The sequence below is a fragment of the Actinomadura nitritigenes genome (assembly GCF_017573545.1).
GTDB classification, from domain to species: Bacteria; Actinomycetota; Actinomycetes; order Streptosporangiales; family Streptosporangiaceae; genus Spirillospora; species Spirillospora nitritigenes.
The window spans coordinates 1-57,671 of record NZ_JAGEOK010000039.1 but is presented as its reverse complement, the minus strand read 5'-3'; the positions used below and the strand labels follow the sequence as shown (position 1 = coordinate 57,671).

Sequence of the window (57,671 nt, the reverse complement as noted above, 5' to 3'; positions counted from 1 at the left end):
CCGACCGCCTCGCCCATCGGCTGCGCGGGCTGGGCGTCGGCCCCGAGACGGTCGTTGGACTGCATCTGGATCGCGGCACGCAGATGGTCACCGCCATGCTCGCCGTGCTGAAGGCGGGCGGGGCCTACCTCCCGCTCGATCCGGACTACCCGGCCGACCGCCTCGCGTTCATGCTCGCCGACAGTGGCGCGGCCGTCCTGGTCGGCACGCCCATAGCGGCCGACCTCGCGCTCGATCTCGTGGATCCCGATGACCAGGACGACGGAGGCCCGGCCCGTCCGGTCACCGGGGCGGTCCGGCACGGCGACCAGCCCGCCTACGTGATCTACACCTCCGGGTCGACCGGGCGGCCCAAGGGCGTCATGGTCGGCCACCGCGCCCTGGCCAACCTGGTGGAGGCCCAGCGCCGGGATCTCGGCGTCACCGAGGACGACGTGGTGCTGCAGATGGCCTCGTTCAGCTTCGACGTCGCCGGCTGCGAGATCTTCGTCGGGCTGGCGGCCGGGGCGCACCTGGTCGTCGCGGACGGTGCCACCCGCCGGTCCGCGCCGCAGCTCCAGCGGCTGCTCCAGGACCACGCCGTGACCGTCGTGCAGATGCTCCCGACCGCGCTGCGCGAGCTGGACCCGGCCGCCCTGCCCGCGCTGCGCGTCCTGCTCCTCGGCGGTGAACCGTGCCCGCCCGGCCTCGCCCGCGCCTGGGCACCGGGGCGGCGCTTCATCATCGGGTACGGGCCGACCGAGACGACCGTCTGCGCGACCGTCGCCATCGATCCCGGCATCGGCGCCGGCCCGCCGCCGATCGGCGGTCCCATCGCGAACGTCCGCGTGTACGTGCTCGACCGCGCGCTGAACATCGCGCCCATCGGCGTCCCCGGCGAGCTCTATGTCGGTGGCGCCGGGGTCGCCCGCGGCTACCACGGCCGTCCCGCCCTCACCGCCGAACGGTTCGTCCCCGACCCGTTCGCCGCGGACGGCGGCCGGCTCTACCGGACCGGGGACCGGGCCAGATGGCGCGCGGACGGGCGGCTGGAGTTCCTCGGCCGCCTCGACGAGCAGGTCAAGGTCCGCGGCCACCGTGTCGAGCCGGGCGAGGTCGAGGCCGCGCTGACCGCGCACCCGGGGGTGGCGGCGGCCGTCGCGGTCGTGCGGGACGACGACGGCCGGCGGCGCCTGGTCGCCTACCTCGTCCCGAGCGAGGACGCGGGGGACGGGCGTCTGCCCGGCACGACCGAGCTGCGCGCCTTCCTGGCGGCCACCCTGCCGGACCACATGATCCCCGCGGTGTTCACGCCGATCGCGGCGATCCCGCTCGGCCCCAACGGCAAGACCGACGCCGCCGCGCTGCCGGCGCCCGGCGGAGCCCGCCCCGATCTCGCCGAACGGTTCGTCGCCCCGCGCGGCGACGTGGAGCAGGTCCTCGCCGAGTCCTGGGCCGAGGTGCTCGGCCTCGACCGGGTCGGGGTCGAGGACAACTTCTTCGAGCTGGGGGGCGACTCGATCGTCAGCATCCAGACGGTCGCGCGCGCCCGCGCCCGGGGCGTGCACGTCACGCCCGCCCAGCTGTTCGAGCACCAGACCGTCGCCGAACTCGCCGCGGTCGCGGCCCGCCGGCCGGCGGCACAGGCCGAGCAGGGGCCGGTGGTCGGCGAGTTCCCGCTCACGCCGATCCAGCGCTGGTTCTTCCGGCGCGAGTTGCCGGACCCGGCCCACTTCAACCAGTCCATGGTGCTGGAGGCGACCGCGCCGATCGAACCGGCCGCGCTGCGGCGGGCCCTCGACGCACTGGTCGAGCACCACGACGCGCTACGCGCCCGCTACGTCCGCTACGGCGACGCGTGGGTCGGACGGAACGTGCCGCCACGAGCCGGAGCGGACCTGCTCCGGGTCGTCCGCGTCCGGGCGGAGGACGACGGCGCGCTGCACGCGCATGCCGACGCGGCGCAGACGAGCCTCGACCTGGAGCACGGGCCGCTGCTGCGCTGCGTGCTGTTCGAGCGCCCCGGCGCGCGCCCGCTGCTGCTGATCGTCGTTCATCACCTCGCCGTCGACGCCGTGTCGTGGGGCATCCTGCTCGAAGACCTGGCCCTCGCCTTCGACCAGGCCGAACGCGGCGGCACGATTCGCCTCGCGCCGAAGACCACGTCGTTCAAGCACTGGTCGGAACGGCTCGCCGAGGTGGCCGCCGGCCCGGCCGAGGAGATTGAGCACTGGCGCGCGGTGGAGGCCGCCATGCGGCCTGTACCGCGCGACCACGGCGGCTCCAACACCGTCGCGTCCGCGCGCGACGTCCGGGTCACGCTCGGCCGCGACGAGACCACCCGGCTCGTCCAGGAGGTGCCGGCCGCGTACCGCACGCAGATCAACGACGTGCTGCTGACAGCCCTCGGCACGGTCCTCACCGAATGGACGGGCGCCGACCGGGCGGTGGTCGACCTGGAGGCGCACGGTCGCGAGGACCTCGGGCCCGGCATCGACGTCTCCAGGACCGTCGGCTGGTTCACCTCCTTCGCTCCGGTGGCGCTCGCCGCGCCCGGCTCGGACCCCGGCGCGGCACTGCGCCGGACCAAGGAGGAACTGCGCGCGGTCCCGCGGCGGGGCCTCGGCTACGGCCTGCTGCGCTACCTGCACGGCGATGCGCGCCCGGCGGACGGTGCCGAGGTGAGCTTCAACTACATGGGGCGTTTCGGGGGGCAGGCGGCCAGGCCCGCGTCCCCCTCGGACGAGCGCTTCCGGCCGGTCGACGGCGCCGGCCTCGGCCGGGAGCGGGCCGAGACAGGCGACCGCACGCACCTCATCGAGGTCAACGGCGAGATCGACGACGGGCGGCTGCGGCTGGTCTGGACGTACTCGCGCGAGGTGCACGACGAGGCGACGGTGACCCGGCTGGCCCGGCGCTACCTCGAAGCCCTCACCGAGCTGATCGACCACTGCTGCGCTCCGGGCACCGGCGGCCTCACCCCGTCCGACTTCCCACTCGCCGGGCTCGACCAGGACGCCCTTGACGCCATTCACGCGCGCGCCACGACCGAGATCGAGGACATCTACCCGCTGACGGCGCTGCAGCACGGCATGGTGGTGCACTCCGCACGCGCCCCGGAGTCGGGCGTCTACTGGGTCCAGAACGGGCTCCTCCTGGAGGGCGACCTCGATCTCGCCGCGCTGCGCCGCGCGTGGGAGCTGGTCTTCGCCCGGCACGCGGTACTGCGCAGCACGGTCGTCTGGCAGGGCGTGCCCGTGCCGCTGGCCGTGGTCTCCCGCGGCGTCGACCTGCCCTGGGAAGTGCTGGACTGGTCGGACCTGGACGAGCCGGGCGTGGACGATGCCCTCGCGGCGTTCATGGCCGCCGACCGTGCCCGCGGCGCCGACTTCGACCGGCCGACGCTCGTGCGGATCGCGGTCATCCGGCTGGCGGGGGACCGTCACCAGGTGCTGTGGAGCTACCATCATCTGCTGCTGGACGGCTGGAGTGTCCCGATCGTCCTCGGCGAGTTGATCGACGCCTACCACGCCTACCGCACGGGCGAACGGCCTCCGCACGCGACCCACCGGCCGTTCCGCGACCACGTCGCCTGGGCTGCCGGGCAGGACCTCGCGGCGGCCGAGACGTACTGGCGGGACCGCCTGCGCGGCATCGGCGCGGCCACCGTGCTCGGCGTCGAGCGCGACACCGGCGAGACCGGCTACGACACCTACCGGACGCATCTCGGCGAACGGGTGACCGCCGACCTCGCCGAGCTGGCGAGGCGGCACCGGCTCACGCTGAACACCGTGGTGCAGGGCGCCTGGGCGGCGCTGCTGGCGGCCTACGCGGGCAGCGACGACGTGCTGTTCGGCGTCACCACCTCCGGGCGGGGGGACCAGCTCGACGGCATCGAGACCATGGTCGGCCTGCTCATCAACACCACCCCGGCCCGGGTCAGGGTGGACGGGGAGAAGACGATCGCGTCCTGGCTGCGGCGGTTACAGCGCGAGCAGGCGGAGGCGCGGCGGTTCGAGCACACGCCGCTGGTCCAGGCGCAGGCGTGGAGCGATGTGCCCGCGGGTCGGCCGCTCTTCGATTACCTGCTGCTCTTCGAGAACTTTCCCGCCGAACGGCTGGAGAACGGCAAGGCCGAGTCGGCGCGCAGCGGCCTGCTGATGGAGGAGAACGTCTCCCGCGAGCAGCCCAACTATCCGCTCACCGTGGTCGCCGGGCCCGGCCCCGAGCTCGCGCTCGGCCTGGCCTACGACCGGGCGCGCTTCGACGACGGCACGATCAGGCGGATGGCGGGCCACCTGGTCGCCGTCCTGGAGGCCATCGCCGACGACCCGGGCCGCCGGGTCGCCGACCTTCCGTTCGGCACGCCCGCCGAGCACCGCGAGATCCTGGTCGGCTGGAACGACACCGCCATGCCGGTCCCGGAGGCGGCCGGCGTCCACGAGCTCGTCGCCGCGCAGGCGGCCGCCAGGCCGGAGGCGACGGCGGTCGTGTACGGCGGCGAGTCCCTCACGTACGCCGAACTCGACGCGCGGGCCAATCGCCTCGCCCACTACCTCATCGGCAGGGGCGTCGGGCCGGAGACCGTCGTCGGGATCCGCCTGGAACACGGCCCGGCGATGGTCGTCGCACTGCTGGCGGTGCTGAAGGCGGGGGGCGCGTACCTGCCCCTCGACCTCGACTACCCGGACGACCGTCTCGCCCTCATGCGCGCCGACAGCGGCGCCGCCGTCCTCGTCGGCCGTCGCGCCCGGCCCGGCGACGGCGGGGAGGCCGACGCGGTGTGGCTGGACGACGAGGAGACCGCGGCGGCCATCGCGGCCTGCCCGGCCACCGATCCCGCGGTCCCGGCGCACCCCGACGGGCTCGCGTACGTCATCTACACCTCGGGCTCGACCGGGCGGCCGAAGGGCATCGGCGTCCGCAACCGCGACATCGTCGGCCTCGTCACGCCCGGCGACTACATCACCATCGTGCCCGGCGACGTGGTGGCGCAGGCCGCCACCACCACGTTCGACGCGGCCACCTTCGAGATCTGGGGCGCGCTCGCCAACGGCGCGACGCTGGCCGGAGTGGAACGCGAGGTGCTGCTGTCGCCGCGGCGGCTCGGCGCGGAGATCGAACGGCGCGGGATCACCGTGCTGTTCCTGACCACGGCGTTGTTCAACAGGCTCGCGGCCGAGGCGCCGTACGGCGTGCGGCGGGTGCGGTCGCTGCTGTTCGGCGGCGAGGCCGCCGACCCGCTGAGCGTGCGGCGCATGCTGGCGCTCGGGCGGCCGGAGCGGCTGCTGCACGTGTACGGGCCGACCGAGACGACCACGTTCGCCACCTGGCGGGCGGTGCGCCGGGTCGGGTCCGGGGACCCGGTCCCGATCGGCCGCCCCCTGGCCAACGGCCGCGCCTACGTGCTGGACCGGCGCATGCGTCCGGTGCCCGCCGGTGTGGCGGGGGAGCTCTACCTGGGCGGAGCCGGGGTGGCCCGCGGCTACGTCGGCCGTCCCGAGCTGACCGCGGAACGGTTCGTCGCCGATCCCTTCGCCGCCGACGGCTCCCGCCTCTACCGCACCGGCGACCGGGTGCGGTGGACGCCGGACGGGGAGATCGAGTTCCTCGGCCGGGTCGACGACCAGGTCAAGATGCGCGGCTTCCGGATCGAGCCCGGCGAGATCGAGGCCGCGCTGACCGGTCACCCCGCGGTGGCGGCCGCGGTGGTCGTGGCGCGCGACGACGGCGAGGACGGCGACGCGAGGCTGGTCGGCTACCTGGTTCCGGCCGACATCGCGGCGGGCGTGCCGGCGGCGGGCGACCTGCGGGCGTTCCTGCGCGAGAGCCTGCCCGATTACATGGTCCCCGCGGCGTTCGTGGAGCTGGCGTCGCTGCCGCTCAACCCCAACGGCAAGGTCGACCGTGCCGCGCTGCCCGCGCCCGACCCCGCCCGGCCCGAGGCGGCGGAGTTCGCCGCGCCGCGGACCGACACCGAACGAGTCCTGGCGGAGATCTGGGCGGCGGTCCTCGGCCTGGGACGGGTCGGCGTCGGCGACGACTTCTTCGAGCTCGGCGGACACTCGCTCCTGGTCAACCGGGTCATCTCCCGGGTCCGGGCCGAGCTCGGCGCCGAGTTGGCGCTGGTGGACGTCTTCGACCATCCGACCGTCGCCGGGCTGGCCCGCATCGTCGAGGCGGCCCGTTCCGCCGGCGGCGGCGGTGCGCCGCCGCCGATCGTCCCGGTCGGCCGGGAACGGCCGCTGCCGCTGTCGTTCGCGCAGCAGCGGCTGTGGTTCCTGGACCAGATCGAACCCGGATCGGCCGAGTACAACGTCCCGATGGCGCTGCGCTTCACCGGGCCGCTCGACGTCGCCGCGCTGGAGGCGGCGCTGACGGAGATCACGGCCCGCCACGAGGTGCTGCGCACCCGGCTGGTGGCGGGCGCCGACGGCGTCGCGCACCAGGTCGTCGACCCGCCGGGCCCGGTGCCGCTGCCGGTGCACGACCTCACCGGTCACGCCGACCCGCTCGCCGAGGCCGTCCGCCGCGTCGAGGCCGACTTCGCCCTCGCGTTCGACCTGGCGGCGAGCCCGCCGCTGCGCGTCTCGCTGCTGCGCCTGGGCGCCGACCACCACGTCCTCGACCTCTGCGCGCATCACGTGGTGGCGGACGAGTGGTCGACCGGCGTGCTGCGGCACGAGCTGGAGACCCTCTACGAGGCGTTCCGCAGCGGCGAGCCGTCCCCGCTGCCGCCGCTGCCCGTGCAGTACGCGGACTTCGCCGCCTGGCAGCGCGGCTGGCTGACCGGCGACGTGCTGGAGGACCAGCTCGCGTACTGGCGGGAACGGCTCGCCGGCGCGCCCGTCCTCGACCTGCCGACCGACCGGCCGCGCCCGCCGGTCCGGTCCGCCGCGGGAGGGATCGTCGAGTTCGAGCTGCCGGAGGATGTCGTCGCCCGGCTGCGCGCGTTCGGCACCGACACCGGCGTGACGATGTTCATGACCCTGCTGTCGGCCTTCGCGATCGTGCTCGGACGGTACGCGGGCGGCGACGACATCGTGCTCGGCACCCCGGTCGCCAACCGGAGCCGGGCGGAGATCGAGCAGCTGATCGGCTTCTTCGTCAACACCCTGGTGCTGCGCGTCGACCTCGCGGGCGACCCCACGTTCGGCGAGCTTGTCGGGCGGGTGCGCAGAGACGCGCTGGACGCCTACGCCCACCAGGACGTGCCGTTCGAGCGGCTGGTGGACGAGTTGCAGCCCGTGCGGGACCGGTCGCGGCACCCGCTCTTCCAGGTGATGTTCAGCGTGGACCGGGTCGGCGACACCCCGGCGACGCTGGAGGGCCTGCGCACCGAGCCCATGCCCTTCGGCGCGGCCGTCGCCCGGTTCGACCTGACCCTGCTGCTCAGCGACGCCACGCGAGAGATCGGCGGGCATCTCGAATACAGCACCGAGCTGTTCGACCATGCCACCGCCGAACGCCTGGTGGGCCACCTGGGGGCCGTGCTGGCCGCCGTGTCGGCCGATCCGCACCGGCACCTGTCGGAGATCTCCGTCCTGCCCGAGCCCGAACGCGCCGAGCTGGTCCGCTGGAGCGGCGCTGCGGCCCCGGCTCCGGCTCCGGCCCCCGAACCCGGCGGCGTGCACGAAATGGTCCGGGAGCACGCCCGGCTGCGCCCGGACGACGTCGCGGTGGTCTGCGGTGACGCGTCGTTGACCTACCGCGAGCTCGACGAACGGTCCGACCTGCTGGCACGCCGCCTGCGTGCGCTGGGGGTGGGCCCGGAGACCGTGGTGGGTCTGTGCCTGCCGCGCGGGCTGGACCTGGCCGTCGCCCCGCTGGCGGTGTGGAAGGCGGGCGGCGCGTACCTGCCGCTCGATCCGGAGTACCCGGCCGAACGGCTGGTGTTCATGCTGGCCGACAGCGGCGCCGCCGTGCTGGTCGCCCATCGGGCCGTGACCACGCTCGACGCCGGAATCGCCACGGTCTGGCTGGACGAGCCAGGGCCCGAGGAGGCGTTGGAGCCCCTGCCCGTGCCGGAGATCCGCCCCGGCCAGGCCGCCTACGTGATCTACACCTCCGGCTCCACCGGGCGGCCCAAGGGCGTCGTCGTCCCCCACGCCAACCTGCTGCGCCTGCTGCGGTCGACCGAGCCGTGGTTCGGGTTCGGCCCCTCGGACGTGTGGACGCTGTTCCACTCGTTCGCCTTCGACTTCTCGGTGTGGGAGATGTGGGGCGCGCTGGCGTACGGCGGCCGGCTGGTCGTGGTGCCGTTCGAGGTGTCCAGGTCGCCCGCCGACTTCCTGCGGCTGCTGGCCGCCGAGCGGGTCACGGTGCTCAACCAGACGCCCACGGCCTTCGCCGCGCTGACGGCGGCGGACGGCGAGGACGCCGGCGACGCGGACGGGGACGGCGGCCGCGACCTGGCCCTGCGGTATGTCATCTTCGGTGGCGAGGCGCTCGACCCGGCCCGGCTGGCGCCCTGGTACGCGCGACATCCGGACGGGGCCCCGGTCCTGGTCAACATGTACGGGATCACCGAGACGACCGTGCACGTCACCTACGCGCCGCTCGACGCGGCCACCGCCGCCGCGGGCGGGCCCGGCGTCATCGGCGTCGGCATCCCGGACCTGCGGGTGTACGTCCTGGACGCGGTCATGGACCTGAGCCCGGCCGGGGTGCCCGGCGAGCTGTACATCGGGGGCGCCGGGGTGGCCCGGGGCTATGCGGGGCGTCCGGACCTGACGGCGGAGCGGTTCGTGCCCGATCCGTTCACGGGCGACGGCTCGCGGCTCTACCGGACCGGAGACCGGGCCCGCCGGCGCGCGGACGGGACCCTGGAGTTCCTGGGCCGCGCCGACTCCCAGGTCAAGATCCGCGGCTTCCGCATCGAACCCGGCGAGGTCGAGGCGGCGCTGGCCGCGCGCCCGGATGTCAGGGCCGCCGTGGTCGTCGCGGCCGACGACGCGGGCACCGGAGCCCGCCTGGTCGCCTACCTGGTCCCCGCCGACCCCGCCGCCGGGATCCCCGGCACGGCGGAGTTGCGCGAGCGGCTCCGCGCGACACTGCCCGACCACATGATCCCGGCGGTGTTCGTCGAGCTGTCGGAGCTGCCGCTGACCGCGAGCGGCAAGCTCGACCGGGCGGCGCTGCCCGACCCCGGCTCCCTCACCAGGTCCGCCGCGGCCGCGTTCACCGCGCCGCGCACCCGGGCGGAGCACATCCTCGCCGAGGTGTGGGCGGAGGTGCTGCGCCGCGACCGGGTCGGCACGGCCGACAACTTCTTCGAGGCCGGCGGCGACTCGATCCTGGTCATCCAGATGGTCGCGCGGGCCCGGGCGCGCGGCCTGCACGTCACGCCCGCCGAGGCGTTCGAACGGCAGACCGTCGAGGGGCTGGCCGCCGTGGCCAGGTTCGAGGCGACGGCCGAGGCCGAGCAGGGGCCGGTGACCGGCCCGGTGCCGCTCACCCCGATCCTGCACTGGTTCCTGGAGAACCGGCGCGTCGAACGCGACCACTACAACCAGTCCGTCGTCCTCCAGGCGGCCGGGCCGCTCGACGCCGGGCCGCTGCGCCGCGCGCTCACCGCGCTGATCGGGCACCACGACGCGTTGCGGCTCCGGCTCACCCCCGACGCGACCGCCGTGATCGGGTCGCCGGACGACGAGGACGTGCTGGAGATCGTCGACCTCGGCGGGCTGGACGCCGAGGCGGCCGAGGCCCGGATGCGGGAGCGCGGCGCGCGCGTCCAGCGGAGCCTGAGTCTCACCGAGGGGCCGCTGCTGCGGTGCGTGCTGTTCGAGGCCGCACCGCTGGAGGACGGCGGACGCGGCACGCTCCTGCTGGTGGTCGTGCACCACGTGTCCTTCGACGGCGTCTCCTGGCGCATCCTCCTGGACGACCTCCGCATCGCCTGCGCTCAGGCCGCCCGCGGTGAACGCATCGAGCTGCCCGCGAAGACCACGTCCTACTCGCGCTGGGCGCGGGCCCTGCACGACCTCGCCGCCGACGAGGGCCTCGCGGCCGAGGCCGCCTACTGGCGGGCGGTGACCGAGAACGCGCGCGAGGTGCCCCGCGATCACCCGGACGGCGAGAACGACCTGGCCTCGGCCGAGACCCTCGACACCAGGCTGGACGCCGACCTGACGACGCGGCTGCTCGAACGCGTGCCCGCCGCCTACCGCACCCGGATCAACGACGTGCTGCTGGCGGCGCTCGGCGCGGTGCTCGGCGAGTGGGCCGGTGGCCCGCTGCTGGTCGACCTGGAGTCGCACGGGCGGGAGGACCTCGGCCCGGCGATCGACGTGTCCCGCACGATCGGCTGGTTCACCTCCATCCACCCGGTCGCCCCGCACGGCTCGGCCGCCGACCCCGCCGCGCTGATCAAGGGCGTGAAGGAACAGCTGCGCGGGGCCCCGCGCGGCGGCATCGGCTACGGCGTGCTCCGCCATCTGGCCCGCGCGCTGCCCGACCATCCACCGGCCGGCGTGAGCTTCAACTACCTCGGCCGCGTGGACGCGGGGGCGCCCGACGACGGCGGATTCCGGCTGCTGCCCTGGACGCTGGGCCCCGAGCGGTCGGAGGCGGGCGAGCGGACCCACCTCATCGAGGTCAACTGCCTGGTCATCGACGGCCGCCTGGAGCTGTCGTGGACGTTCTCCCCGAACGTCCACGACCGGGCCACCGTCGACCGGCTCGCCGGCCGCTACTCGGAGGTGCTGACCCGGTTGATCGAGCACTGCTCCCTGCCCGGGGTGCGCGGCGCCACGCCGTCGGACTTCCCGCTCGCCGGGCTCGGGCAGCGCTCCCTCGACCGACTGCTCGACCGGATCGGGTCGCCCGTCGGCGACCTCTACCCGCTCACGGCCATGCAGCAGGGCATGCTGTTCCACACGCTGCTCGCCCCCGGCTCGGGGGTCTACCTGGTCCAGCGCGGGCTGGTGTTCGGCGATGAACCGGACGAGACCGCGCTGGCCCGGGCCTGGCGGTATGTGATGTCCCGCCACGCCGTGCTGCGGGGCCGCGTCGTCCACGAGGGCGTTCCCGAGCCCCTCTTCGTGGTCCCGGACGAGGCGGACCTGGTGCTGGAGGTCCACGACCTGCGCGGGGCCGGCGACCGAGCCGCGGCGGTGGAGGCCTGGGCCGCCTCCGACCGCACCCGCGGCGTCGACCTCGCGGGCCCGTCGCTGATGCGGGTATCGGTGCTGCGCCTCGGACCGCACGAGAGCCAGGTCGTGTGGACCTACCACCACCTGCTGCTCGACGGCTGGAGCGCGCCGATCGTTCATGACGAGCTGCTCGACGCCTACCGGGCGTACGCGACGGGCGGCGAGCCCGCGCACGCGCCGGTCCGCCCGTTCCGCGACTTCGTCGCCTGGCTCGGCGGGCAGGACCCGGTCGAGGCCGAGCGGTACTGGCGCGACCGGCTCGCCGGGCTGGCGGGCGCGACGCCGCCCGCCGTCGACCGGGCCACCGGCGACCGCGGCCGCGCGGTCCACCGCACGCGGCTGCCCGCCGAGACCGCCGCCGCCCTCGCGGCCCTGGCGCGCGAGCGCCGGCTGACGCTCAACACCCTCGTGCAGGGGGCATGGGCGCTGTTGCTGTCGCGCTACAGCGGCGAGAACGACGTGGTCTTCGGCGTCACGACCTCGGGCAGGCCCGAGGACCTCACGGGCGTGGAGTCGATGGTCGGCACGTTCATCAACACCACGCCGCTGCGCACCCGGATCGATCGGAACCGGCCGATGCTGGAATGGCTCGCCGAACTCCAGGCCGAGCAGATCCGGGCGCGCAGGCACGAGCACGCCCCGCTCGTGCGCGTCCAGGGCTGGTCCGGTGTCGCTCCGCTGTTCCACAGCCTCCTGCTGTTCGAGAACTATCCCTCGGCCGGTCCGCCGACCGAGGAGGGAGGGCCCGGGAGCGCGGCGGGCGACGATCTCCGCGTCTCCACCGGCCTCGAACGGGAGCAGGACAACTATCCGCTCACCATCATCGCGGCCCCCGACGGCGACGAGCTGATCGTCGGCGCCTCGTACGACCGGTCCCGCTTCGACCGGGCCGCGATCGAGCGGCTCGTCGGGCACCTCACGGGGATCCTCGGCCGCGTCGCCGCAGACCCGGCCATCGCGGTCGCGGACGCCGGGGCGCCGTCCGACGACGAGCTGCGCCAGGTCGTCGAGGACTGGAACGCCACCGGCAGGGACCTGCCCGCGGCGGGCGGCGTCGACGAGCTGATCGCCGCACGCGCGGCCGCCGCCCCCGACGCGATCGCCGTGGAGTGCGGCGACGACCGCCTCACCTACCGCGAACTGGACGAACGGTCGAACCGGCTCGCCCATCACCTGCGGGCGAGCGGGGTCGGACCCGAATCGGTCGTCGGCATCCGGCTGGAACGCGGTACCGGCCTGGTCGTGGCCGCGCTCGGCATCTGGAAGGCCGGGGCCGCCTACCTGCCGCTCGACCCCGGCTTCCCCGCCGAACGGCTCGCCTACATGACCGCGGACGCGGACGTCTCCGTGGTCGTCGGGGAGACGCTGGACCTGGACGACCCGGCCCTCGCGGCGCGGCCCGCGACGCGGCCGGCCGCCCCGGGGCCGTCCGGCCGCCTGGCGTACGTGATCTACACGTCGGGGTCGACCGGACGTCCCAAGGGCGTCGCCGTCGCCCACGACCAGATGGTCAACTTCCTGCTGTCGATGCAGGAGGAGCCCGGCTTGGCCCCGGACGACGTGCTGCTGGCGGTGACCACGTTCGGGTTCGACATCGCCGGTCTGGAGCTGTTCCTGCCGCTGGTCGCGGGCGCCCGGCTGGTGATCGCCGACCGGGACACGGTCCGGTCCCCGGCACTGCTGGCCGCCGCGATCCGGCGGTGCGGCGCCACGGTCATGCAGGCGACCCCCGCCACCTGGCGGATGCTGGTCGACGAGGGCTGGCAGGGCGCGCCCGGACTGCGGGCCCTGTGCGGCGGCGAGGCCCTTCCCGTCCCGCTGGCCGAGGCGTTGATCGAACGCACCGGGGGACTGTGGAACCTCTACGGCCCGACCGAGACCACGATCTGGTCGACGGGGCGCCCGATCGCGGCGGGCGGCGGCGTCGATCTGGGCGGGCCGATCGGCAACACCCGAGTGTACGTACTGGACGCGGAGCTGCGGCCGCTGCCGGTGGGCGTGCCGGGCGAGCTGTTCATCGGCGGCGCGGGAGTCACCCGCGGGTACGCGGGACGGCCCGACCTGACCGCCGAACGGTTCGTGCCCGACCCGTTCGGCGGCGACGGCGTCCGCCTCTACCGGACCGGCGACCGGGCGCGGTGGGCGGCCGGCGGCACCCTGGAGTTCCTCGGCCGGGCCGACGATCAGGTGAAGGTGCGCGGGGTCCGGATCGAGCCGGGCGAGATCGAGGCCGCGCTTCGGACGCATCCCGCGGTGGCCGCGGCGGTGGTGGCCGCGCACGGCGCGGAGGCCGACCGGCGGCTCGTGGCCTATCTGGTGCCCGCCGCCCCGGGGCAGGGCGTGCCCACCGCGGGCGAGCTCCGCGACCATGTGGCGGCGAGCCTCCCCGGCCACATGGTCCCGGCCCTCTTCCTGACGATCGACGCCGTTCCGCTGACCCCGAACGGCAAGACCGACCGGGCCGCGCTGCCCGATCCGGACTCGGCCGCGCGCGTCGCGTCGTCCGGGACGCACGTCGCGCCGCGCACTCCGGTCGAGGAACTCCTGGCCGGGATCTGGGCCGAGGTGCTGGGCGTCGACAGGGTCGGCGTCACCGACGGCTTCTTCGAGCTCGGCGGGCATTCGCTGCTGGCCACCCGGGTCGTCTCCCGGGTGCGTTCGGTCCTCGGCGTCGAGGTGCCGCCGGCCGACCTCTTCGACCGGCCGACGGTCGCGGGGCTGGCCGAGGCGGTCGCCGCTGTCGGTGGACGCCCGTCCACCCCGCCCGTCACGGCGGCGGCGCGGCCGGCACGGCCGCCGCTGTCGTTCGCCCAGCAGCGGCTGTGGTTCCTGACCCAGCTGGAGCCGGAGTCGGCCGAGTACAACCTTCCCCTCGCGCTCCGCCTGACCGGAGACCTCGACGCCGCCGCCCTCCGCGGTGCGCTGGAGGCGGTCGCGGCGCGCCACGAAGTGCTGCGGACCCGGCTGGTCGCGGACGCCGAGGGCGTCGCCCACCAGGTGATCGACCCGCGACCGGCGGTGGATCTGCCGGTCACCGACCTGACCGGCGAGCCCGATCCCGCGGCCGCGGCGCGTGCCCTGGCGGCCGGGAACGCGGTGACGCCCTTCGACCTGGCGGCCGCGCCGCCGCTGCGGGCCAGGCTGCTGCGGCTGGGCGCCGGGGAGCACGTGCTGTGCCTCTGCCTGCATCACGTCGCCGCGGACGAGTGGTCGGCGCGGATCCTGCTGCGCGAGCTGTCGGCCGCCTACGACGCGCTGCGCGCCGGCCGCCCGTCTCCCCTTGAGCCGCTGCCGGTGCAGTACGCCGATTACGCGGTCTGGCAGCGGGAGTGGCTGAGCGGGGACGCGCTGGAGGGCCAGCTGGAGTACTGGCGTGACCGGCTCGCCGGTGCGCCGGTGCTGGACCTGCCGGCCGACCGGCCGCGCCCGCCCGTGCGGTCGGGCCAGGGCGCGCTCGTCGAGTTCGCGGTGCCCGCGAACGTCGTGGCGGGCCTGCGGGCGGTGGGGAACGAGGCCGGCGCGACGATGTTCATGACCGTATTCGCGGCGTTCGCGGTGCTGCTCGGCCGCTACGGTGGTCAGGACGACATCACGGTGGGCACGCCGATCGCGGGCCGCAACCGCGCCGAGCTGGAGGACCTGATCGGGTTCTTCGTCAACACGCTCGTCCTGCGGACCGACCTGTCGGGCGACCCGGTCTTCACCGACCTGCTGGCCCAGGTGCGCGGCCACGCCCTCGCCGCGTACGCCAACCAGGACCTTCCGTTCGAGCGGCTCGTCGATGCCCTGGTCACCGACCGGGACCGGTCGCGCACCCCGCTCTTCCAGGTCCTCTTCAACTACCTCGGGCCCGCGCAGCGCGGCGGCGAGGAGCCCGGCGAGGCCCGGGGCGACGCGCTCGGCGGCGCGGAGACCCTCGCGCGCGGCGGGTCGCTGCCGGTCAAGTACGACCTGTCGGTGCTGCTGGACGAGCCGGGCGACGGCGGCCTCGCGGGGGCGATCGAGTACAGCACCGACCTCTTCGACGCCGCCACGATCGAGCGCCTCGTCGGTCATTTCGGCACGTTGCTGGCTGCGGTGGCCGCCGGCCCCGGCCGCCGGTTGTCGGAGCTGCCGCTGCTCACCGCGGCCGAACTCGCTGAGCAGGCGGCCTGGAACGACACCGCGGCGGCCGTCCCGGCGCGTTCCGTCCCCGAACTGATCACGGAGCGGTGCGCCGCCCGGCCGGGCGCCACGGCAGTGGTCTGCGGCTCCGCGGAGCTCACCTACGCCGAGTTCGACGCCCGCGCGGAACGGTTGGCGCACCTCCTGCGTGCCGCCGGAGTCGGCGCCGAGACGGTCGTCGGCCTGTGCGTCGCGCGCGGCGCCCAGATGGTCGTGGCGGCCCTGGCGGTGTGGAAGGCGGGCGGCGCCTACCTGCCCCTGGACCCCGACCATCCGGCGGACCGGCTCGCCTACATGCTCGCCGACAGCGGGGCCTCGCTGCTCATCGGCCATCGCACGGCCGTTCCCGCCGGCCTCGTCGAGACCGTGCCGACCCTGTGGCTGGACGATCCCGAGACGGCCGCGGCGATCGAGAGCGGGCCCGTGACCGCGGTCGGTGTGCGGCCGCACCCCGCGCAGACCGCGTACGTCATCTACACCTCGGGCTCGACCGGGCGGCCCAAGGGCGTCTTGGTGACGCACCGCAACCTCGCGGGCTTCCTGGCCGCGATGGCGGACCGCCCGGGTCTCACGGGCGACGACGTCGTCCTCGCCGTCACCACGCTCGGGTTCGACATCGCCGGGCTGGAGCTGTGGCTGCCGCTGCTCCAGGGCGCCCGGCTGGTGATCGCCGACCGGGAGACGGCGCGTTCGGCAGCCGGGCTGGCGGCCGAGATCGACCGCCGTTCGGTGAGCGTGCTGCAGGCCACCCCGGCCACCTGGCAGCTCCTCGTCGCGGGCGGCTGGACGGGATCGGCCGGGCTGCGCGCGCTGTGCGGCGGCGAGGCACTGCCCGAACGGCTCGCCGAGCAGGTGCTGGAGCGGGCCGAGGAGGTCTGGAACATGTACGGGCCGACCGAGACCACGATCTGGTCGACCTGCCGGCGGCTGACTCCGGGCGGCGGGGTCGGCCTCGGCGACCCGATCGCCAACACCACGGTGCACGTGCTGGACGAGCAACTGCGGCCCGTCCCGGCGGGCGTGCCGGGCGAGCTGTTCATCGGCGGCACCGGGGTCGCGCGCGGCTACCGCGGCCGACCGGACCTCACCGGCGAGCGGTTCGTCGCCGATCCGTTCGCCGCCGACGGCTCCCGGCTCTACCGGACCGGCGACAGGGTCCGCCGGAGGCGCGACAGGGGACTGGAGTTCCTGGGCCGGGCCGACCAGCAGGTGAAGGTCCGCGGGTTCCGGATCGAGCCCGGCGAGATCGAGACCCTGCTGGCCGCGCATCCCCGGATCGGCGCGGCCGTGGTCGTCGCCGACGGGGAAGGGGGCGACCGGCGCCTGGTGGCCCACCTGGTCGCGGCCGACGCGGCGGCGGGCGTCCCGCCCTCCGCCGAACTGCGCGATCTGCTCGCCCGGGAGCTGCCCGCCTACATGATCCCGGCCGTCTACACCGAGCTGTCGGAGATCCCGCTCACCCCCAACGGCAAGATCGACCGGGCGGCGCTCCCGGCGCCCGGCGGGGCCCGCGCCGGGACGGCCGGCGAGTACGTGGCGCCGCGGACCGCCACCGAGGACCTGCTGGCCGGTATCTGGGCGGGGCTGCTCGGCCTCGACAGGGTCGGTGTCACCGACGACTTCTTCGAGCTGGGCGGGCACTCGCTGCTCGCCACCCAGGTCGTCACCAGGGTCCGCACGGCGTTCGGCGTCGAGCTCGCGGTGGCGGCGCTCTTCGACCGCCCGACCGTCGCCGGCCTGGCCGCGGTGGTCGAGTCGGCCACTCCGGGCACCGCCGCGCCGCCGATCGTCCCGGCCGATCGTTCGCGCCCGCTGCCGCTGTCGTTCGCCCAGCGGCGGCTGTGGTTCCTGTCGCGTCTCGAGCCGGACTCGTCCGAGTACAACCTTCCGTTCTCCCTGCGGCTGTCGGGCGAGCTCGACGTGCGGGCGCTCGGCGCCGCGCTGGACGTGCTCGTGGAGCGCCATGAGGTGTTGCGTACCCGCCTCGTGGCGGGGACCGACGAGGAGCCCCGCCAGGTGATCGACCCGCCGTCCGGCGTCCGGCTGCCGATCGTCGACCTGACCGGCGCGGACGACCCGGACGGCGCCGCACGCGAGCGCGTCGCGGCGGACGCGCTGGAGCCGTTCGACCTGGCGGCCGGGCCGCTCCTGCGCGCCGTGCTCTACCGGCTCGGACCGGGCGAGCACCTGCTCGGCCTCATGATGCACCACGTCGTCTCGGACGAATGGTCGATCGAGGTGCTGCGCCGCGAGTTGCTGAGCCTGTACGAGGCGCTGCGCGACCGCATGCCCTTCCCGCTGGAGCCGCTGCCCGTCCAGTACGCGGACTTCGCGGTGTGGCAACGCGAGTGGCTGAGCGGTGACGCGCTGCGGGGGCAGCTGGCGTACTGGCAGGACCGGCTCGCCGGGGTCCCGGTGCTGGACCTGCCGACCGACCGGCCGCGGCCGCCCGTGCGCTCCGGCCGGGGCGCCCTCGTCGAGTTCGAGGTCCCCCCGGCCCTCACCGCGCGGCTGCGCGAGGTGGCGCGCGAGAACGGCGTGACCATGTTCATGGCGTTGCAGGCCGCCTTCGCCGTCCTGCTCGCCCGCTACAGCGGCCAGGACGACATCGCGATGGGCACCCCGACCGCGGGCCGCGACCGGGCCGAGACCGAGGGGCTGATCGGGTTCTTCGTCAACACGCTGGTCCTGCGCACCGACCTGTCGGGCGACCCCGGCTTCCGCGCGCTCCTCGGCCGGGTGCGCGCCGGCGCCCTCGCGGCCTATGCGCACCAGGACCTGCCGTTCGAGCGGCTCGTGGACGAGCTCGCCGTGGACCGCGACCGGTCCCGTACGCCGCTCTTCCAGGTCATGTTCACCTACACGCGCAGAGGGGGCGGCGGAACGGCCGGTCCGGGCGGGATGCGTGCGGTGGAGACGGGGATCCGGCGGCGGACGACGCCGTTCGACCTGACGCTCAACGTCGTTGAGGACGAGGGGCTCTTCGGCGGCATCGAGTACGCCACCGACCTGTTCGACGCGGCCACCGTGGGCCGGCTGGCCGCCCACCTGCTCGCCCTCCTGGAGGAGATGACCACGTCGGTCGACCGGCCGCTGTCCGCGCTCGCGATGCTGGCGGAGGACGAGCGGCGCGAGCTGGTCGGGTCATGGGGTCTCGGCGCGGACCGAAGGGCGCCGGCGACGGCGGGCGCGGTGGGCGTGCACGAACTGATCGCCGCCCGTGCCGCGGAGCGTCCCGGGGCGCCGGCGGTGGTGGTGCCCGACGGTGCCTCGCTGACCCACGCCGAGCTGCACGAACGGTCGGACCGGCTGGCACACCACTTGCGCGCCGCGGGAGTGGGTCCGGAGTCGGTGGTGGGGCTGCTGCTGCCGCGCGATGTGGACATGGTCGTGGCGATGGCGGCGGTGTGGAAGGCGGGGGGCGCGTGCCTGCCCCTGGACGCCGACGACCCGGCCGAACGCCTCGCCCACCTGCTGTCCGACAGCGGGGCGTCGGTGCTCGTCGGCCACCGCGCCTTGGCGGCCGGGCTCCCCGATGGCCGTCCGGAGGTGTGGCTGGACGATCCCGAGACGGCGCGCCGCATCGCGGCCGCCCCGCCCTCGCCGCCCGGTGGCGTGACGCCGCCCGGCCAGGCCGCCGCGGTCATCTACACCTCGGGCTCGACCGGACGCCCGAAGGGCACGCTGGTCACTCACGGGTCGCTGACGGGTGTCTTCCATGCCTGGGCGGCGACGCACTTCCCCGCCGAGCACGGGCTGCCCGAGCCGGCCCCCTTGCGCTGGATGTCGCTGACCAGCGTCGGCTTCGACGTGTTCACCGGCGACGTCGTGCGCGCATTGTGCGCGGGCGGCACGCTGGTGCTCGGCCGGGTCGGGCTGCAGCTGTCGGCCGCCGACTGGGCCGAGGCGCTCGCCGTCCACCGCGTCAACGCGCTGGAGTGCGCGCCGCGGTTCGCCGACGATCTGATCGACCACCTCGACCGCACCGGAACGATGCTGGAGGAGCTGCGGCTGCTCGTCGTCACCACCGACGTGTGGCGCACGGCCGCCGCCGCGCGCGCCCGCGGTGTCCTCGGCTCCGGCGTCCGGGTGCTGACCGCGTACGGCGCCACCGAGACCACCATCGACTCCACCTACGGCGAACCGGACGGGCTCGACGGACCCGTCCCCGTCCAGGACGGCCCGGTGCCGATCGGCCGGCCGCTGCCCGGCGTACGGCTGTACGTGCTCGACGCCGCCCTGAACCCGGTGCCCGCGGGCGTGCCGGGGGAGCTCCACATCTCCGGCCACGGAGTCTCGCGCGGCTACCTCGGGCGGCCCGCCCTGACCGCCGGACGCTTCGTCGCCGACCCGTTCCGCGCCGACGGCTCCCGCCTCTACCGGACCGGCGACCGCGTGCGGTGGCGGGCGGACGGAGCCCTGGAGTTCCTCGGCCGCCTCGACGACCAGGTGAAGCTGCGCGGCTTCCGGATCGAGCCGGGTGAGATCGAGCACGTTCTCGCCGACCATCCGGCGGTCAGGACGGCCGTGGTGGTGCCGGACGGCGCGGGCGCGGACCGGCGGCTGGTCGCCTACCTGGTCCCGGTGAGCCCGGCGGACGCGGTCCCGGCCGCGTCCGAGCTCCGCGCGCATCTGCGGGCCCGCCTGCCCGAGCACATGATCCCGGCGGTCTTCGTCGAGATCGGCGCCGTCCCGTCCACGCCCAACGGCAAGGTCGACCGGGCCGCCCTGCCCGCTCCGGACGGCGCCCGCCCGGAGCTGGACGGCGCCTTCGTGGAGCCCCGCACGGCGACCGAGGAACTGCTCGCCGGGATCTGGGCCGAGGTGCTGGGCATCGACCGGGTCGGCGCCACCGACGACTTCTTCGAGCTGGGCGGGCACTCGCTGCTGGCCACCCGGGTGATCTCCTGGGTGCGCTCGGTCCTCGGCATCGAGGTCCCGCTGGCCGCGCTGTTCGACCGGCCGACGGTCGCGGGGCTGGCCGCGACGATCGCGACGCGGCCGAGGACCGCCATCGCGCCGCCGGTCACCGCCGCCGACCGCACGCGGCGCCTGCCGCTGTCGTTCGGGCAGCAGCGGCTGTGGTTCCTGGCGCAGCTCGAACCCGGCTCGATCGAGTACAACGTGCCGATGTCGCTGCGGCTGACCGGCGACCTCGACCCGGCCGCGCTGCGGGGCGCGCTGCGGGCCGTCGCCGACCGGCACGAGGCGCTCCGGACGCGCCTGGTGGCGGGCCCCGACGGCGTGCCGTACCAGGTGATCGACCCGTCCTCCGAGATCGAGCCGACGGTCGTGGACGCCTCGGCGAGCACCGATCCGGCGGAGACCGCGCGGGAGTCGCTGGCGCGCGCCGCCTCACGGCCGTTCGATCTGGCCCGCGGGCCGCTGATGCGCGCGACCCTGGTGCGGACCGGTCCGGCCGAACATGTGCTGGGTCTCTGCGTCCACCACGTGGTGATGGACGAGTGGTCGGCGCGGATCCTGCTGCGCGATCTCTCGGCCGCGTACGAGGCGCTGGCGGGCGGCGGGGAAGCGGCCCTGGAGCCGCTGCCGGTGCAGTTCGCCGACTTCGCGGTCTGGCAACGCGACTGGCTGACCGGGGACGTGCTGGAGGGCCAGCTCGCCTACTGGCGGGACCGGCTCGCGGGCGTCCCGGCGCTGGACCTGCCGACCGACCGGCCGCGGCCCGTGACGCGTTCCTCCGCGGGCGGTCTGGTGGAGTTCGAGCTGCCCGAGGAGCTGGCGGAGGCGCTGCGCGGGGTGAGCCGGGCGTCCGGGACGACGATGTTCATGACGGTGTTCGCGGCGTTCGCGGTGCTGCTGGGGCGCTACAGCGGTCAGCGGGATGTCGCGGTGGGCACGCCGATCGCGGGCCGCAACCGTGCCGAAGTGGAGGATCTGATCGGGTTCTTCGTCAACACACTGGTGTTGCGGACCGATCTGTCGGGCGACCCGGTGTTCACCGATCTGCTGGCCCAGGTGCGCGGTCACGCCCTGGCCGCGTACGCCAACCAGGATGTGCCGTTCGAGCAGCTCGTCGACGCCCTGGTCACCGATCGGGACCGCTCGCGAACCCCCCTCTTCCAGGTGCTCTTCAATTACGAGACGGCCGGCGCGCAGGACGAGACGGGCGCGTTCGGCGGCCTGGCGGCCTCGGGCGGCGGCGACATCTCGGTGGTCACCACGCTGTTCGACCTGACCCTCGGCGTCACCGAGATCGCCGGCCGCGGCCTGGCGGGCGGCGTCGAGTACAGCGCCGACCTGTTCGACGAGCCGACGGCGCGGCGGCTCGTCGGGCATCTGGTCACGTTGCTGGAGGCGGTGGCGGCCGACCCCGGGCGGCACCTGTCGGAGCTGCCGATGCTGACGGCGGACGAACGGGCGGAGCTCGCGATCCCGGCCGACCCGGCCGCGGCGGTCCCGGTGGGCGGCGTCCACGAGCTGGTGTCCCGCCGGGCGGCGGCACGCCCGGACGCCACGGCCGTGGTGTGCGGCGGGGAATCGCTGACCTACGCGGAGCTGGAGGCGCGGTCGAACCGGCTCGCGCACCAGCTGCGGGACAGCGGGGTGAGCGCCGAGACCGTGGTCGGCCTGTGCATGGAACGCGGGGTCGACACGGTGGTGGCGGTGCTGGCCGTCTGGAAGGCCGGGGGAGCGTACCTGCCGCTCGACCCCGGGTACCCGGTGGACCGGCTGGAGTTCATGCTGGCCGACAGCGGCGCCTCGCTGCTCGTCGGGCACCGGGCCGCCGCGCCGCTGCGTCCCGAGGCCGCGGCCGTCTGGCTGGACGACGCGGAGGTCGCGGCGGCGCTCGCGACGCGGCCGCCGACCCTGCCGAAGGCCGGCCCGGTGCCGCCGGGCCAGGCCGCCGCGGTCATCTACACGTCGGGTTCGACGGGACGGCCGAAGGGCGTCCTGATGACCCACGGCTCGCTGGCGGGTGTCTACGCGGGCTGGACGCGGACGCAGTTCGGGCCGGAGGACGGGCACCGCTGGCTGACGCTGACCAGCTTCAGCTTCGACGTCTTCACCGGCGACCTGATCCGGGCGCTGTGCTCGGGCGGGACGCTGGTCATCGGCGAAGTGGGCCTGCAGCTGTCGGCGCCCGGCTGGGCGGCCGTGCTCGCGGGGGAGCGGATCAACGCCCTGGAGTGCGGCCCGCGCTACGCCGACGAGCTGGTCGCCCATCTGAGGGACGCCGGCGCCGCGCTGCCCGATCTCCGGCTGCTGGTGGTCACCACCGACGTCTGGCGCATCGCGGCCGCCCGGGAGGCGGCGCGCGTGCTCGGCCCGGCGGTGCGGATCCTGACCGCGTACGGGGTCACCGAGGCCACCATCGACTCCACCTGCGGCGAGCCGGCCGGGCTCGCGGACCGGGAGGACGGGCTCGCAGACGCACAGGACGGGCCCGCGCCGATCGGAAGGCCGCTGCCCACCGTCCGCCTGCACGTCCTCGACCCGCACCTGCGACCGGTCCCGTGCGGGGTCCCCGGCGAGCTGTTCATCGGCGGCACCGGGGTGACGCGCGGCTACGGAGGCCGCCCGGACCTGACCGCCGCGGGGTTCGTCGCCGACCCGTTCGCAGCCGACGGCTCCCGGCTCTACCGGACGGGCGACCGGGTGCGGCGCCGCGCCGACGGGCAACTCGAGTTCCTGGGCCGCGCCGACGACCAGGTGAAGGTGCGGGGGTTCCGGGTCGAACCCGGCGAGATCGAGCACGTCCTCGAGACGCATCCCGCCGTGGGCGGCGCCGTGGTGGTCGCCGAGGGCGAGGCCGCGGACGGGCGGCTGGTGGCGTACCTGCGGCCCGCCGGGCCCGCCGAGCACGTCCCGTCGGCGGGCCAGGCGCGCGAGTTCCTGCGCGACCGGCTGCCCGACCACATGATCCCGTCGGTGTTCATGGAGCTGAAGGCCGTGCCGCTCACCCCGAACGGCAAGCTCGACCGGGCGGCGCTGCCCGCGCCGGACGGCGCCCGGCCCGGCCTGGAGGACTCGTTCACTGAGCCGCGGACCGCGACCGAACGGCGGTTGGCCGCGATCTGGGCCGAGGTGCTCGGCGTGGACGCGGTCGGGACGTCCGACGACTTCTTCGAACTCGGCGGGCACTCGCTGCTGGCCACCCAGGTCGCCAGCCGGGTCCGCGAGGCGTTCGAGGTCGAGCTGCCGTTGGCGGTGCTGTTCGACCGGCCGACCATCGCCGAGCTCGCCCCGGCCGTCTCCGGAACGCCCGCCGAGGGCGGGGAGGACGCGGGCGAGTTCGAGGAATTCGAGTTCTGACCGAGCCGCCTGCGCCCTCTCGTACGAACGTGCGAGGGGGCGTTGGCCGCGTGGAGTATATCGGGTATAGTACCGAGTATCCTCACCGGAGGGCGCCCATGAGCATCCGACATGCACTGCTCTCGCTGCTGGCCGAGGGCCCCAAGTACGGCCTGCGGCTGCGGGAGGAGTTCGAGGCGCGCACCGGCGAGCTGTGGCCGCTCAACGTCGGGCAGGTCTACACGACCCTGCAGCGCCTGGAGCGCGACGCGCTCATCGAGTCCGACGACGACCAGGAGGTCGAACGGTCCTCCCAGAAGCGCTACCGGCTCACCCAGGCGGGCCGGTACGAGCTGATGGGCTGGCTGCACGCCCCCTCGGGGGTCAACCCCCCGCCCCGCGACGAGCTGGTCATCAAGGTGATGGTGGCGCTGAAGGTCCCGGGGGTCGACGTCCACGAGATCCTCCAGGTCCACCGGCGGCATCTCGTGGAGAACATGCAGCGCTACACCACGCTCAAGAGCCAGGCGTCGCCCGACGACCTCGGCCTGGCACTGGTGGTGGACGCGGAGCTCTTCCGGCTGGAGGCGGCGTTCCGCTGGATCGAAGGCGCCGAGACGCGGCTCAGGCAGAGCGCGCGGCGCGACGGTGCCCGGCAGGACCCGGGTCCGGGGGCCGCCGGCCCGGACCAGGCGCCGTCGAGGCCGGACGTGGAGGTGCCCCGGTGACCGCCGCCATCGAGTTGCAGCAGGTTTCCAAGGTCTACGGCACGCCGCCCAACGAGGTGCGCGCCCTCGACGAGGTCAACCTCGCGGTGAACCACGGCGAGCTGGTCGCCATCATGGGCCCCAGTGGGTCGGGCAAGAGCACGCTGCTGACCATCGCCGGGAGCCTGGAGGAGCCGAGCGGCGGCCGCGTGGTCATCGCGGGCATCGACCTGTCCCGGACCTCGGGCAACGACCGGGCCAAGATGCGGCGGCGGCTGATCGGCTACGTCTTCCAGGACTTCAACCTGCTCCCCGGCCTCACCGTGGTGGAGAACGTCACGTTGCCGCTGGAGCTCGACGGCACCGGCCTGCGCGCCGCCCGGGGCATCGGCCTGGAGGCCCTCGACCGCCTGGGGCTCCGCGACCGCGCCGGACACTACCCCGACGAGCTGTCGGGCGGGGAGCGCCAGCGTGTCGCGATCGCGCGCGCCGTCGTCGGCGACCGGCAGGTGCTGCTGGCCGACGAGCCGACCGGGGCGCTCGACTCGGTGAACGGCGAGACGGTGATGCGGTTGCTGCGCACCGCGTGCCGCGACAAGGTGGCCGGCCTCATCGTCACGCACGACTCCCAGCTCGCCTCCTGGGCCGACCGGGTCGTCTTCATCCGGGACGGCCGGATCGTCGACCAGACCATCACGCCGCCCGGCGCCGACTCGCTGCTCACCGGAGGCCAGCAGTGACACTCACGGCGGAGCGGCCGCCGCTGGACGGGCCCGCCAACGGCGGCGTCGCCGCCCGCCGGGCCGTCGTCCGCTGGGCCTGGCGGCTGCTGCGCCGCGGCTGGCGGCAGCAGATCGTGGTGACGACGCTGCTCGCGCTGGCGGTGTTCGGCGCCGTCGTCGGCGGCTCGGCCGCGGTCGACCTCACGCCGCGCGCCGACGCCCGTTACGGCAATGCCGACCATCTCGTCCGGCTGGACGGCACCGATCCGCGCGCGCTCGCCGACGCCGTCGCGCTCGCCCGGCGGAAGCTCGGCACCATCGAGGTGATCGGCCGCCGGTTCGTGCCGGTCCCGGGCTCGGTCGAGTCCCTCGAAGTGCGCGCGGCCGACCCGCGCGGCGTCTACGGGGCGCCGCTGCTCGCGGTCGATCAGGGACGCCTTCCCCGGGGGCCCGGCGAAACGGCGCTGACCGACGGCGCCGCCGGGATGCTCGGCCTGCATATCGGCGGCACGCTCACCGCGGGGGGCGAGGACCGCACCGTCGTCGGCATCGTGGAGAACCCGCGCGACCTGCGCGACGAGTTCGCGCTCGTCCCGCCGGCGGGCGCCGCGGCACCCCAGTCGGTGACCGTGCTCGCCAAGGTCTCGCCCGAGACGTTCGACGCCTACCGGCAGGCCTCCAGGACGCCGCTGGTCACCGACACCCTGCGCGGCGGCGGGCAGGCGGCGGCCGGCGTCCTCGCCGTCGCCACGGTCCTGCTCATGCTGGTGTCGCTCGTGGCGGCGGCGGCCTTCGCCGTCATCGCGCAACGCCGGCTGCGCCAGATCGGCATGCTCGCCGCGATCGGCGCCACCCAGCGCCAGCTCCGGCTGGTGATGCTGGCCAACGGCGCGGCGGTCGGCGCCATCGCGGCCGCCGCCGGCACGCTGGCGGGTGTTCTGGCCTGGATGCCGGTGTCCGGCACGCTGGAGACCGCGGCCGAGCACCGCATCAGCCCGCTGAGTCCGTCCTGGTCGCTGATCCTGGAGTGCGCGGTGCTCGCGGTCGTGATGGCGACCGCCGCCGCGTGGTGGCCGGCGCGCACCGTGGCGCGTGTCCCGGTCGTCCAGGCTCTGTCCGACCGGCCGCCGCGGCCCAAGGCGTCGCATCGTCCCGCGCTGCTCGCCGTGCTCTTCCTCGCCGCCGGCGTGACCTGCCTGGCCCTGGCCGACCAGACCAGCCCGCCGCTGATCGTCCTCGGCACGTTCTGCACGGTGCTCGGCATCCTGTTCGCCGGCCCGCCGGCGATCAAGATGCTGGCGCTGCTCGGCGCGCGGGCGCCGATCGCGGTACGGCTCGCGCTGCGCGACCTCGCGCGCCACCGGTCCCGCTCGGCGGCGGCCCTGGCGGCGGTCAGCCTGGCGCTGGGCATCCCGGTCGCCGTCATCGTCTCCACGGCCGCCGCCCAGGACACCGCCGCCACCGGCAACCTGTCCGACCGGCAGATGCTCGTCCGGATCGGGCAGCGCGGCGACGCCGTCGTGCCGATCCGCAGCGCCCGCGAGCTGGCCGACCTGTCGGCCCAGATGAACCTGATCGCGGGGCGGCTCGGCGGCGCGCGCGTGATCCCGCTGGAGATGGCGGCCGACCCGGCCATCAAACCCGAGCCCGGGTTCGAGGACGCGCAGGGCGGGCAGCCGGTCGCCGACCTGGGCATCCCGACCGGCGGCTCCTCCTCGGACCAGGGCGGAGGCGAGGACGGCGGGCGGGCCGACGGCGCGCTCCGGTCCGTCCCCCTCTACCTCGCCAACCCGCAACTGCTCGCCTACCTCCACGTCGACCCGGCCAAGATCGACCCGCGCACCGACGTGATCACCACGCAGACCGGGCGGCTGGAGATCCCGTCGGTCTCCAAGCCGGAGGTGCTCGAGAACGTCCAGCGCGTCAAGGGCACGGCCTACACCTCCGACCCCGACTCGGTCCTGACCACCGCGGGCCTCGACCGCCGGCACTGGAAGCGCGTCCCCGCGGGCTGGCTGATCGAGTCCGGCAGGCCGCTCACCGCCGACCAGAGAGTCGCCGCCCGGCACATCGCGGCGGAGGCGGGCGTGACCATCGAGTCGCGCCGCGACCAGCGCTCGCTCGGGCGGATCAGGCTCGGCGCCGCGCTCGCCGGCATGCTCCTCGCGCTCGGCGTCCTGGCGATGACCGTCGGGCTCATCCGCATCGAGGCCGCCCGCGACCTGCGCACGCTCACCGCGACCGGCGCGAGCGGCCGCGTCCGCCGGACCATCACCGCGGCCACCGCCGGGGCGCTGGCGCTGCTCGGCGTCGTCCTCGGCTCGCTCGGCGCCTACGCCGGGCTGCTCGCCGGGTACAGCAGCGACATCGGCAGGCTCTCCCAGGTACCCGTCCTCTACCTGATCGGGGTCGCGGCCGGTGTTCCCCTGGTCGCCGCCGGGGCGGGCTGGCTGTTCGCCGGACGCGAGCCCCCGGCCATTTCCGGACGGGCACTCGAATAAAGCGCAGAACGTTCATCGCTGGAGGCTCGGTGGAGCCGATCTGGCGCGCTTGTAGCGTCTATTGGCAGCCCTGGTGAGCTGTGTAAGCATGGCCGGGTGCGCAATATCGGCGGAATGCTCCACCTCGTCATTGCGGCGATAAAGCTGGTGTGGGCGGCCAGCCGAAAAGAATTCATCGTCGTCGTGGTCATGGACCTGGTCCAGGCCTTCGGCATCTTTGTGCTCGTCGTCCAATTGCAGTCGCTGCTTTCCGGGCTCATCGCCGAGAACGGCGGCGGCGACCCCGACAAGCTGGCCCTCGGCATGGTCGGCTTCGTGGCGGCCAACATCCTCATCGCGGTCGCCGAGGCCGTCATCGCCAACCGCCGGCTGCTGCTCAGCGAGCGCACCGGCCTGCACGTGTGCCGCGAGATCATGGGCGTGGCGTGCCTGGCGGACCTGGCCGACTTCGACGACTCGCGGTTCCACGACCGGCTGCACCGGGCGGCGACCAGCGCGCTCACCCGGCCCGCCCGCATGGTGGAGAGCCTGGTCACCATCGGGCAGGTGGTGTTCACGCTGGTCGCGGTCGCGCTGGCGATGATCTTGATCCAGCCGTGGATCGCGCTGTTCGTCGTGCTGGCCGCGGTGCCGGTGTGGCTCGGCGGCGTCCGGGGCGGCGAACAGCACTTCGAGTTCGTCACCGAGACCACCGCCGACGACCGGAGCCGCACCTACCTGTTCGATCTGCTCACGACCAGGGAGCCGGCCAAGGAGATCCGCGCCTTCAACCTGGAGGGCTACCTGGCCCGGCGATGGCTCTCGATCATGGAGCGCAGGCTGACGCTGCTCGCGGCCAACCTGCGCAAGCGGTTCTACTCCGCGTTGCTGGCCTCCGTCGGCAGCGGGCTGGTGCTGGCGCTGGCCGCAGGGGTTCTGATCGCCCTCAACCGGTGGGCGGGCATGAGCCTCGCCGAGACCGCGACGACCGCCGGGGCGCTGCTGGTCTTCAGCCAGAAACTGGTCGACGGCATCGGGTCGAGCAACGAGTTCTTCGAGTCCGCGCCGCTCGTGCGCGACCTGGAGGAGTTCCTCGCGCTGCGTCCCGAGATCGAGCGCGAACGCACCGGGGACGCCGCCCCCGCCGCCTTCGAGACCATCGAGGCGCAGGACGTCTCGTTCACCTACCAGGGATCCGACCGGCGCGCGCTGGAGCAGGTCTCGCTGCGGATGGAGGCGGGCGAGGTCGTGGCGCTGGTGGGCGAGAACGGGTCGGGCAAGACCACCCTGGCGAAGCTGCTTGCCGGGCTGTACGCGCCCGAGGACGGCCGCATCCTGGTCGACGGCGCCGACCTGGCGGACTTCGACGCCGCGACCTGGCGCGAGTCGGTCGCGGTGCTCTTCCAGGACTTCATCCGCTACGCCCTGCCCGCCGAGGACAACATCAGGATCGGGGCGGCCGAGCGGGACCCGGCCGAGGAGGCCGTCCGCGACGCCGCCCGCGCGGCGGGCGCGGACGGGTTCCTCGCCGCGCTCCCCGACGGCTACCAGACGATCCTGTCGCCGCAGTTCGGCGAGGGCCAGGACCTCTCGCTCGGGCAGTGGCAGCGGGTGGCGCTGGCCCGGGCGTTCCTGCGCTCGGCCCCGCTGGTCATCCTCGACGAGCCGAGCGCGTCCCTGGACGCGCGCGCGGAGCGGGCCCTGTTCGACAGCGTCCGCGAGCTCTACCAGGGCCGGACCGTCCTGCTGATCTCGCACCGGTTCTCGACCGTCCGCACGGCCGACCGCATCGTCGTGCTCCGTTCGGGAAAGGTCGTCGAACACGGCACCCATGACGAACTAATGGCCGCCGACGGCCTGTACGCGGAACTGTTCACCCTGCAGGCGCGCGGATATCTGGAACCGGGCGCCGGCAACGGAAAAGCCGACGACCGGGCAATCTATTTGCACTGATCGGCAGGCGCCGGCGCGCCTCGGACCCGTCCAAGCCTTCACGTGGAGCATTCATGGGATCAGGACGCGAACCCGCCCACGCTCGGCCCGATTTCTGGCGGCGGCTGCTGAACGGCGCCCCCGTGCTGAAGCCGCCCCTCGACCGGCCGCGGCCGGTCGAGGGCGGGCCGCTCGACGCGGTGTCGCGGATCGCGCTGCCCGTGCTGCCCATCCCGGCGCTCCTCACCGCATGGGCGATGCTCGTCGGCCGGTACGCGGGCGAGGACGACGTCGTGGTGGGGCTGAGCGGCGGGCTCGCGGTCCGCGCCGACCTCTCCGGCGACCCGCTCTTCACAGAGGTCGCCGCGGGACTCGAGGCCGCACTCGGCGAGGGACGGGCGTCCGGGCCGATCCCCGCCGACGCCCTTCGCCCGGAGCTCTTCCACGCCTGCCTGGACCTGGACGGCGGCCCCGACGGCTGCGACTGGGCGGCCGAGCGCGACCTGGAACTGTCGCCGCAAGGCGCGATCCGGTTCCGGAGCGCCCTGTACGACGACGAGTCGATCGCCCGCATGGCCGAGCAGCTGGGCCTCCTCCTGGAGGCCGTCGCCGCGGACCCGGCCCGGCGCCTGTCAGAGCTGCCGGTGATGAGCGACGACGAACGCCGTCTCGTCGTCAGCGGCTGGAACGACACCGCCGCCCCGCACGCCCCGGTCGCCGGAGTGCACGAGTTGTTCGCCGAGCAGGCGGCCCGTACGCCCGGCGAACCCGCCGCGTCCTGCGGGGACCGTTCCCTCACCTACGCCGAACTCGAGGCGGCGGCCAACCGGCTGGCCCACCACCTGCACGCCGCCGGGGTCGGTCCCGAGACGGTCGTGGGCCTGGCGCTGGAACGCGGCCTGGAGATGGTGGTCGCGCTGCTGGCGATCTGGAAGGCGGGCGGGGCGTACCTTCCGCTGGACCCCGAGTATCCGGCGGACCGGCTGGACTACATGGTGTCCGACAGCGGCGCCTCCGTCGTCCTCGGCACCCGCGACCTGGCCGCGCCGTTCGCCGTGGCCGCCGGGACCGCGGTCTACCTGGACGACCCGGCGACCGTGGCCGCGGTCGCCACCGCCCCCGCCGGGCCGCCGGACGTCGGCGCACATCCCGACCGGCTCGCCTACGTGATCTACACCTCCGGCTCCACCGGGCTGCCCAAGGGCGTCGCGATCGCCCACCGCGGCGTGGTCAACCGGCTGGTCCGGATGCAGGAGGTCTACTCGCTGCGGCCGGGCGAGCGCGTGGTCCACAAGTCGCCCCTCACGTTCGACGCGTCGGTGTGGGAGCTCTTCTGGCCGCTGTCGGTGGGCGCCGAGACGGTCGTCGTCGAACCCGGCCGGCACCGCGACCTCGACCACCTGCTGGCGCTGCTGCGCGACCGCCGCGTCGGCGTCGTGCACTTCGTGCCCTCGCTCTTCCGCCTGCTGGTCACCCACCCCGACCCGGAGACGCCGCCGGACCTGCGGCTGGTGTTCTGCAGTGGCGAGGCCCTCGCCGGTGAGGACGTGGCGCGCTTCCACGCCCGCAACGCCGACGCGGTCGTCAGCAACCTGTACGGGCCGACCGAGTGCACCATCGAGGCGACCTCCGCGATCATCGGACGGGGGAGCGCCGCGCTTGCGCCACCGATCGGCGGCGCGATCGGCAACGTGCGGCTGTACGTCCTGGACCGGTATCTGCGGCCGCTCCCCGTGGGCGCCCCCGGGGAGCTCTACATCGGCGGGATCGGGGTCGGCCGCGGCTACCGCAACCGGCCCGCCCTCTCCGCCGAGCGCTTCGTGGCCGATCCGTTCGCCGCCGACGGGTCGCGCCTCTACCGGACCGGCGACCGGGTCCGGTGGCGCACCGACGGGCAGTTGGAGTACCACGGGCGGATCGACGAGCAGGTCAAGGTGCGCGGCGTGCGCATCGAGCCCGGCGAGGTCGAGGCCGCGCTGCTCGCCCATCCGGCGCTGACCGACGCCGTGGTCGTGGCGCGGGGAACCAGCAGCGACCGGCGGCTCATCGCCTACGTGGTCGCGGCGGGCGCCCTGCCCGCGCCGTCGACCAGCGAGCTGCGGGCGTTCCTGCGGCAACGGCTGCCCGACTACCTGATCCCAGGCGTGTTCACGGTGCTGACTGCGCTGCCGCTCAACCCCAACGGCAAGGTGGATCGCGCCGCCCTTCCCGCGCCGGAGGGCGCCCGCCCGCGGCTCTCGACTCCTTACGTGGAGCCGGCCGAGGGCACCGAGGAGACGCTGGCGGGGCTGTGGGCACAGGTGCTCGGCATCGACGGGCCCGGCGCCGAGGACGACTTCTTCGAGCTGGGCGGGCACTCGCTGCTGGCGACCCAGGTGATGTCGCGCGTGCGGGCCGCCTTCGGCGTCGAGCTCGAACTCGCGGAGCTGTTCGACCACCCGACCGTCCGGGGGCTCGCCGCCGCGGTCGGCCGCGCGGCGCCCGGCCGGGCGGCGGCGCCGATCGTGCCCGTGCCGCGCGACGGCGACCTGCCGCTGTCGTTCTCGCAGCAGCGGCTGTGGTTCCTCAACCAGCTCGCGCCGGACTCGCCGGAGTACAACGAGCCGCTGGCGCTGCACCTGCGCGGACCGCTGGACGTGCGCGCGCTCGGCGCCGCGCTCGACGCGATCGCCCGGCGGCACGAGGTGCTGCGCACCCGGCTCGTCGGCGTCGAGGGCGTGGCGCACCAGGTCGTCGACCCGCCCCGCGCGGTCCCGCTGGACCGGCTCGACCTGAGCGCCGCCGCCGATCCGCTCGCCGAGGCCCGGGTGCTCGTCGCCGCCGAGGTGACCGTCCCCTTCGACCTGGCCGAGGGGCCGCTGATGCGCGCCCGGCTGATCAAGCTCGGCGACGACGATCACGTGCTCAGCCTGCTCATGCACCATGTGGTCTGCGACGAGTGGTCGGTCGCCATCCTGCACCGCGAGCTGTGGACGCTGTACGAGGCGTTCAGCCGGGGCGCGGAGCCGTCGCTGCCGCCGCTGCCGGTGCAGTACGCCGACTACGCGGTCTGGCAGCGCGACCGCCTCCGGGACGAGGTGCTGGAGGAGCAGCTGGCGTACTGGCGGGACCGGCTGGCCGGGGCGGAGACGCTGGAGCTGCCCGCCGACCACCCGAGGCCCGCCGTGCGGTCGCCGGCCGGCGACCGCGTCGAGTTCCGGGTCGACGCGGCCACCGTGGCCCGGCTGCGGGCGATCGGCCGCGACCGCGGCGCGACCATGTTCATGACCATGTTCGCCGCGTACGCGACGCTGCTCGCGCGATACTCGGGCCAGGACGACATCGTGGTCGGCACCCCGGTCGCGGGCCGCGACCGGGTCGAGACCGAGAACCTGATCGGGTTCTTCGTCAACACGCTGGTGCTGCGCACCGACGTGTCCGGCGACCCGACGTTCACCGAGGTCCTCACCCGGGTGCGGCGGGAGGCTCTCGGCGCGTTCGCCCGCCAGGAGCTCCCGTTCGAGCGGCTCGTCACCGCGCTCGGCGCCGACCGGGACCGTTCCCGCACCCCGCTCTTCCAGGTGCTGTTCAACTACAACCAGGCGGAGCCCGACGCGAGCGGCCTGCTCAGCGAGCTGGGGGTCTCGGCGGCGGCGCTGCCCGGCGTGGTGGCCGCCAAGTTCGACCTGCGGCTCATCGTGGGCGAGGAGGGCGACGCGCTGACCGGCGTCGTCGAGTACAGCACCGAGCTGTTCGAGCGGGCGACCGTCGAGCGCCTGGCCGGGCACTACCGCATGGTGCTGGACGCGGTGGCGGCCGACCCCGGCCGCCCGATCGGCACGATCGCCCTGCGCACCCCGGACGAGGACCGGCCGCCGGCGCAGGCGAGGCCGGAGGACGCGAACGGGCTGCCGACGCGCATCGCGCACCACGCCGTCCGGCGCCCGGACGCGCCCGCGCTGAACGGGCCCGGCGGGCCGGTGACCTACCGGGAGCTCGACGCGCGCGCCAACCGGCTCGCCCACTATCTGCGCTCCGCCGGAATCGGCCCCGAGACCGTCGTCGGGCTCTGCCTCGACGACGGCACCGACATGGTGCCCGCGCTGCTGGCGGTCTGGAAGGCCGGCGGCGCCTACCTGCCCCTCGACCCCGCCCATCCGGCGGAGCGGCTGGCGTTCATGCTGGCCGACAGCCGCGCCTCGCTGGTCATCGGCACCGAGGACGCGCTCGGCGGGCTCCCCGCCGGACGGACCAGGACGGTCGCGCTGGACGACCCGCTGCTCACGGCCGCGCTCGCCGCTCAGCCGGAGACGCCGCCCGCCGCTCCCGCGCCGCCACCGGACCGGCTCGCCTATGTCATGTACACGTCGGGATCGACCGGGCGCCCGAAGGGCGTGCAGATCACCCACCGCGCTCTGGACGCCTACGTCGAGGGCGTCTCCGCGCGGCTCGCCTGGGACCGGCCCGGCGAGCGCTACGCGCTCCTGCAGCCGCTGACGACCGACTTCGGCAACACGGTCGTCTTCGCCTGCCTGGCGGCCGGCGGCGTCCTGCACCTGCCCGGCCGGCGGATCGAGCGCGACGGGTCCCTGCTGCGCGACTACCTCGCCGAGCACGCCATCGACCATGTCAAGATCGTGCCGTCGCATCTGGCCGCGCTGGCCGCGGGCGGCGTTCCCGCGGCGCGGCTGCTGCCCGCACGGTCGCTGGTGATCGGCGGGGAGGCGGCGCCGCTCGCCCAGGCGCGCGGGCTGGTCGAGGCGGCCGGCGACCGGACGGCGGTGTTCAATCACTACGGGCCGACCGAGACGACCATCGGGGTGACGGCCGTCCAGCTGGAGCCCGGCCTGCTGACCGGGGGCGGTTCGGCGCCCATCGGCCCTCCGCTGCCCGGCGTCACGGCGCGCGTGCTGGACCCGGCGATGAACGAGGTCCCGTGGGGCGTCCCGGGCGAGCTCTACCTCGGCGGCCCGGGGCTGGCCCGCGGCTACGGGGGACGCCCGGACCTGACGGCCGAGCGGTTCGTGGCCGACCCGTTCGCCGCCGACGGCTCCAGGCTGTACCGGACCGGCGACCGGGTCCGCCGGCGGCTGGACGGGCGGCTGGAGTTCCTTCGCCGGATGGACCGGCAGCTGAAGATCCGCGGCTACCGGGTGGAGCCCGCCGAGGTGGAGAGCGCGCTGCTCGCGCATCCCGCGCTGGCGGCCGTGGCCGTCGCGGCCCACGGCGACGACGGCGATCGGCGGCTGGTCGGATACCTCGTCCCCGCGGACCCGGAGGCGCCGACGCCCGGCGCCGATCTGCGCGACTTCCTGCGGCGGACGCTGCCCGACCCGATGATCCCCACCGACTTCGTGGCGCTCGCGGCCCTGCCGCTGACGGCCAACGGCAAGCTCGACCGAGCCGCCCTCCCCGAGCCGGCGGCGGACCGGCCGGCGCTCGCGGCGGACTTCGTGGCGCCGCGCACGCCCACCGAGGAGATCCTCGCCGGTATCTGGGCCGAGGTGCTCGGCCTGGAGCGGGTCGGCGTGGACGACGACTTCTTCGACCTGGGCGGCCACTCGCTGCTGGCCACCCAGGTCGTCGCGCGGGTGCGGAGCCTGCTCGGCGTCGAGGTCTCGCTCGCCGACGTCTTCGACCACCCGACCCTCGGCGAGCTCGCCGAGGCGGTGGACGCCGCGGACCGGGACGCCGCGCCCCCGATCGCGCCGGTCGTCCGCGACCGGCCGCTGCCCCCGTCGTTCGCGCAGCGCCGCCTGTGGTTCCTCCACCAGCTCGATCCGGGCTCCGCGGAGTACGACCAGCCGCTCGCGCTGCGGCTGCGCGGCGCATTGGACGTTCCGGCGCTCACCAGGGCGCTCGACGCCATCGTGGAACGGCACGAGGTGCTGCGGACCCGCCTGGTCGCCGAGGACGGCGTCCCCGTCCAGGTGGTGGACCCGCCGGGCGGCTTCGGCCTGGCCGAGATCGACCTGTCGGGCGGACCGGACCCGGTGGCGCGGGCCCGTGAGCTGGTCGACGCGGACGCCGCGAGCCCGTTCGACCTGCAGACGGGCCCGCTGGTACGAGGCTGCCTGCTGCGGCTCGGCCCCGACGATCACGTGTTGAGCCTCAACCTCCACCACGTCGTCTCCGACGAGCGGTCGGCGCTGGTGATGCGGCGCGAGTTGGCGGTGCTGTACGAGGCGTACGCGGGCGGCGCGGAGCCGTCGCTGGAGCCGCTGCCCGTGCAGTACGCCGACTACGCGGTGTGGCAGCGCGACCGCCTCCAGGGCGCGACGCTCGACCGGTTGCTCGGATACTGGCGGGACCGGATGGCCGGCGCACCCGCCCTGGAGCTGCCGGCGGACCGCCCGCGTCCCCCGGTGCGCTCGACGGCCGGCGCGCTCGCGCCCTTCAGCGTGGACGAGCCGACCACGACGGCGCTGCGGGCCCTGGCACGCGCATCCGGCGCGACGATGTTCATGACGTTGCTCGCGGCGCTCACGGCCCTGCTGCGCTGGTACGCCGACCAGGACGACCTCGTCGTCGGCACCCCCGTCGGCGGGCGCGACCAGGCCGAGACCGAGGGGCTCATCGGCTTCTTCGTCAATGCCGTCGCGCTGCGCGTCGACCTGTCCGGCGACCCGACGTTCGCCGAGCTCGTCACCCGCGTCCGGCGGGAGGCGCTGGGCGCCTACGCGCACCAGGAACTGCCGTTCGAGCAGCTCGTCGAGGCGCTGAACCTGGAACGCGACCTGGCGCGGACCCCCCTCTTCCAGGTGTTCTTCGGGCTGGACGCGATCGGCGAGGACCGCCTCGCCCTGCCGGGCCTGGAGAACGAGGCGTTCCCCGTCGGCGTGATCCCGGCGCGCTTCGACCTGACGCTCGGGCTCTCCGAGAGCGGCGGCGGGCTCGCCGGCTCGTTCCTCTACAACACCGACCTGTTCGAGCCGGGCACCGTGCGGCGCATGGCCGGGCATCTGACCGCCCTGCTCGCGGCCGTCGCGGCCGACCCCGGACGGCGCCTGTCCGAACTCCGGCCGATGGGCGAGGACGAGCGGAGGCGCGCGGTCGCCGCCGGAAGCGGTCCGGACGCCGCCGTCCCCGCGCGCGGCGTCCACGAGCTCGTCGCCGCGCAGGCGGCCCGGCGGCCCGGCGCGACCGCCCTCGTCTACGGCACCGCCACCCTCACGTACGCGGAGCTCGACGAGCGCGCCAACCGGCTCGCCCACCACCTGCGGAGGATGGGCGTGGGCCCGGAGGTCGTGGTCGGCCTCTGCCTGGAACGCGGCGTCGACCTCCTGGTCGCCCTGCTCGCGGTGCTGCGGGCGGGCGGCGCCTACCTGCCGCTGAGCCCGGACCTGCCGCCCGAACGGGCCGCTCTCATGCTGACCGGCAGCCGCGCGTCGGTGCTCGTCGGGACGGCGGAGACCCTGGACGCGGTCCCGGCCCCCTGGGCGCGGCCGGTGTGCCTGGACGAGCCCGCCACCACCGCCGCGCTGGCCGCCGCCCCGCCCGAGCCGCCGGACGTGCCGACGTCCCCCGACCAACTCGCCTACGTGCTCTACACCTCGGGCTCCACCGGCACCCCGAAGGGAATCGGGGTCTGCCACCGCGACATCGTCTCGCTGGTGACGGCCGGGGACTTCGTCCACGTCACCGAGGACGACGTCGTCGCACAGGCGTCCACCGTGTCGTTCGACGCCGCGACCTTCGAGATCTGGGGCGCGTGGGCCAACGGCGCCGCGCTCGCCGGGATCGACGGCGAGGTCCTGCTGTCGCCGGGCAGGCTGGGCGCGGAGCTCGCCCGCCTCGGCGTCACGACCATGTTCCTCACGCCGGCGCTGTTCAACCGGCTGGCCGCCGACGAGCCGGACGCGCTGGGAGGGCTCCGCCACCTCGTGCTCGGCGGCGACGCCCTCGATCCGGCGAGCGTCCGGCGAGTCCTGCGGCATGCCGCGCCCGAGCGCCTGCTGAACGGCTACGGGCCGACGGAGACCACGACGTTCGCCGCCTGGCACCTGGTCGGCGACGCGGACGCCGACGCGGTGTCCGTGCCGATCGGAAGGCCGCTGGCGAACATGCGGTTGCTGGTCCTCGACCGGCACCTGGCGCCGGTCCCCGACGGTGTGCCCGGCGAGCTGTTCATCGGCGGGACGGGCCTGGCTCGCGGTTACGTGCACCGGCCCGACCTGACCGCCGAACGTTTCGTCGCCGACCCGTACGTCGCCGGCGCCCGGCTCTACCGCACCGGCGACCGGGTGCGGCGCCGTCCCGACGGCGTGCTGGAGTTCCTCGGGCGGTTCGACCACCAGGTCAAGATCCGCGGCTTCCGCATCGAGCCCGCCGAGGTCGAGGCCGCGCTGCTCGCCCACCCGGCGGTCGCCGAGGCCGTCGTCGTGGCGCGGGAGGACGCGGACGACCGGCGCCTGGTCGCCCACCTGGTCCCGGCCGACCTGGGCGAGGGCGTTCCCTCGGCGGGCGAACTGCGCGACTTCCTCGGCCGGACCCTGCCCGCCTATCTGATCCCCGCCGCGTTCGTCGAGCTGGCCGCCCTGCCGCTGAACCGGAACGGCAAGGTCGACCGTGCCGCGCTGCCCGCGCCCGACGGCGCCCGCACCGGCCTCGGCACCGCGTTCACCGCGCCGCGCACCCCGACCGAGGAGGCGCTCGCCGCGATCTGGGCCGACGTGCTCGGCCTGGACCGCGTCGGCGTGGACGACGACTTCTTCGACCTGGGCGGCCACTCCCTGCTGGCGACCCAGGTGGTGTCGCGGATTCGCAGCACGTTCGGAGCCGAGCTGACCCTGGCCGCGCTCTTCGACCGGCCGACGGTCGCCCGCTTCGCCGCCGCCGTGGACGAGGCGGTGCCCGCGAGCGGCGGCGCCGGGCCGCTCGTGCCGGCGGACCGGGACAGGCCGTTGCCGCTGTCGTTCGCCCAGCAACGGCTGTGGTTCCTCGACCAGCTCGAGCCCGGGTCGGCCGAGTACAACGTGCCGCTCGCCCTCCGGCTGCGCGGCGACCTCGACGCGGCTGCGCTGGACGCGGCGCTGGCCACCGTGGTGGAGCGGCACGAGGTGCTGCGCACCCGGCTGGTCGCCGTCGACGGCGTGGCGCGCCAGGTGGTCGACCCGCCCGGCGGCGTCCGGCCGGCGCGCGTGGACCTGACCGGCGAGCCGGACGCGCTGGAGCGCGCCGAGGCGTTCGCCGCCGCCGACGCGCGCACCCCGTTCGACCTCGCCGCGGGGCCGCTGCTGCGCGCCACGCTGATCCGCCTCGCGCCCGCCGACCACGTCCTCAGCCTCTGCATGCACCACGTCGTCTGCGACGAGTGGTCGGCCGGGGTGCTGCGCCGCGAACTGTCCGCGCTGTACGCGGCCTACTCGCGGGGCGCGCCGTCACCGCTGGAACCGCTCCGGGTGCAGTACGCCGACTTCGCGGTGTGGCAGCGCGACCGGCTGCACGGCGAGGCGATCGAGGAGCAGCTCGCGTACTGGCGGGAGCGGCTGGACGGGCTCACCGACCTCGACCTGCCCACCGACCGGCCGCGGCCGGCCGTACGGTCCACGGCGGGCGCGCTCGTGGAGTTCGCCGTCCCGGAACCGACGGCGGCGGCGCTGCGGGAGGTGTGCCGGCAGACCGGCGCGACGATGTTCATGACCCTGCTGGCGGCCTTCGGCGCGTTGCTGGCCCGCTACGCCGACAAGGACGAGGTCGCCGTCGGCGTGCCGATCGCCAACCGCAACCGCACCGAGACCGAGGACCTGATCGGGTTCTTCGTCAACACGCTGGTGCTGCGCGCGCGGGTCGGCGGTGACGCCTCGTTCCTCGACCTGGTCGAGGACGCCCGGCGGGAGGCCCTCGCCGGGTTCGCCCGCCAGGACGTGCCGTTCGAGCAGCTCGTGGACGCCCTCCAGCCCGTCCGGGACCGCAGCCGCACCCCGCTGTTCCAGGTGTTCTTCAACCACCTCGGCGTCGCCGACGCGGCGGCCGGGCAGGCCACGTTCGGCGGCCTGCGCGAGGAGAGGATCGTGCCGCCGCACACCACGGCCAAGTTCGACCTCACCCTCTTCACCTCGATGACCGACGACGGCATCGCCGGAACCTTCGAGTACGGCACGGCGCTGTTCGACCGGACGACGGTCGAGGGGATGGCGGCCCACTTCACCGACCTGCTCGCCGCGCTCGCCGCCGAGCCGCGGCGGCCGCTCGCCGCCATCGCGCCGTCGCCCGAAGGCGAGGCGGCCTGGAACGCCACGTCCGCCCCGATCCCGGACGCCGGCGGGATCCACGAGCTGGTGCGCGGGCGCGCCGAGGACGCTGCCGCGATCCTCGCCGGACGCACCCTGACCTACCGCGAGCTGGACGAGCGGGCGAACCGGCTCGCGCACCACCTGCGATCGCTCGGCGTCGGGCCCGAGACCGTCGTCGGGGTGTGCCTGGAGCGCGGCCCCGAGTTCCTGGTCGCGATGCTCGCCGTCTGGAGGGCGGGCGGCGCCTACCTTCCGCTCGACCCCGCCCACCCGGCCGAACGGCGGGTGTTCATGCTGACCGACAGCGGCGCGGCGGCGGTGATCGGGACGACCACCGGGGCCGCCGGCGTCACGGTCGTGGATCCCGACGATCCGGCGATCGCCGGCGCGCCCGCCACCCCGCCCGAGGTGGCCACGCGGCCCGACCAGCTCGCCTACGTGATCTACACGTCGGGCTCGACCGGCCGGCCCAAGGGCGTGCAGGTCCCGCACCGCGGACTGATCAACCGGATCGCCTGGATGCAGGAGCGCTACCGGCTGCGGCCGGGGGAGCGGGTGCTGCACAAGACCCCGGTCACCTTCGACGTGTCGTTGTGGGAGCTGGTCTGGCCGCTGACCGCCGGGGCCTGCGTCGTCCTGGCCGAGCCCGGCCGCCAGGGCGACCTGGACCATCTGGCACGGCTCATCGACGAGCTGGGCGTCGCCGTGGCGCACTTCGTGCCGTCGCTGTTCCGGCAGTTCGCGGCGCACGAGCCGCTGGGCGAGATGGCCGGCCTACGGCTCGTCGTGTGCAGCGGCGAGGCCCTTCCCGGCGAGGCGGTCGCCCGCTTCTACGCGCGCCACCCCCGCGCTGTCGTCGAGAACCTCTACGGCCCGACCGAGGCCTCGATCGACGTCTCGTCCTGGCGGTGCGAACGGCCGGGCAACGTGTCCGCGCCGCCGATCGGCCACCCCATCGCCAACCTGCGCCTGCACGTGCTCGACCGGTGGCTGAACCCGGTGCCGCCCGGCGTGCCGGGCGAGCTGTTCCTCGGCGGCGCCGGGCTCGCGCGCGGGTACGCCGGACGCCCCGATCTGACCGCCGAGCGGTTCGTCGCCGACCCGTTCGGCGCGGACGGGTCCCGGCTCTACCGGACCGGCGACCGCGCCCGGCGGCGGCCCGACGGTGCGGTCGAGTACCTGGGGCGGCTGGACCAGCAGATCAAGATCCGCGGGTTCCGGGTCGAGCCCGGCGAGGTCGAGGCCGCCCTGCTCGCCCATCCGGGCGTGACCGCCGCCGCGGTCGTCGGCGCGGGCGGCAGGCTCGTCGCCCACCTGGTCGGCGCCGACCCGGCGGAGGCGGCGCCGCTCGCCGGGGACCTGCGCGACTTCCTGCGGCAGCGCCTCCCCGACCACCTGATCCCGTCGGTGTTCGTGGAGCTGGCCGCCCTGCCGGTCTCCTCGAACGGCAAGCTCGACCGGGCCGCGCTGCCCGCGCCGGGACCGGAACGGCCGCGGCCGGACGGGCGCTTCACCGCGCCGCGGACGCCGACCGAGCAGATCCTGACCGAGATCTGGGCCGAGGTGCTGGGTCTGGAGGCGGTCGGCGTCGACGACAACTTCTTCGAGCTCGGCGGCGACTCCATCATGAGCATCCAGGCCGTCGCCCGGGCCCGGCGGGCCGGGGTGCAGATCACCACCGCCCAGCTCTTCGAGCGGCAGACCATCGCGGGGCTCGCCGTCCTGGCCGCCGAACGGGCCCCGATCGAGGCCGAGCAGGGGCCGGTCGTCGGAGCGGTGCCGCCCACCCCGATCCAGTGGTCGTTCATCGAACGCGGGTTCCCCGAGCCGCACCACTACAACCAGTCGGTGCTGCTGGAGGTCACCGGCGGCGGCCGGCTCGGTCCCGCCGCGTTGCGGGCCGCCTTCGGCGCCGTCCTGGACCACCACGATGCGCTGCGGCTTCGTCTCACCGGCACCGCCCTGCGCTGCGCTGCGCCAGAGCCCGCCGACGTGCTGACGGTCGTCGCCCTGGCGGGCGAGGACGCGGACGCGGCGGCCGCAGCGGCGGCGCTGCGCGCCCAGACCGGCCTCGATCTGGCGAACGGGCCGCTGATGCGCGCCGTGCTGTTCGACCACGACGACGGCCGCCAGTCCCTGCTCATCGTGATCCACCACCTCGCGGTGGACGGCGTCTCGTGGCGGATCCTGCTGGAGGACCTCGAATCGGCCTACGAGCAGGCCGAGCGCGGCTCGGCGATCCGGCTGGCGGCCAAGACCACCTCGTTCCGCCGCTGGTCGCAGCGGCTCACCGAGGTGGCCGCCTCGGGCGAACTGGCGGCCGAGGCCGTGCACTGGCGGGCGGCCGGAGCCCCGGCCGCCCGGCTGCCGCTCGACCACCCCGGCGGAGACAACGGCATGGCCTCCGCGCGCACGGTCGGGGGCGGTCTGACCGCGAGCCTGACCGCGCGGCTGCTGCGCGACGCCCCCGCCGCCTACCGCACGCGCACCGACGACCTGCTGCTGACGGCGCTGGCGCTCGTCCTCGCCGAGTGGACCGGCGAACGGTCCGTCGCCGTCGAACTCGAAGGCCACGGCCGGGAGGACGTGGGGCCCGGCTTCGACGTCTCCCGCACGGTCGGCTGGTTCACCACCTTCTTCCCGGTCGTCCTCGCCCTCGGCGCCGAAGACGCGGCCGATCCCGGCGCCGCGCTGATGCGCATCAAGGAACAGCTGAGACGGGTGCCGCGCCGCGGCCTCGGCTACGGCCTTCTCCGGCACCTCGCCGACGGGGACCTCGCCCGGGAGCTGGCGGAGCGGCCGCGCCCCGAGGTCGGCTTCAACTACCTCGGCCAGGTCGACCGTTCACCCGGCGAAGGCGGCAGGCTGCGCTGGAACGGCGCCACGCTCGGCCCGGACCGTGCCGCCTCCGGTCCCCGCGCGCACGTGCTGGAGCTCGACGGCCGGGTGACGGGCGGGCGGCTGGAGCTGACCTGGACGTACTCGGGCGCGCTGCACGAACCCGCCACGATCGAGCGGCTCGCGCGGCGCTACGACGAACTCCTCGGCCTGCTGGTCGAGCACTGCTGCGCCCCCGGCGCCGGCGGCTACACCCCGTCCGACTTCCCGCTCGCCGGTCTCGACCAGGCGGCACTCGACCTCATCCAGCAGCAGCTCGAGCCGCCCGCGGGCGGCCTCGCCGACGTCCCGGAAAGATCATGACCACGTTCCGGCAGGACGACGCGCCAGCGCGTGCCATCGAGGACCTCTACCCCCTGACAGCCCTCCAGCAGGGCCTGCTCTTCCACAGCGAGCTGGCGCCCGGCTCGGGCATGTACTGGGTCCAGCACGGGCTGCTGATCGAGGGCGATCTCGACCGCGGCGCCTTCCGGCGGGCCTGGGAGCTGACGGTCGCCGCGCACACCGTGCTGCGCAGCACGGTCGTGTCGCCCGGCTCGGCGACGCCGCTGACCCTGGTGTCGCCGCCGGAGTCGGTGCCGCTGCCGCTGGAGGAGCTCGACTGGCGCGACCGGTCCCCCGAGGAGCAGGACGCGGCGCTGGACGAGCTCATGGACCGCGACCGCGCGCGGGGGGCCGACCTCGGCCGCCGCAGCCTGGTCCGGATCCTGCTGGTCCGGCTCGCCGGCGACCGCCACCAGCTGATCTGGAGCCACCACCACCTGCTGCTCGACGGGTGGAGCGCGTCCATCGTGCTCGGCGACGTGCTGAAGGCCTACCGCGACCTGCGCGCAGGCCGGCCGCCGCTGCTGCCCCGGCGCCGTCCGTTCCGCGACTACGTGGCCTGGCTGTCGGGCCGGGACCAGGGCGCGGCGGAGGCGTTCTGGCGCGACCGGCTGCGGGACGTCACCGCCGCCACGTCGCTCGGCGTCGAGCGCAACACCGGCGACCGAGGCCAGGCCACCGTCTCCCGCGAGCTCACCGAGGCGGCGACCGCGGCGCTGGCGCGGACCGCACGCGCGCACCGGCTCACCCTGAACACCGTCACGCAGGGCGCCTGGGCCCGGTTGCTGGCGGCCTACAGCGGCGACGCCGACGTGGTGTACGGGGTGACCACCTCGGGGCGGACCGAGGAGCTCGACGGGGTCGAGTCGATGGTCGGGCTCCTCATCAACACCATGCCCTGCCGCACCGTCGTGGCCGGCGACGTGCCGGTCGCCGAGTGGCTCGCGCGCCTGCAGGCCGACCAGTCCGAGGCCCGGCGGCACGAGCACATGCCGCTGGTGCGGATCCAGTCGTGGAGCGGCGTTCCCGCCGGGCGCCCCCTCTTCACCAGCCTGTTCGTCTTCGAGAACCAGCCCGCCGGGGGGTTCGGCGGCGAGGCGGACGGGGACGGGCTGCGGATCACCGACAACCGGTCCCGGGAGCGGGCGGACTACCCGCTCACGCTCATCGTGGCGCCCGGCCCGCGCCTGAGGATCGGCCTCACCTACGACCGGTCGCTCTTCGACCCCGCGACCGCCGAACGGCTGGTGGCGCATTTCGCCGAGATGCTCGACGCCTTCACCGCCGATCCCACCGGACCGCTGCGGCTCCTGGCCCCGAGGCCGGGCGACGTCGCGGCCTGGAACGCCACCGACGCCCCCGTTCCGCAGGTGGGCGGCGCGCACGAGCTGGTCGCCGGACCCGGGGAGGCGACGGCGGTCGTCTGCGGCGGCGCGAGCCTCTCGTACGCCGAGCTGGAGGAACGCGCCAACCGGCTCGCCCATCACCTGCGCGGCCTCGGCATCGGCCCCGAGACGGTCGTCGGGCTGTGCCTGGACCGCGGTCTCCACTTCGTGACCTCCCTGCTCGCCATCTGGAAGGCGGGCGGAGCCTACCTGCCGCTCGATCCCGCCTACCCGGCCGAGCGGCTGACCTTCATGACCGCCGACAGCGGTGCGAAGGTCGTGATCGCCCAGGGCACCGGGGTGGCCGGATGCGCCATCGTCGACCCGGACGACCCGGCGATCGCCCGGTGCCCCGCGGACCCGCCGGAGGTGCCGACCCGGCCCGGCCAGCTCGCGTACGTGATCTACACCTCGGGCTCGACCGGGCGTCCCAAGGGCGTTCAGGTCGGCCACCGCGGCCTGGTCAACCGGCTCGCCTGGATGCAGCGTCGCCGGCCGCTCGCGCCCGGCGACGGCGTCCTGCACAAGACCCCCGCGTCCTTCGACGTGTCGCTGTGGGAGCTGCTGTGGCCGCTGATGGCGGGCGGGCGCCTGGTGCTCGCCGAGCCCGGCCGCCAGGGCGACGTCCCGTACGTCATGAAGCTGATCGAGGACGAGCGGATCGCGGTCGCGCACTTCGTGCCGTCGCTGTTCCACCGCTTCGTGCTGCACGAGCCGTTCCTGGCGATGCCGAGCCTGCGGCTGGTGGTGTGCAGCGGCGAGGCGCTCTCCGGCGACGACGTCGCCCGGCTCTACGCCCGGCACGAGGGCGTCGTGGTCGAGAACCTGTACGGTCCCACCGAGGCGTCCGTCGAGGTCTCGTCGTGGACGTGCGAACGCCCGGGGGACGCCGGCGCGTCGCCGCCGATCGGGACCCCCATCGCCAACCTCCGGCTGTACGTCCTGGACCGCTGGCTGAACCCGGTTGCGCCCGGCGTGCCGGGCGAGCTGTTCATCGGCGGCGTCGGCGTCGCGCGTGGATACGCGGGGCGGCCCGGCCTGTCCGCCGAAAGGTTCGTGGCCGATCCGTTCGCGGCCGACGGCTCCCGCCTGTACCGGACGGGCGACCGGGCCCGGTGGCGCGAGGACGGCACGGTCGAATACCTGGGCCGCCTCGACCACCAGGTCAAGGTCCGCGGCTTCCGCGTCGAGCCCGGCGAGGTCGAGGCCGCCCTGGTCGCCCATCCCGCCGTGGCCGCCGCCGCGGTGATCGCCCTGGACGAACGGCTGGTCGGCTACGTCGTGCCCGCCGATCCCGCGGCGGGCGCACCGGCCTCCGGCGAGGTTCGCGAACTGCTGCGGGAAGGGCTGCCCGACCACCTGATCCCGTCGGTGTTCGTCGAGCTGGCGCGGCTGCCGCTGAACGCCAACGGCAAACTCGACCGGGCTGCCCTTCCGGTGCCCGAGAGCGCCCGCCCGGACGGCCCCGGCGGGTCCACCGGCGAGCACTCGCCCACCGAGGAGATGCTCATCGGGATCTGGACGCAGGTCCTGGGCCTGGACCGGATCGGTGTGCACGACGACTTCTTCGAGCTGGGCGGGCATTCGCTGCTGGCCACCCAGGTGATGTCGCGGATCAGGGCGGCGTTCGGGGCGGAGGCTCCGCTGGCCGAGCTGTTCGACCACCCGACCGTGCGGGAACTGGCGGGCGTGGTCGACGCGCTCACGGCCGGAGCGGCGAGCACCGCGCCCGTGCCGCCGATCGTCGCCGTGCCCCGCGACGGGACGGCACCACCGTCGTATGCGCAGCAACGGCTCTGGTTCCTGGACCGCCTCGAACCGGGCTCCGCCGAATACAACCTGCCCATGGCGCTGCGCCTCGCCGGGCCGCTGGACGCCGACGCACTGGGCGCCGCGCTCGACGCGTTGATCGAACGGCACGAGGTGCTGCGGACCCGGCTGGTCACCGTGGACGGCGCGGTCGTCCAGGTGATCGACCCGCCGCGCCCCGGGGCGCTGACCGTCACGGACGCCGGCGAGGGAGGCATCACGGCGGCCGAGGCCCTGGTCGCCGCCGATGCGACGGCGCCGTTCGACCTGGCCGCGGGCCCGCTGCTGCGGGCCAGGCTGATCCGGCTCGCGCCCGATGACCACGTGTTCAGCTTGTGCGTGCACCACGTGGTCTCCGACGAGTGGTCCGCCGGGCTGCTCCGCCATGAGCTCGCCCTGCTGTACGAGGCGTTCCGCGACGGCGAGCCTGCGCCGCTGCCGCCGCTGCCGGTGCAGTACGCCGACTTCGCCGTCTGGCAGCGTGAACACCTGACCGGGGAGGTGCTCGAGGCGCGGCTGGCGTACTGGCGCGACCGCCTCGCGGACGCGCCGCCGCTGGACCTGCCCACCACGCGCCCGCGCCCGCCGGTCCGCTCGCCGGCCGGTGCCGTTCACGACTTCCGCGTCCCCGAGCCGGCGGTCGCCCGATTGCGGGCGGTGAGCCGCGAGGCCGGCGCGACGATGTTCATGACCCTGCTCGCCGGATTCTCGGTCGTTCTCGGCCGCTACGCCGACCAGGACGATGTGGTGGTCGGCACCCCGATCGCGGGCCGCGACCGCGCCGAGACCGAGGCGCTCGTCGGCTTCTTCGTCAACACGCTTGTGCTGCGCACCGACCTGTCGGGCGACCCGGCCTTCACCGAGGTCGTGGCACGGGTCCGCCGGGACGCCCTCGGCGCCTACGCGCACCAGGACGTGCCGTTCGAACAGCTGGTGGACGCGCTGCGGCCCGACCGCGACCGCACCCGCCACCCGCTCTTCCAGGTCATGTTCGACTATGCGCAGGGCGGCGGCGCGCAGTGGTCGGCGGGGTTCGGCGACTTCGGCGTCACGCGGGTGCCGGTGCCGCGCGACACGGCGTTGTTCGACCTGACGCTCGTGCTCGCCGACGACGGGGACGGCGACGGCCTGGCCGGGCGGATCGAGTACAGCACCGAGCTGTTCGACGCGGCCTCGATCGAGCGGCTCGCCGGGCACCTGTGCACCCTTTTGGAACGGGTGTCGCGAGAGCCCGCGCGGCGCCTGTCCGCCCTGCCGCTGCCGGACGCCGCGGAGCGGCACCTGACGACGGCCGACTGGAACGCCGCCCCGTGCCCGCCGCCGCCCGCGGCCGGGGTGCACGAGCTGATCGCCGCCGCGCCGCCGGACGCTCCGGCCGTGATCTGCGGCGACCGCACGCTGAGCTACGGGGAGCTGGACGCTCGCGCCGCCCGCCTCGCCCGGCGGCTGCGGGAGGCGGCGGGCATCGGCCGCGAGTCGGTCGTGGCCCTCTTCCTGCCCCGGGACGCCGACCTGGTGGTGGCGGTGCTCGCCGTGTGGAAGGTCGGCGCCGCCTACCTCGCCCTCGACGCCGACGACCCCCCCGAACGGCTCGCGTACAAGCTCTCCGACAGCGGCGCCCGGCTCGTGCTGACCGGCCGTTCGGGTGACGAGCCGCCGCCCGGCGTGCCGGCACTCGTCCTCGACGGCGAGGAGGAGGCGACGGCCGATGACGCGTCCGCCCCTCCGGCCGGCGAATGCCTGCCGGACCAGCTCGCCGCCGTCGTCTACACCTCCGGATCGACCGGGCTCCCCAAGGGCGTCCAGATCACACACGGCTCGCTGACCGCGCTGTTCGCCGCCTGGTCCGGCACGCACTTCCCGGCGGGGACCGGCTACCGGTGGCTGTCGGTGGCGGGCGCCGGCTTCGACGTGTTCACCGGCGACGTGGTCCGGGCGCTCTGCTCGGGCGGCACGCTGGTGCTCGCGCCGGTCGGCCACCAGACCGACCCGGCACGGCTCGCCGGGACCCTGGCGCGCGAACGGGTGGAGGCGTTCGAGGCGGCGCCCCGCTTCGTGGACGCGCTGGTCGAGCACGTCGCGCGGACCGGCGAGCGGCCCGCGTCGCTGCGGCTGCTGGTGGTGACCACCGACATCTGGCGGCTGGCCCGCGCCCGGCGCGCCCGCGACGTCCTCGGCCCGGACGTGCGGCTGCTCACCGCGTTCGGCATCACCGAGACCACCGTCGACAGCACCTACGGCGAGCCGCCCGGAACCGGTGGCGACGGGCCCGCGCCGATCGGCGCGCCGCTGCCCGGCACTGCGGTCTACGTGCTCGACCGGCACCTGTCCCCGCTTCCCGTCGGCGTCCCCGGCGAGCTGTTCATCGGCGGGAGAGGGCTGGCGCGCGGCTACGGCGGGCGGCCGGAGCTGACGGCCGAACGGTTCGTGCCGGACCCGTTCGCGGCGGACGGCGGCCGGCTCTACCGCAGCGGCGACCGCGTGCGATGGCGTCCGGACGGCGAGCTGGAGTTCCTGGGCCGCACCGACCACCAGATCAAGCTGCGGGGCTTCCGGATCGAGCCGGGCGAGGTCGAGACGGTCCTGCTCGACCACCCGGCCGTGACCGCCGCCGTGGTGATCGCCCGCGACGACAGGCTCGTCGGGTACCTCGTCGCCGCCGACCCCGCCGCCGGGCTCCCCTCGACGACCGGGCTGCGCGAGTTCGTGCGCGCCCGGCTGCCCGAGTCGATGACCCCGGCGGTCTTCGTGGAGCTCGCCGCGATCCCGCTGACCCGCCATGGGAAGGTCGACCGCGCGGCGCTCCCCGAACCCGGCGGCGACCGGCCGGAGCTGGCGGGCGCGGCGGTCGCGGCGCGCACCCCGGCGGAGAAGCTGATCGCGGGGATCTGGGCCGAGGTGCTCGGCGCCCGCACGGTGGGCGTCCACGACACGTTCTTCGAGCTGGGCGGTCACTCGCTGCTCGCCGTCCAGGTCGCGTGGCGGATCGGCGAGGCCCTCGGCGTCGAACCCGCGCTCGCCGACCTCTTCGACCATCCGACCGTGGCAGGCCTCGCCGCCCTGCTCGACGGGGCCGGCGCGGCGGGCCCGGCCGCGTCCCCGACGCCGGGGCCGGCGCCCGCCGCGCCGATCACCGCCCGGCCGTCCGCCGCGCCCGCGCCGCTGTCGTACGCCCAGCAGCGCCTCTGGTTCCTGGACCGGCTCGAACCCGGCTCGATCGAGTACAACGTCCCGCTCACCCTGCGGCTGACCGGCCCCCTCGACACGGCTGCGCTGACCGCCGCGCTGGACGAGATCATCACGCGGCACGAGGTGCTGCGGACCCGCCTGGTCACCTTCGCCGACGGCGTCGCCCGCCAGGTCGTCGACGAACCCCGCGGCCTCGGCCTGGCCGTCGTCGACCTGACCGCCGATCCCGACCCGGCCGCCCGCGCCGGGGAACTGGTCGACCGCACGGTGACGGCCCCGTTCGACCTGGACGCCGGGCCGCTGATCCGCGGCACGCTCCTCGTCCTCGGCGAGGACGACCATGTGCTGAGCCTGTGCATGCACCACGTCGTCTCCGACGAGTGGTCCGCGGGCGTGCTGTGGCGCGAGCTGTCGGCGTTGTACGCGGCGTTCGCGGACGGAAGGCCCTCGCCGCTCCCGCCGCTCACCGTCCAGTACGCCGACTTCGCCGTCTGGCAGCGCGCGCACATGCGCGGCGAGCTGCTCGACGGCCAGCTCGCCTTCTGGCGTGACCGGCTGCGGGACGCGCCCGAGCTGGAGCTTCCGCTGGACCGGCCGCGCCCCGCCGAGCGGTCGGCGGCGGGCGCGATGGTGGGCTTCGAGGTTCCCGCGGCGACCGCGGCCCGGCTCCGCGCGCTGAGCGGTCGGAGCGGCGCCACGATGTTCATGACGCTGCTGTCGGCCTTCTCGATCGTGCTCGGCCGGTACGCCGGGACCGAGGACGTCGTGGTCGGCGCGCCCGTCGCGGGGCGCACCCGGCCCGAGACCGAGGACCTCATCGGCTTCTTCGTCAACACCGTGGTGCTGCGCACCGACCTGTCCGGCGACCCCACGTTCACCGACGTCCTCGCGCGGGTGCGCGCCGGCGCGCTGGACGCCTTCGCCCACCAGGACGTCCCGTTCGAGCAGGTGGTGGACGCCCTGCGCCCGGACCGGGACCGGGGTCGCAACCCGCTGTTCCAGGTGCTGTTCGACGTCGAGCGGGCCGACGCCACGGCCGCCGGTCTCCCGGGCCTGGCCTCGACCGGCTTCGGCGGCCCCCGCAGCACCACCCCGTTCGACCTCGGCGTCGTGCTCGTCGACGGGGACGAGCTGACCGGCGCGCTGGAGTACGCCACCGACCTGTTCGACGAGGCGACGGCGCGGGCCCTGACCCGCCACCTCCTCGCGGTGCTCGACGCGATCGCCGCTGACCCGGGGCGCCGCCTGTCCGAGCTCGACCTGCTGGACGAGGCCGAACGGCGGCGGGAGATCTCGGCATGGAACGCCACCCGGGCCGCGCTCCCGGACGTCGGCGGTGTCCACGAGCTGATCGACGCCCAGGCCGGCCGTACCCCGGACGCGACGGCCGTCGTCTGGGACGGCCGCCGGCTCACCTATGCCGAGCTGGCCGCGCTGTCGAACCGGCTGGCCCGCCACCTGCGGTCGGTGGGTGTGCGCCCCGACGACGTCGTCGGGCTGTGCGTCACCCCCGGCCCCGGCCTGGTGGTGGCGATGCTGGCGGTGCTCAAGGCCGGCGCGGCCTACCTTCCGCTGGAGCCCGGCCACCCGGTCGAGCGCACCCGCTTCATGGTCGCCGAGTGCGGTGCCGAGGTGGTGATCGGGCAAGCCGAGACGCTGGCGCTCCTGCGGGAGCTGCCGGTGCGGCCGGTCGACCTCGACGACCCGGCGATCGCCGTGGCCGACGACGGCCCGCTCGCGACGGCGACCCATCCGGACCAGCTCGCGTTCGTCATCTTCACCTCCGGCTCGACCGGCCGCCCCAAGGGGGTGTCGCTCACGCACCGCGGGCTGGTGAACGTGCTCGCCTGGCGGCAGGAGGCGTTCGGCCTCGCGGCCGGGGACCGTGTGCTGCAGAAGAGCGCCATCGGCTTCGACGCCGCCACGGGGGAGATCCTCTGGCCGCTCGCGGTGGGCGCCCAGGTGGTCGTCGCCGACCCGGAGCGCCGCGCCGACCCGGACTACCTCGCGGAGACGATCGAGCGGGAGCGCATCGACGTCATCGACATCGTGCCGTCGCTGTTCCGGCTGCTGATCCGGCGGGAGGGACTCGGCACCGGCCTGCGGCTGGTGGTGTGCGGCGGCGAGGTCCTGCGGGGCGAGGACGTCGCCCGGTTCCAGGAGGCCAACCCCGGGGCGAGGGTCCACAACGTCTACGGCCCGACCGAGGCGTCGATCGACGTGTCGGCCTGGCCGTGCCCGCGTCCGGTCGGGGTGTCCGGCGTCCTGCCGATCGGCGGCCCGGTCGGCAACACCCGCCTGTACGTGCTGGACCGCTCGCTCCGCCCGGTGCCGGTGGGCGCGGCGGGCGAGCTGTTCATCGCGGGCGCGGGCTTGGCGCGCGGGTACGCGGCGCGGCCGGACCTGACCGCGGAGCGGTTCGTGCCCGACCCGTTCGCCGGGGCCGGGGCGCGGATGTACCGTAGCGGCGACCGCGTCCGGCGGCGGCGGGACGGCACTCTGGAGTTCCTCGGGCGGATGGACGCCCAGGTCAAGCTCCGCGGTGTCCGGGTCGAGCCCGGCGAGGTCGAGGCGGCGCTGCTCGGCCATCCGGCCGTCGCGGCGGCCGTGGTCGTGGCCCGGGACGAACGGCTGGTCGCCTACGCCGTCCCCGCCGATCCCGAGCGCGGCCTGCCCGGCGCCGACGAGACCAGGACGTTCCTGCGCACGATCCTGCCGCCCCACCTCGTCCCGGCGGCCGTGGTCGAGCTGGCCGCGCTCCCGTTCAGGTCGAACGGCAAGCTCGACCGCGACGCGCTTCCGTCCCCCGAGCCGCCGGCGGAGGGGCGGACGGCGCCGCGGACCGCGGCCGAGGAGCTGCTGGCCGGGATCTGGGCCCAGGTGCTCGGCGTGCCGGAGGTCGGCGCCACCGACGACTTCTTCGCGCTCGGCGGGCACTCGCTGCTCGCCACCCGGGTCGTCTCCCGGATCCGCGCGGTCTTCGAGACCGAACTGCCCGTCGCCGCGCTCTTCGACCGGCCGACCGTACGCGGCCTGGCGGAGACGATCGGCCGGACCGGCGGCGGCGGGCTCGCGCCGCCGCTGCTCCCGGCGCCGCGCGACGGCCTGGTCCCGGCGTCCTTCGCCCAGCAGCGGCTGTGGTTCCTCGACCAGCTGGAGCCGGGCTCGACCGACTTCAACGTGCCCGTCGCGCTGCGGCTGCGCGGACCGCTGGACGCGGCGGCGCTCACCGCCGCCGTCGACGCCGTCATGGCACGGCACGAGGCGCTGCGCACCCGGTTCACGGCGGTGGGCGGCGTCGCGCACCAGATCATCGACCCGCCCGGCGGACCTGTCCTGCGCCGGGACGACGTCTGCGGCGCGGTGGACCCCCTCGAGAGCGCGACCGCGCTGGCGGCGGCCGACGCGTCCGCGCCGTTCGACCTGGCCGAGGGGCCGCTGTGCCGGTGGCGGCTGATCCGTCTCGGCGATGGCGACCACGTCTTCTCGATGGTGATGCACCACATCGTGTGCGACGAGTGGTCCGCGGGACTGCTGCGGCAGGAGATCGCCGCCCTGTACGGCGCGTTCGCGGCGGGCGGCCGGGAGGTTCCGCTCGCGCCGCTGCCGCTGCAGTACGCCGACTTCGCCGGGTGGCAGCGGGACTGGCTGCGCGGCGACGTCCTCGAAGGGCAGCTGGGGCACTGGCGGGAGCGGCTCGCCGGCGCGCCCGATCTGGAACTGCCGGTCGACCGGCCGCGGCCGCCCGTCCGCTCGTCGGCGGGCGCGGTCGTCGAGTTCGCCGTGCCGGAGACGACCGGGCGCGGGCTGCGGGAGCTCAGCCGGTCGTGCGGCGCGACGATGTTCATGACGCTGCTGGCGGCGTACGCGGTGACGCTGGGCCGCCTTTGCGGCCAGGACGACGTGCTCGTCGGCACCCCGATCGCGAACCGCAACCGGGCCGAGACCGAGGACCTCGTCGGGTTGTTCGTCAACACGCTGGTGCTGCGCACCGACCTGTCCGGCGACCCCACGTTCGCCGAGGTCGTGGAGCGGGTGCGGCGCGACGCCCTTGCCGCCTACGCCCACCAGGACGTCCCGTTCGAGCAGGTCGTCGACGCCCTGCAGCCGCGCCGCGACCGCGGCCGCACGCCGATCTTCCAGGCGCTGTTCAACTACGACCAGGACGGCGGCGAACGCCTCGACCTCCCCGGGCTCGAGGCCGAGCTGCTCCCGGTCGCCGATCCCATCGCGCTCACCGACGTGCGCCTGGCGTTCATGGACGCCGACGGTGGCCTCACCGCGAAGGTCGAGTACAGCACCGAGCTGCTCGACCGGCCGACCGCGGAACGGCTGGCCGAACGGATCGGCCTGCTGCTCGACGAGATCGCGGCCGATCCGGGCCGGCGGCTGTCGGAGCTGGCGACGCTCACCGGCGACGAACGCCGGAAGGTGACCCTCGACTGGAACCGCGCCGCCGCGCCGCGACCGGGCGCGGCGTCCGTCCACGAGCTGGTCGCGCGGTGGGCGCGGGCCACGCCCGACGCGACCGCCGTGATCGCCGGGTCCGATCGCCTCACCTACGCCGAGCTGGAGGAACGCGCGAACCGCCTCGCCGGGCATCTGCGCGGCCTCGGCACCGGGCCGGAGACCGTGGTGGGCCTGTGCCTGCCGCGCGGCGTGGATCTGGCGGCGGTGTCGCTGGCGGTGTGGAAGGCCGGCGGCGCCTATCTGCCGCTCGACCCGGCGCTCCCCGCCGAACGCCTCGCGTACATGCTCACCGACAGCCGCGTCTCGGTGCTGGTGGGAACCACCGAGACGCTGGACGACCTGCCGGCCGGGCGGGTGCGCCCGGTCGCCTTGGACGACCCGGCCGTCGACCTGGCGATCCGGGCCTGCCCGCCGGACGCGCCCGGCGCCCCGGCGCACCATCCGGACGGCCTCGCGTACGTGATCTACACCTCCGGGTCGACCGGCGCTCCCAAGGCCGTGCAGATCCCGCACCGCGGCGTGCTCACCATGGTCGCCGCCCAGCACGACGTGCTCGGCGTGACGCCCGAGGACGCGGTGCTGCAGTTCGCCTCGTCGAGCTTCGACGCGGCGGTGTCGGAGACCTTCATGGCGCTGGCCTACGGTGCGACGCTGGTCGTGGCCCTGGCCGGTGAGCGCACCGAGCCCGGCGCGCTCATCGAGCTGATCGAGGCGCGGGGCGTCACGGTGGCGACGCTTCCGCCGACGCTGCTGGACGTGATGTCTCCGGCGCGCCTGCCCGGCCTTCGGACGCTCCTGTCGGCCGGTGAACGCCTGGACCCGGGAACGGCGGCCGCCTGGGCGCGGGACCGGCGGCTGTTCAACGCCTACGGCCCCACCGAGACCACCGTCTGCGCGTCGATGGCGCCGTGCGGGACCGGCCCGGACGGCGAGGCGCCCATCGGCGTCCCCATCGGCGGCACCCGGCTGTACGTGCTCGACCGGCACCTCGCTCCCGTGCCGGTGGGCGTGACCGGCGAGCTGTGCGTCGGCGGCGCGGGCGTCGCGCGCGGCTACGGCGGCCGGCCGGACCGCACGGCCGAACGGTTCGTGGCCGACCCGTTCGCCGCCGACGGGTCGCGGCTCTACCGGACCGGCGACCGGGTCCGCTGGCGCGCCGACGGGCAGCTGGTCTACCTCGGCCGCGTCGACGACCAGGTCAAGGTGCGCGGCTTCCGGGTGGAGCCCGGCGAGATCGAGGCGGCGCTGACCGCGCTTCCCGGCGTGGGCACCGCCGCCGTCGTCGCGGCCGGCGAGGGCGCGGCGCGGCGGCTGGTCGCGTACGTGGTGGCCACCGACGCCGAGGCGGGCGCGCCCGCGGCGGACGACCTCCGGTCGGCGCTGTCGGCGTCGCTGCCGCACCATCTGGTGCCCTCGGTCTTCGTGGAGCTGGCGTCGATGCCGCTGACGGCCAACGGCAAGGTGGACCGCGCGGCGCTGCCCGACCCCGGGACGGCGACCGCGGAGCGGACGGGCGGCCTCGCCCCCCGCACCCCCACCGAGGAGATCCTGGCCGGGATCTGGGCCGGGCTGCTGGGCCGCGACCGCGTCGCCGCCGACGACGACTTCTTCGCGCTCGGCGGGCACTCGCTGCTGGCGACCCAGGTGATGTCGCGCGTCCGTCTCGTGCTGGGCGCCGACGTGCCGGTGGCCGGGCTCTTCGACAACCCGACGCCCGCCGCGCTCGCCGAACTGGTCGACGCGGCCGCGCCGGGCGAGCGGTCGCCGGAGATCGTCCCCGTGCCGCGCGACCGGCCGCTGCCGCTGTCGTTCGCGCAACAGCGGGTTTGGTTCCTCGACCAGCTCGACCCCGGCTCCGCCGAGCACAACGTGCCGACGACCCTGCGCCTCGCGGGCCCCGTCGACCCCGCCGACGTGCGGGCCGCGCTGGAGGCGGTCGTCATGCGGCACGAGGTGCTGCGGACCCGGCTCGTACCGGACGAGGACGGCGTCGTCCACCAGGTGATCGACTCCGGCCGCGCCGTCCCGCTGCGGCTGACCGACCTCGCCGCCCGGCGGCCGGCGGACGCGGCCGCCGAGGCGGAGCGGCTGGTCGCCGCGGACGCCGCGGTGCCGTTCGACCTGGCCGCCGGATCCCTCATGAGGGCGCGGTTGCTGCGCTTCGGGCCCGAGGAGCACGTCCTGTGCGTCGTGTTGCACCACGCCGTCTCCGACGAGTGGTCCGCCGGAATCCTCGTCCGCGAGGTGACGGCCCTGCACGACGCGATCAGACGCGGGGCGGACGCCGGCCTGCCCGCGCTGCCGGTCCAGTACGCCGACTTCACGGTGTGGCAGCGGGAGTGGTTGCGTGGCGAGGTGCTGGCGGCCGAGCTGGATCACTGGCGTTCCCGTCTCGCGGGCGCCACCGTCCTGGAGCTGCCCACCGACCGGCCCCGGACGGCCGTGCGGACGGCGGCGGGCGCCGCGGTCGGGATCGAGGTCCGGGCGGACGTCACCGCCCGGTTGCGCGCCCTCGGCCGCGGCTCCGGCGCGACGATGTTCATGACCCTGCTCTCGGCCTACGCCGTCGTCCTCGGCGGGCTCGCGGGCCAGGACGACGTGCTGGTCGGGACGCCGATCGCGGGACGCAACCGGGCCGAGACCGAGGGCCTGATCGGGTGCTTCGTCAACACGCTCGTCCTGCGCGCCGACCTGTCGGGCGACCCGGCGGTCACCGAGCTGCTCGAACGCGTGCGGTCCGACGCGCTCGACGCCTACGCCCACCAGGACCTGCCGTTCGAGCAGCTCGTCGACGCGCTGGTGGTGGAGCGGGACCGGTCCCGGCACCCCCTCGTCCAGGTGCTCTTCAACTACGACGGAGAGCCGGCCGAGCTCGACGCGATCACGCCGCCCGGCATCCAGAGCACGCGCTTCGACCTGCGGCTGGTGTTGTCCGACACCGAGGAGGGCGGGCTCGCGGGCTCGGTCGAGTACAGCACGGAGCTCTTCGACCGGTCCTCGGCCGAACGGTTCGCGGCATGCCTGACGACGGTCCTCGACGCGATGGCGGCCGACGCGGACCGGCGGTTGTCGGAGCTGCCGCTGATCGACCCGGGGGAGCGGACCCGCCTGCTGGAGGCCTGGGCGGGGACCGGCGGGCGGAAACCCGAACGGCCGGGCGTGCACCTCTCGGTGGCGGGGGAGCCGGACGCCGTCGCGGTCTCGGCGGACGGCGGACCGTCGCTCACCTACGGTGAACTGGCCGAACGTGTCGCACTGCGCGCCGGATACCTGCGCGGCCTGGGCGTCGGTCCCGAAACCGTCGTCGGCGTGTGCCTGCCCCGGGGGGTGGACGTGGTGGTGACGCTGCTGGCGGTGTGGCAGGCCGGTGGCGCCTATCTGCCGCTGGATCCCGGGCTTCCGGTGGACCGGCTGGCGTTCATGCTGGCCGACAGCGGCGCATCGCTGCTGGTCGGAAACGAGGAGACCGCGGGCGGCCTGCCCGTCGGCCGGGTCCGGCTGGTGGTGCTGGACGATCCGGTCACGGCCGCGTCCCACGGCCTGGCCGAGCCCCTCCCGCCGGAGCCCGTGCACGCGGATCAGCTCGCGTACGTCATCTACACCTCGGGCTCGACAGGACGACCCAAGGGCGTCCAGGTCACCCACGGCAATCTCACCGCCTACGTGCGCGGCGCGGTGGACCGGATCGGGTTCGGTCCCGGTTCGTATGCGATGGTCCAGTCGGCGGTGACGGATTTCGGCAACACGGTGCTGTTCGGTGCGTTGATGTCCGGTGGATCGCTGCACCTCATCGATGAGCTGACCGCTGCCGATCCGGCGGCTTTGCGCGGCTACTTGCGGGCGCATCCAATCGATTTTTTGAAGATTGTGCCGTCGCATCTGGCTGCGTTGGCGGGTGGTGGGGGGTTGTCGGAGTTGTTGCCGGCGCGTGTGCTTGTTTTGGGTGGGGAGGCGGCTTCGGCGGGTTTGGTGGATGCGGTGCTGGG

The 57,671-nt window shown here is 75.0% G+C and carries 7 protein-coding genes (1 of these 7 running past the window's edge); all 7 read left to right on the top strand.

Annotated elements, in window-relative coordinates; genetic code table 11:
• Nucleotides 1–23,576, top strand: the 3' portion of a protein-coding gene (locus J4557_RS41300; RefSeq protein WP_208272286.1) for a non-ribosomal peptide synthase/polyketide synthase. 4,726 nt of this gene lie to the left of the window's left edge; 23,576 of the gene's 28,302 nt are visible here — the last part of the coding sequence; its start codon lies off the left edge, out of view; its stop codon occupies nucleotides 23,574–23,576.
• A gap of 98 nt (nucleotides 23,577–23,674) precedes the next feature.
• Entirely contained in the window at nucleotides 23,675–24,283 is a 609-nt protein-coding gene (locus J4557_RS41295) for a helix-turn-helix transcriptional regulator (protein ID WP_208272285.1), read from the top strand.
• Complete coding sequence (locus J4557_RS41290; protein WP_208272284.1) at nucleotides 24,280–25,002, top strand: ABC transporter ATP-binding protein; 723 nt, start codon at nucleotides 24,280–24,282, stop codon at nucleotides 25,000–25,002. The genes J4557_RS41295 and J4557_RS41290 overlap by 4 nt, the downstream gene beginning before the upstream one ends.
• A complete protein-coding gene (locus J4557_RS41285) occupies nucleotides 24,999–27,485 on the top strand; it encodes an FtsX-like permease family protein (RefSeq protein ID WP_208272283.1) in 2,487 nt (828 codons plus the stop codon). The genes J4557_RS41290 and J4557_RS41285 overlap by 4 nt, the downstream gene beginning before the upstream one ends.
• 114 nt (nucleotides 27,486–27,599) lie before the next feature.
• Entirely contained in the window at nucleotides 27,600–29,417 is a 1,818-nt protein-coding gene (locus J4557_RS41280) for an ABC transporter ATP-binding protein (RefSeq protein ID WP_208272282.1), read from the top strand.
• Between the two features lie 53 nt (nucleotides 29,418–29,470).
• Nucleotides 29,471–42,811, top strand: a complete 13,341-nt coding sequence (locus J4557_RS41275) for a non-ribosomal peptide synthetase (protein WP_208272281.1) — start codon at nucleotides 29,471–29,473, stop codon at nucleotides 42,809–42,811.
• On the top strand, nucleotides 42,808–57,671 hold a 14,864-nt coding region (locus J4557_RS41270; protein WP_208272280.1), incomplete at its 3' end, for a non-ribosomal peptide synthetase. The genes J4557_RS41275 and J4557_RS41270, both read left to right, overlap by 4 nt.

Bases quoted from the DNA above. Each gene is read 5' to 3' on its own strand.
- J4557_RS41295 (WP_208272285.1), top strand. From the start codon at position 23,675: ATGAGCATCCGACATGCACTGCTCTCGCTGCTGGCCGAGGGCCCCAAG.
- J4557_RS41280 (WP_208272282.1), top strand. From the start codon at position 27,600: ATGCTCCACCTCGTCATTGCGGCGATAAAGCTGGTGTGGGCGGCCAGC.
- J4557_RS41275 (WP_208272281.1), top strand. From the start codon at position 29,471: ATGGGATCAGGACGCGAACCCGCCCACGCTCGGCCCGATTTCTGGCGG.